The organism is Halomonas sp. ISL-56, assembly GCF_018612805.1.
Lineage (GTDB): Bacteria > Pseudomonadota > Gammaproteobacteria > Pseudomonadales > Halomonadaceae > Vreelandella.
On record NZ_JAGGRO010000019.1, the window covers coordinates 113,103 to 170,773 of the forward strand.

Below are 57,671 nucleotides of genomic sequence, written 5' to 3' on the forward strand. Positions count from 1 at the left end.
TTTGGCTGGGGCTGGCGAGTTTGATTGAGCATAAGCTCAACCCTGAGACTGGCTACGGAGAACCTTCGGCGCGGGCGAAAACGCTGCTCAGCCTGTTCCGCAATGCGCTGGCGATCGCTATGGTGACGATTACCGGCATGATCGTGCTGTCGGAAATTGGTATCAATATCGGCCCGCTGATTGCTGGTGCCGGTGTGCTGGGTCTGGCGATTGGTTTTGGTGCTCAGAAACTGGTGCAGGACGTTATCACCGGGGTGTTTATCCAGGTAGAAAACGCCATGAATACCGGCGATGTGGTGACGGTAGGCGGTATAACAGGAACCGCCGAACGGCTTAGTATCCGCTCCGTCGGTATTCGTGATCTATCGGGAACCTACCACATCATCCCTTTCTCCAGTGTGGATACCGTTTCTAACTACATGCGTGAGTACGGCAACCATGTAGGCGAGTATGGCATTGGCTATAACGAAAGCATCGATGAAGCCATTGAGCAGCTCCAACTGGCCTTTGAAGATCTTAAAGCTAGCGAAGAGCATGGCCATAAGCTGTTAGCCGACCTGACGGTAGCAGGCGTTGTCGCGCTGGCAGATAGCTCTGTGAATATCCGTGTGGTGATCAAAACCACGCCGGGCGACCAGTGGGCCGTTGGCCGTGCCTACAACCGTCTGGTTAAGTTGCGCTTTGATGAGGCGGGTATCGAAATACCTTTCCCGCACACTACGCTCTACTTTGGCGACTCCAAGAATGGTAAGACCCCGCCTGCACCCGTGCAGGTAGTGGAGTCAACCGCTGAAGAGAAGAAGATGGAAGAAGCACCCGTGGCGACACCCGTGGCTAAAAGCGACCCTAAGAAAGGGGTGCAGCAAACCGCGGATGCTGATCACATTAAGCCTGACCAAGATGACGTTGACGAAAAATAAACCTTGGTTGTGGAGATTGGTAGCGAGGCCGCCTTCGGGCGGCCTCGCTGCGTTTGCGCCTTGCCTGGCGTTGTCTCTTAGGGTGTTTCTGGAAACGAACTCTCTGCACGCCCTGCAAGGGGAAGCGCTAGCCGAAAGTTAAAGCGGTTGCGCATAGTCAGCTTTGGATGTGTTTCCTGATGTCTATTTCCATCAGGCAATTGCTCGACGTCTTCCTCCCTTCACCGATAGAAACGTGATAAGGCTTGAAGTACTTGAGTTGAGGCAACCGGGTCGGGGCGTAATTCGTCAAGCTCATTCATTTGGTAATCATAGACCTCAAAAGTACCGGTTGGGTGCACAGCGATCTGGTAATCGGGTAATAGGATACCGTAGCCCATGTAGCTCCCTGAAAGCATCCACTCACGCTCTGTCTCGCGATCCAACAGGCTGTGGCCTAGGGTATAGCGCTCGGGCGCAGTTTCACAGCCAAGTACCTCTTCGAGCAGCGTTGGCGCGATATCAGCATGGTGCGTGCGCCGGGTGATTTCTTCACCCGCGTGCCCCGGCAAATGCATGACCAGCGGCACCTTTACTTGCTCCATTGTGTAGTTGCTACCATGGCCCCAGTAGTTCTTGCCGTGCTCGTTGAAAGATTCGCCATGATCTGCAGTGATCACCACGGTGGTATCGTCCAACAGTCCTTTGGTGTCCAGGTCGTCAAGCACGCGGCCCAACTGTTGATCTACATAGCGTGCTGCAGTCCGATAGCGATTCCAGTAAGGTTCTGGGTCGAACTCCGTGCTTAGAAGCATATGATTGATGCTTTCCCAGTAAGGGGTGAAGCGGGGAAAGTCGGGTGGATGGCTGTATCCATGCACGGTGTCATAGAAAAGAAAGCTGAAGAAGGGGCGATTATCTGGATTCTGGTTCTCCTCTTCTGCCCACGCTAGCCAATCGTTGGTGATTTGAAGGTCACGCTCCCAAGGTTCGCCTTGGGCTGGCTGGAGCGAGACATCGTCCAATCCGGCAAAGACGTTGCGGTCGAAGGCGGGGCTAACAAGGGTAGCTGAGGAGAGCACCTTGAAGCGGTAGTTCTGCTCTTTTAGGGTCTCCATTAACACGGGCGGTGTCTGACTGGCAGTAAAGGCGTCCCAGTAGTTCACCGGCAAACCGTAGAAAAGGCTGAATACCCCGGCCTTAGTGGAGTTGCCACCACTGATATGCTCGTTAGCCTTGATCCAACCTGGCTGGTTGGCATAGCGATAGAGGTTCGGCATTACTTCAGGGTTTAGCATGTCATGGCGCAGTGTATCCAGGACAACGAGCATTAGATTGTCTGGCGAAGCGGGTGGCTGACACGATAGCGGAGCGATGGGGTAGATCAGGTCTTGCTCGCCGCCTGGCGCTGCCTCCAGTTCCACGGCATCGCGTACTGCCTGGGCATCTACCCAACCCTGCTCGACGAAGAAACGTTTAGCGGTGGCCGGATAGAAAACCGGCACATGACGGGTCATGCCTGTGATCTCACGGTTATAGTGAGCATCTGCCCAGGCATGCCAGCCATGCACACTGAGAAGGGCGACGACATTGATGGCCAGCACCGACCACACAGGCCAAGATAGCGAACGTTTTCTCAACAGTCTTCCTATGACGCCTTGAAGCGCCAACATGCCCAGAGCCCCGCCGATGACCAGACTCCAGGCTACCCAGGAAAAGCTGAAAACATCGCCGCCAGCGTTGAGCAGTAAGTCAAGAATAAAACCGCTTAGATGGAAGCGATACTGGGCGTAGACAAAAGTATCCAGCAGGAGAAGCAGTTGCAGGGCACTGGCCCACAGCGTCGTTACCAGCCATAACCACTTGCCTCGAATAACGCTCGCCAATAGGAATAACGGCAGAGCGCCCAGCCAAATCAACAGAGACAAATGGCCGAGGAAAATCAGTAGGAGATAGCCCCATTGCGTTGCCCCATCCGGATCGATATAGGGGATATAACGACTGGCGATTAACCAACCCAACAGCAGATTAGCGAGAGTCCAGGCAGCGAGCCAACGCCAGTGAAGAAAAAGCTTCGCGATCATGGGGAGATAATCCAGAACAATTAAACGTTAACCCGAGGAGTTCCTAGTGGCCGTGGGGGTGAAGCGAAAAGCGGCAAAATAGTAACCCAGCTGCGTAGGTTACCCAAGTGATGCCATCATCATTTTTGCTGACGCGAGCTGCCCACTACCTAACCCGAAAGGGTGTTTTTTACCCGTAACGGCTACGGTAGTGGTAGCTGCTTGGAGGATGAGATATCTATGGCCCAAAGCATTAGTTAATTTAGTATAAATGAATTTAACGACAGTGAGTTTAGCAACAGTGAGTTTAGCAACAGTGAATTTAGTAACAGTGAATTTAGTAAACATAGAATTGACGTTTTAAGGGCAGTGTTTTTCAGGAACCGTAATTTTCCGAGTGACGACCCTCTAGGTTGATGGACTCTCCGCCATCGACAAACAGAATTTGCCCCACCACAAAAGTGTTGTCCAATAAATAGTGCAAAGCTTGTACAAGGTGGTCTGGGGCGCCCTGATGTTTCAGCGGAATGCCTTCAATTCGCCACTTAATATAATCGCTAGTACGCTGGGAGGCAGGCAGTACGACGCCGGGAGCGATGCCGTTAATGCGAATGCGCGGGGCAAACTCTAACGCTGCCATGCAGGTCATTTCCGCCAGGCTCTTTTTCGACAGCAGATACGCCGCGTAGGGATACTGGTGATAGGCCATTTTGTTATCGATGATATTGATCACCTGACCCGCTTGAACCGCCGCGGCAAAGTGGCGCGTAAGCAGCAGCGGGGTAAACATATTGATCCGAAACTGGGTCTCTAGCATCGCCAGTTCGGTCGCCGCAATCGGCGCTGGTTCATAGGTGGAGGCGCTGTTCAGCAGTAGGCTAAGCCCAGGGAAACGGCGTTTCGCCGACTGAACCAAGTCGTTCACGTTGTCGGTTAAAAAGTCGCAGCAAAATATTTCACACTCCCGACCCTTGGCGCGGATACCGCTGGCGACTTCTTCGGCTTCCTCCCGGGAGCGGTTAACGTGGAGGGCGATGTCGTAACCTGCATCGGCCAGGGCTTCGGAGAAGCAGCGTCCCAAGCGGGTGGCACCGCCGGTTATCAGAGCAGCTTGTTGGTGCATACAGCGTTCCCTATTATTTTATTGGTATAGGAAGACTTTCTGCGTGAGTGCAGCGTTTGTCAATAACTTATACAGAGCTTGCACGAAGCGCTAGATTTATAGGTGTAAAAGAAGTTCCCTATTTCAGGGTAGTTCTATCAGACGTCACTTTGAATAGGATGTCGCTATGCCACCTATGTCTTTACCACCTATGTCTTTACCACCTATGTCTTTATCTACGCCTTTCCCTTCCGCGCATACCGCCCCACTCCATGAGTGTTTTATCTCATTGGGATCCAATATCGACCCCGACCATAATTTCGTTCAAGCGTTGGAGATTATCAGCCGCGAGTGTGTGTTATTGGCATGTTCAAAAGCGATTCGTACCGCGCCGGTGGGTTACCAGCAGCAGCCCGACTTCTTAAACGCCGCACTATTGGTGAGCACGCCGCTTGAGCGTGAGGCGTTTCGCGCCTACCTCAAAGGGCTCGAAGATCGCCTGGGCCGCGTTCGGGGGGCGATTAAGTCGGGCCCTCGCACCATGGATCTAGACATTATTGCGTGGGATGGGGAGGTCATTGATGACGGCTACTTCCATCACAGCTATGTGAGAAAGCCGGTCGATGAGGTGCTGTCGAGCAGTGGCCGTCGCCTTGAGCCACAAAAACGCTCATGATTTTTGCTGATAGGCCGATAGTAGTGCTATAGCTGCCAGAAAGCGGGCAGCTACCTGCCCTGGAGGCACGCGGTGTTCAGCCTAAATACTAATGTGATGTCGCTTAGCGTGCAGAATAATCTGCGCGGCAGTCAGCAATCTATGCAGACCGCGATGCAGCGCCTCTCTTCCGGGTTGCGCATTAATAGTGCCAAAGATGACGCTGCTGGCCAGGCGATTGCCAATCGCATGACGTCACAAATTAAAGGCATGACCCAGGCGATCCGCAACACCAATGATGGCATCTCTATGGTGCAGACGGCGGAAGGCTCGCTCAATCAGATTAACGATAACCTTCAGCGCATTCGTGAGCTGAGCGTACAAGCGGCTAACGGCACCAACTCTTCTAACGATCTTGTTTCTATCCAAGCCGAGATTGGTCAGCGCATGGAAGAGATTGACCGCGTTGCCGGGCAGAGTAAGTTCAACGGTGTTGGGCTGTTGAATGACACTAAGTCACTGAATATTCAGGTGGGTGCTAACGTTGGTGATAGCATTGCCGTTCGCTTTGACGCGATGAATTTGCAGGGTTTGGGGCTGGAAGGCCTAAACGTATTGGACGATGGCAGTTCGACGGGTAATCCTATCGATATGGTGGATGAAGCGATCAAACGGCTAGATCAACAGCGCAGCTATTTGGGCGCCGTTCAGAACCGCTTTGAAAGTGTGATTGATGGGCTCAATAACAGCATCGTTAACACTTCTGATGCGCGGTCGCGCATTCAGGATGCCGATTACGCCAAGGAAGTTTCCAGCCTTCTTCGCGCGCGTATCCTTCAACAGGCAGGCATCGCTATGCTGGCCCAGGCCAACCAGCAGCCGCAGATGATTCTGCGCCTGCTGGAAGGGCTATAGGGTAGCCAGCGCTGTAGAGCAACACACTAGTCAATAATGCCCTGTTCGCGGGCCATGGCGTAGGCTGCTTTAGGGCCATCCCACAATGAGGGTAATAGAATGAACGATACCGGGATGGCTGTTATCACAATAAATTGTTGAAGAGCCGAGATCTGCCCTGCGCCCATATATAAAAGTACGGCCGCCATTATTGCCATGGCGATTCCCCAAAAGGCGCGCATATAAGGGCTGGGGTCGTCGTGGCCTGCACCTACAACCGCAATGGCGTAGCTCATCGAGTCGCCGGTGGTGGCGACGAATATCGTCGTCAGCATTAAAATGGCCAGTGTCATCCAAGCACCGCCCGGCAGGGCCTGGGCAACCGTCAACGTCGCGACATCAAACTGGAAGTTATTAAGCGCATCGCTCAACTCAATCACGCCCGTCATTTGGTAGTAAATACCTGACCCACCCACCAGAGTAAACCACACGGTGGTGGCAATGGGGGCCAGAACTGCCACAGCGACGATCATCTCGCGGATGCTGCGGCCGCGGGAAATACGCGCCACAAAAATCGCTACCAGTGGGCCAAAACCGATAAACCAGGCAAAGAAAAACACTGTCCACCACTGCATCCACCAAGCGGGAGCGGTTTCCGCTGTAATGGTGGCCATGGGGAAGAACTCACTTATATAGACCCCCATGCTGGAAAGGTAGCTATTGAATAAAAATAGGCTAGGGCCAAACAGCATAATGACGCCACCCACTGCCAGGGCCAGGAACACATTAAAACGGCTAAGTAATTGCATCCCTTTGTGAACACCGCTCATGGCAGAAAGTACGTACATACTGGCTAACACCGCTAATATAACCAATTGGCTGGTGTAGCTGTTGGGAAGGCCAAATATCTCATGCAGGCCAAAACTTACTTGAGTTGCTAGAAAGCCGATGGGGCCCACCGTGCCGGCCACAACCGCTATAACGCAGCACGCATCAATGATGCCGCCCAAGGGCCCGCGCATTAGCCGCTCTCCTAGTAAAGGGTAGAGCAGGGTGCGCGGCTGTAATGGCTGACCTTTCACATAGTGGGCATGGGCAAGCACGATTGCCGTTAACGACCCTAACACCGCCCAGCCAATAAACCCCCAATGCATAAACGACTGCGCCAAGGCGTTGGAAACGGCTTCCGCCGTGCCTGCTTCGCTACTAAAAGCGGGCGGCGTGACGATGAAATGGTAGACCGGCTCCCCGGCGGCAAAAAATACCCCGCCGCCGGCAAGTAACGTACACAAAATAATCGACAGCCACTTAAACGTGCTCATTTCTGGTGCATCTAAATTGCCGATTTTGGCTTTTGCGGCTGGGGTTATCGCCAAACCCATCGCAATAAAGAACGTGAGTAGCAGCAGCAATTGGAAGTAACTACCCAAGGCTAATGCCGTCCAGGCGAAGCCTTTGCTGATAGAGTCGGCTACCAGCGTTACGTCGTAAAGCGATAGCGCCAGGAAAGCGACGATAAAGCCGATGCTCAAGATTAAAACGACGGGATCGCCGAGCGAAAGCCGCCCAGAACCGTTAACGTCAGGGGCTTCGCCGCTTGTGGCGGGGTGATTCATGGTGAATACCTTGTAGGGGCAGGGCTGGCAAAACAGCAGCCTATCAACGCTTTGTGTTAAGCGGCGTAGTACTAATTAAGTAGTGCTAATTAAGTAGTACTAATTAAGACGTGCTGATTTACATGCCAAATAACGGATAAAAAAAAGCGCCATTCAATGAATGGCGCAAGGACAGGAAACTGAACATAGTATACCGGTAATTTAGACTAACGTCTAACATGATTTATTTTGGTGCGCTCTCAAGGTGCAAAGGCACCATATTGGCGACATAAGGCCAGCGGTTAGTGTTTAAAAAGTTGTCTAATACATTGATAAATAGTTAAAAAACTAAAAATGGCAGCATTGCTGCAGAGCTAAAACATATTTTGTATACAAGGTATGCTCACGATGATGACGCCCGCTTCAATATCCTTTATTTCTACTCTAAAGCCCTCCTTTTCTACTCCAACCCCTGGTCACTCTACTGCGCGCCTGCTCACTGGCTGCGTGGCAGCGTTACTATTAATACCGGCGGTCAGTCATGCCGATGACACCCAAATACGTTTTCAATTGGACTGGCGCTTTGAAGGCCCCTCCGCGCCGTTTTTAATGGCTGCTGAAAAAGGCTACTTCGCTGAAGAGGGGTTGGATGTACAAATTGATTCGGGCAGCGGTTCGGCAGGGGCAATTAACCGCGTGGCGTCTGGGGCCTATGAAATGGGCTTTGGCGATCTTAACGCGCTGGTCGAGTTTCTCGCTGAAAACCCCGACGGCCCCGGTATTCAGGGCGTTTATATCGTTTACGATGGTACCCCCGCTGCGGTGTTTGCGCGTAAAGACCGCGGTATCGAGAGCCCGGCTGATCTGAATGGTAAAACCATCGCTGCCCCCGCCTTTGACACCGGTTACCGCGCCTGGGGCGTGTTTGCCGCCGCTAATGACATGGAAGCTGACGCAGTAGAGTGGCAGAACGTCGACCCCACGCTGCGTGAAACCCTGCTAACCCGGGGCGATGTGGACGCCATCACCGGCTTTTACTTCACCAGCCTGCTTAACCTTGAAGAGCGTGGCATGAGTGAAGATGAACTGACGATTATGCCGTTCCCCGACTATGGCGTGCCGCTATACGGTAACGCGATTATCGCCAGTGAATCCTTCGCCGAAGACAATCCCGAAGCTGTGCAAGGCTTTCTGCGCGCCTTCAATAGGGCCTTGGGCGAAACCATTGCCGACCCTGAAGCCGCCATTGAGTACGTCAAAAACCGTGACGGCTTGATTGATGTGGAGATGGAAACCCGTCGATTGAAGCTTGCTCTGGAGAGTGTCGTTGATACCCCCGATGCCCGTGAGAATGGTGTCGGCGGCGTCGATGAAGCGCGCCTGCAGGAAGCTATCCAGCTTGTCGCCGACGCCTATGATTTGCCCTCTGTGCCGTCGCCAGACCAGGTGTTTAACTCAAGCTACTTACCTACTCAGCAAGAGCGCATGCTGTTTTCGGCCGAGGGTGAATAAGCATGTCGGCAGCGTTCGTCACCTTTGATGACGTTAGCCTGGCCTACGATACGTCGGGTAACGCTATTGAAGATATTAACTTAAGCATCCACGAAGGCGAGTTTGTCGCCTTTGTTGGGCCTTCTGGGTGCGGTAAGTCGACCTTTATGAAACTCTGCACCGGTTTGCATGCGCCCACGACCGGGGCTGTGAATGTGGATGGAGAGCCGGTCACTGGGCCGCTGAAGATCTCCGGTATGGCGTTTCAAAACGCTAACCTGCTGCCCTGGCGCACCACTCTGGATAACGTCTTGCTGCCGCTGGAGATCGTCAAGCCTTACCGCCATCAGTTTCGTAAACGGCGTGAAGAGTTTGTCGGCTGGGCGCGCAAGCTGCTCAAGACCGTAGGGCTGGAAGGCTACGAAGACCAGTACCCGTGGCAGCTTTCTGGCGGTATGCAGCAGCGGGCATCGATCTGCCGGGCGCTGATTCATCAGCCGCGCCTGCTGATGTTGGATGAACCCTTTGGCGCGCTGGATGCGTTTACCCGCGAAGAGCTGTGGTGCGTGCTGCGTGACCTGTGGGAAGCGCAGCGCTTTACGGTGGTATTGGTCACTCATGACCTACGCGAGGCGGCGTTTCTCGCCGACACCGTCTACATCATGAGTCGCCGCCCTGGCCGGGTGATTGAGCGCCGTCAAATTGAGCTGCCGCGCCCCCGTGCCCTGGAAACCACTTACCAAAAACCCTTTATTGATCTGGTGCAGGAACTGCGCGCTCAGATTGGCGAAGTACGCAGCACTTAACAGGCACGCTTATGACGAAACATAACCCGTTAATTGAACGGCTCGCGCCGTGGATCGCGGTGGTGGCGCTGGTCATCATCTGGGAAGTCACCGTGCGGCTGTTTGATGTGCCCAGCTTTATCTTTCCCAGCGCCTTGGAGACCGCCCAGGCACTGGTGACCTATTCCGGGCCCATCGCCATGCACTCCTGGCAAACCTTCTGGACCACGCTGATTGGCTTTGGCCTGGGAGTTGCCGTGGGGCTGGTGTTGGGCTTTATTATCGGCTCATCGCGCTTTTTGTATAACGCCTGCTACCCGCTGCTGGTGGGCTTTAACGCTATCCCCAAGGTCGCTTTCGTGCCGATTTTAGTGGTCTGGTTTGGGATTGGCTCGGTACCGGCGATTCTCACCGCCTTTTTAATCTGCTTCTTCCCGATTGTGGTCAACGTGGCGACCGGTTTAGCCACGCTGGAGCCTGAAATGGAGGATGTGCTGCGGGTGCTGGGCGCGCGGCGTATGGATGTGCTGCTGAAAGTCGGCCTGCCGCGCTCGCTGCCCTACTTCTTTGCTTCACTGAAGGTCGCCATTACCCTGGCGTTTGTAGGCACGGTGGTGTCAGAGACCGTCGCTTCGAACCAGGGTATTGGCTATCTGATGATGAGCGCTGGCTCGCAAATGCGCATGGGGCTGGTATTTGCCGGATTGCTGGTGATCAGCGCCATGGCCATGGTGATGTACGAGCTATTTGCCCAGTTGGAAAAGCGTATGACCGGGTGGGCGCACCGGGGTCAGAATCGTTAAGCCAGTATTGGGCTTACCAACGATAGAGCAGCGAGGCGCTGGTGGTACTGTCGGTGCGCGCGCTGGTGTCATCGGGTGGCTGGGAGTTGTGCTTAAGTTCGTGGGATAGGCGCAGCGACAGCTTCGCGTTAAGGCGGGCGGTAAGCGCCGTTAGCGAACGGGAGGTGGTGTTCTGGTTGGTATACTCTACCGACATTTCCTGCTGGATATCGGCGTAGTCGGAAAACCCCCAGCGATAATCCAGCGCGGTGTAGGTCACCATCAAGCGTTCATCGTCGTACTCGCGCAGCCGGTCGTGACGATAGCCGGGGCCCGCTTCTAACGACAGGGTATGGGTGTCGTTCTCCAGAATCTGGCGCCCGTAACCCCCAATTGCTGACAGTTGCTGATCATAACCGGCAAAACGATCCTTCTCCCAGCGGGCAAAGCCAAATAGATAGTGCGGGCCGTCTAGCTCATAGCGCTCGCGTCCGGAGATCAGGTACTGCTCGGCGCTGGTTTCGTTTTCTTTACTCACCGTGCGCACTTCACCACGCAGCGAATAGGTGAATTTACCGGTTAGCCATGTCAGCAGCGTTTTACCAATCAGCGTTTGGCTATTGGTATTGCCCGAAAGGTGGGTAAAGCCCAGCTCGGCGTCGCCACTGAACACCGGCGCATCTTCCAGGGGAGGTGGTGGAGCGTAAAACGGGTTGGCATAAGCAGCGCTTAACCATAGTGGCCAGCAGGCCAGCACAATAATCCATCTAACGATTGCCACTACATCCCTCCTTGGTTTCGGCAGAGGCGTATTATATCAGCGAACGATGACACGAGTGATGGCAATTAACGTCGTTTGCTGGCGCGTGCCATAATGGTGCGGTCACGCATTTCGAGTTTAACTATGAGCGTTTCTCGCCCCCGAACATTAGCCGACCTGCAGCGCTGGCGTCGCACCCGCGCAAGGCGCAGTTGGTATAAACGCAGTTTTCGCCTGCAGGTAATGCTGTTGGTCGGGCTGCTATTAGCGGGCATGCTACTGGCACAGGGCACCTATCTCAATCACCGTAAGGCGGAAATTATTAGCCAGCAGATGGGTGAGCGAGCGCTGGCGGTGGCTAAAACGGTGGCCTCGATGCCACAAATTATTAATGCCTTTGCGATCCCCGACCCCGCTTTCATTATTCAGCCCCTCGCAGAGCGCATTCGCCATGAAACCGGTGCTCGCTATGTCGTTGTGGGCAACGCCCAAAGTATTCGCTACTCCCACCCCGTGCCGGAGCGTATTGGTCAGCCAATGGTTGGCGGCGATAATGATCAGGCGCTGATTCATGGCCAGTTTTATGTCTCCGAGGCGACCGGTTCATTGGGTACTGCCATTCGTGGCAAGGCACCCATATGGGATGAAGAGGGCAATATCATTGGACTGGTGTCTGTCGGCTTTATGATGGATCGGGTGGCCATGGACGTGGCGCGCTATAACAGCTTTGGCTGGGCGCTGGTCGCACTAATGATTACGCTGGGTTTTGCTGGCGCCTACTGGCTATCGCAGCATCTTAAAAAGGTCATTTTAGGCCTGGAACCCTACGAAATTGCCCGCTTGGCAATGGAGAAAGAAGCCATTTTGCAGTCGATTCACGAAGGCATTCTGGCGGTCAATCGCGAGGGCCATATTACCCTGGTCAACCAGCAGGCGCGGCGCTTTCTCAACTTGGACGATGAGCATGTGCTGCTGGGGCAGCCCATTCGTGAGGTGGTGCCTAATTCGCGGCTACTGGAGGTGCTTAGGCGCGGCGAGCAAGAGTTCGACCAGGAGATGTGGCTGGGCGATCACCCTGTCATCGTGAATCGGGTGCCAATTCTGCACGAGGGAGAAATTGAAGGGGCGGTGGCGACTTTCCGCAGCCGTCGCGAGATCGTTGATCTATCCCAGGCGCTAACCCAGGCCAGCCGCGATGTGGATATGCTGCGCGCCCAGGCCCACGAATTCTCCAATAAGCTCTACACCATCTCCGGGTTACTGCAGTTAGAGCGAATCGAGGAAGCCTTGGCGCTGATCCATCAGGAAACCGCCCGCGCCCAAGCGCAGATGAGCTTTTTAATGCGCAATGTAGCCGACGCCGTGCTTAGCGGCACCCTGCTGGGTAAACTAACCCGCGCACGGGAGCTGGGCGTGGCGCTGGAAATTGATGAGCAAAGCTCGCTCTCCTGCCCGCTAACGCCCACCGGGCAAGAGGTAATGATGAGCGTGGTGGGTAACCTGCTGGACAACGCCTGCCATGCCGCGCTGAATGGGCCGAGTAAAGAGCCCAGCGTTCGCCTGTTTTTCACCGATTTGGGCGAGCAGTTGTTGATCGAAGTGGAGGACAACGGGCCTGGCGTGCCCGCCGAACTCGCCGAGTCGATTTTCCAGGAAGGCTTCTCGACCAAAGCCGGTAAGCACCAGGGCATCGGCCTAGCGCTGGTGGCCAGGCTCTGCCGCCAGCACGGCGGCGCCGTGACCCTGGAGGAGAGCGAGCTGGGCGGGGCGTGCTTTATCGCGGTACTCGACCGCTCGCTCTGCGCGTAGCCAGACCAGCAGTCGTCTCAACAGCGCTCTCAACAACAATTCCAAAGCAGTACCAAAAACAGTGACTACGACAGCTAGGGAGGCAGGCAATGTCTGATGGGCAGTACGGTATTTTGGTCGTTGAAGACGATTTTCGCATTGCCGATATTCATAGGGCCTTTATTGAACAGAGCGATGGCTTCTATGTGGTGGGCATGGCGCGCAACGGTAGTGAAGCCAAGGCCATTATGGCCGAGCAGGCTGCTAGCATTCAGTTAATTTTGCTTGATGCCTACCTGCCCGATGTTGAAGGACTGGAGCTGTTATGGGCGATTCGCCGCGACTATGTGCATGTGGATATCGTTATGGTCACCGCCGCACGGGAAGTGGAAACCATCAGCGAGGCGCTGCGTGGCGGGGTGTTCGACTACCTGATCAAGCCCATTGAAGCCACCCGAATGACTCAGATGCTGACCCGCTTTCGTCGTGAGCGTGAAGCCTTGGCCAACCGGGCCGAGATGAACCAAGACGAGCTGGATTCTGTGCTGGCGCGCATGCAGCCCGGCGAGTCGTCGCGGGCTAAAAACGCCGCTCAGTCTCAAGCCCTGCCCAAGGGCATTGATCGGCTGACGTTGCGCCGGGTGATTGACGCCCTGGCAGACGCCCCCGACTCCCTCACCGCTATGCAAATGGCGCGCACCATGGGCGCCAGCCGGTCTACCGCGCGCCGCTATTTAGAATTTTTAGTCGCCGAACAGGCAGTCAGTGCCGAGCTGGGCTATGGTGATGTAGGGCGACCCGAGCGTCGCTATCGGCTGTTGGAGGCGGCACACAAGTGGCTAGACTCTCTATAAGTGCATGCTATAAATGCATGCCACAAGCAAGTCGGCGTGAACAAAATGAACAAAATGCCCATAAAGAACTTTTTGTCTTTTATGCGCACAAGCTTGTCGGTCAGGGGCATGGTCTTCTAACGTTCGCGACGTGCAGTCTCACAACAAGAAGCGCTACATAGCAACATCATCACACAACAACACTGATACGTGGAGAACGCCATCATGACCTCGCTTACCCTCAAGCGGTTATCTGTAGTTGCGCTACCCCTCGCCGCTTTTGCCGCAATGACGACCGCCGCACAGGCGCAAGAGTGGACCCCGAGCCGCTCTATCGAATTCGTCGCACCGGCTAACCCCGGCGGCGGTTGGGATACCCTCGTGCGCACCATGTCACGGGTGATTCAGCAAGAAGAACTGGCCGACGAGAGCTTTGCTGCGATCAACGTACCCGGTGGTGGCGGTGCCGTAGCCTGGGCGCAAGTAGCGCGCGATGAAGGCAACCCGCATAAGCTGTTTGCCACTAGCCCGCCGATGATTCTAGTGCCGCTGGCAGGCGCTTCGCGTTACGACCACACCAACTTTACCCCGGTCGCGCGGATTAACACTGACTACTCCATCATTCTGGTCGCGGCGGACTCCGAGTATCAAGATCTTGAAGATCTGCTCACCGCGCTGAAAGAAGATCCTAGCTTGAGCGTGGGCGGTGGCAGTGCCCCTGGCTCTATGGATCATATCGCCATTGCGGGACTTGCCTCTGCGGCCGGTATGGAAGCCTCGTCGGTCAACTACATCCCGTTCTCGGGCGGTGGCGATGCCATGACTAACCTGATGGGCGGCCACATTGAAGCCGTTGTCGGCGGTGCTGGCGAAGCGGTTGGCCAATTAGGCGAAGGCAGCCAGCTGCGTGCGCTGGGCGTCTCTTCTGAAGAGCGTTTGGGCGGCGGCTTGAGCGAAGTGCCGACGTATCAAGAGCAGGGCTTCGACTACACCTTCGATATCTGGCGCGGCGTGATGGGCGCTCCCGGTATGCCTGAAGAAGCAGTTGCTTACTACGAAGATCTGTTCGCCGAAATGTTGGAAACCGACGCATGGCGCGAAGCGAGTGACCAACTAGGCTGGATCGACGCCTATCAAAACAGCGAAGAATTTGGCGCCTTTTTGGATCAGCAGCAAGAGCAGTTCAGCGATGTGCTGAGCGAGCTTGGCCTACTGCGCCAGTAACCCTACTCCCGTATAACCCAGCCGCCCAAGCGCGGCTGGGGCTTCCTGTCGTTAACCGTTGGTTGTTAGCTACTAGTCGTTAAAACTGGTTGTTAAGAACAAGCTTGTTAACCGCTGGAGGCGTGTTGGCTCCTTCGGAGAGACTCCTATGACTCGTTTAAATACCAATCAGTGGTTAGCACTGGTATTTGCGGTATTAGCTGCTGGCTATATCGCGATGGCGTGGCAAATCCCTACTTTCCCCCTGCCACGGCCGGTTGATTCTGACCTCTTTCCTAAAGTATTGGGCTTCGCGCTACTGATCCTGTCGGTGTTTCTGTTTTTCGAGAAACCTACCCCGATAGCCGGTGCTAATGAGATAGACCAAGAAGCCACCCAAGGCCCAATGCTGTTGACGCCGTGGGCGCGGGTCATCGTGACCTCACTGGCGATTGCCGCCTATGCGTTTTTGCTGGTACCTCTGGGCTTTGTGCTCGCCTCAACGCTACTCTGCGTTGGTCTGACGGCCTATTACGGTTATCGCCGCCATGGGGTCAACCTCGCTACATCGCTGGGGGTAGTGCTGGCGCTCTACCTGACCATGACGCGGGTGATGGATGTTTACCTGCCCACTGGCGTGCTGCCTTTCTAAACAAAGCCTTGTTAGCAGGTCTTTCCGCTAGCAGTTCTTAAGAGAGTAATTCCCATGGATGCCTTCAATAATTTGATGTACGGCTTTGGCATCGCGCTTGAGCCAATCAATATTGCCTACGTTTTTGCCGGCGTATTTGCTGGCACCATCATCGGTATGCTGCCGGGCCTGGGGCCTATCAGTGCACTTGCCTTGATGATTCCTATCACCTTTGCCATGGAGCCTTCATCGGGCTTGATTTTGATGGCAGGGGTTTACTACGGCGCCATCTTTGGTGGCTCTACGTCGTCGATCCTGCTTAATGCTCCCGGCGTCGCGGGTACCGTGGCGACCTCCTTTGACGGCTACCCAATGGCTAAAAAAGGTCAGGCGGGTAAAGCGCTGGCGATTGCTGCCTACGCTTCCTTTACTGGCGGTACCATTTCAGTCGTCTTTTTAATGTTGGTCGCACCTCTATTATCAAAAGTGGCCGTAAGTTTTGGCCCTGCTGAATACTTTGCGCTAATGGTGCTGGGTTTAACCGCTGTCGTTTCGTTGTCGGACAAGTCGCTGGTTAAAGGACTCATTGCCGCTGTGGTGGGGGTGATTATCTCGATTATTGGCATCGACACGCAGACCGGTACCGAGCGGTTTACCTTTGGTTCGATCCAGCTTCTCGACGGTATCGACTTCCTGGTGGTGGCGCTGGGTATTTTCGCCTTGGCAGAAGTCTTTTATATGCTGCTGCGTGGCGGCGGTGGTAAAGAAATGCCCCGCAATGAGATTGGCTCGCTGAAATTAACCCGTAGCGAAGTGAAAGAAATCGCTGGCCCGATTGGTCGTAGTTCGATATTGGGTTTCTTCACCGGCGTACTGCCAGGCGCGGGCGCAACTATCGGTTCGTTCCTTGGCTACAGCATGGAAAAGCGCATTGCCAAAGATGGCGACACCTTTGGAACCGGCAATATTAAGGGCGTTGCGGCACCAGAAGCCGCCAACAACGCTGCCTGTACCGGCTCATTCGTGCCGCTGCTAACGCTGGGTGTACCTGGTTCAGGCACCACCGCCGTTCTGCTTGGTGCGTTGCTTGTCATGGGCGTTAACCCCGGGCCGATGATGCTTACAGAGCGGCCGGACGTATTTTGGGGCGTGGTGGCCAGTATGTATGTCGGTAATATCTTCCTGCTGGCGCTTAACCTACCGCTGATTCCCTATATCGCCAAAATTCTCGATATGCCTCGCCCCTTACTGCTATCGCTGATACTGATCTTCTGCATGATCGGTGTTTACGGCATGAGCTTCAGCGTATTTGATCTGCTGCTACTGCTTGGCTTTGGTTTGGTCGGCCTGGGCATGCGCCTGTTTGGCTTCCCCGCGGCGCCGCTGATTCTAGCGCTGATTTTGGGCAACATCATGGAAGAGTCCATGCGCCGCGCACTGCAGATCTCTGGTGGCGACTGGACGACCTTTATCGACAAGCCCATTTCGCTAGGCCTGCTGGTAGTTGCCGTGCTGTCGCTCGGCCTACCGTTACTGAAAAAACGCCGTAAGAAGATTCCACCCGACGTGGCTGTTTAGCACCGCCATTTAAAGGGTGAATAGCAAGGAGCCTTGGTGATACCAAGGCTCTTTTTTTTATCTACGCTTTTTTATTTACCCCTTTTTACCGACCTTTTTTAACTGATAACAAAGAGTGTGTTTGTAACTATTGGGTGAGTATTACGTTATCGGTCTGTGTTCAAAAGCCCGTGTGCTTAATTGGTGCGCTGTATTTTGTTGGTGCATTGAGAGCGTGCTTTGGCAGCGGTGTTGCGCTTTATTTTGGTGCATGCGGGGAATGTTGAAATTTTATGATGATTATTAAGTAGCTGATTAAATAGCTATAAGACCACTTTGTGCCAATCTGGCGCACCCCTTGCAAGTGTTAATGGCTAGTAAGCGTATTGGCTAGTGAACGTATGGGGAGCTAACACAACAACCCTAAGGGCGAAGCCAATCATCAAGCCTCGGTCATAACAAACCCCAGCCATAAGGGGGGCAAGGAGATTAACAATGAACATTCTCAAACGCTCGACACACCCGCACCCATTCCTGTCACGTGGCCGTTTCGCGACCGCATTAATGACCGCCGCCGTGATGGGGGCCAGCACCCAGGCCATCGCACAGGACGATGACCCGATCAAAGTCGGTATCCTGCACTCTCTCTCCGGCACCATGGCGATCAGTGAAACTGTCCTCAAAGACACCGTCGAAATGCTGATTGAGCAGCAGAACGAAGCAGGTGGTTTGCTAGGCCGTCAGTTAGAGGCCGTCGTGGTTGACCCGGCGTCTAATTGGCCGCTGTTTGCCGAACGCGCCCGGGAGCTATTAGACCAGGAAGAAGTGGACGTAATTTTCGGCAACTGGACGTCGGTTTCGCGTAAATCCGTACTGCCTGTTGTAGAGGAACTCAACGGGCTGCTGTTCTACCCGGTGCAGTATGAAGGTGAAGAGTCCTCTGAAAACGTCTTCTACACCGGCGCAGCACCTAACCAGCAGGCGATTCCTGCGGTTGAATACCTTATCAACGAAGTCGGTATCGAGCGTTTTGCGCTAGTGGGTACCGACTATGTCTATCCGCGTACCACCAACCGTATCCTTGAAGCCTTCCTCAAGGACGAACACGGCATCGCGGAAGAGGACATCATGGTTAACTACACGCCGTTCGGTCACTCCGATTGGCAGAACATCGTGGCAGAAATTCGTCGCTTCGGTGAAGAGGGTAAACCGACCGCCGTAATCTCGACGGTTAACGGCGACGCCAACGTGCCGTTCTATACCGAGCTTTCTAACCAGGGAATCGACGCTGCCGATATTCCGGTCATCGCCTTCTCCGTGGGCGAGCAGGAGCTTACCGGTATCGATACCGGCCCGTTGGTGGGCCACTTGGCCGCCTGGAACTACTTTATGAGCGTCGATAACGACGACAACTACGACTTTATCGACGCCTGGATCGAGTACACCGGCGACGATATGGCCGTCACCAACGACCCCATGGAAGCGCACTACATTGGCTTCAACATGTGGGCCGAAGCGGTTCGCAAAGCGGGCACCACGGATGTCGATACGGTTAAAGACGCCATTATCGGTGTCACCGTGCCTAACCTCTCCGGCGGCTATGCAGCCATGATGCCCAACCACCACATCACCAAGCCGGTGCTGATTGGCGAAATCCAGGACAACGGCCAGTTCGATATCGTTTGGCAAACGCCGTCTACCGTGGCGGGCGACGCCTGGTCTGACTACCTGCCTGGTTCGCGTGACCTGATTGCCGATTGGCGCAAGCCGATGGAGTGCGGCAACTTCAACGTCGTTAACGGCTCGTGCGGTGGCAGCACCGCAGCAGAAGAAGCCGAAGCGGCGCTCGCTGAGTAAGCATGTCTTTCGCAGTGGGAGATAATTTTTTTAAAACTGCCTACTCGCTGGGTGTCAGGGCAGGTTGAAGCGAGGGTCTTTTTCCAGGGCCGGAAAATGTTCCTGACTATTCCGGCATTTCCGCCATCCATGGCGGTCAGATGGAAAAAGTAGCGCCCATGGATGGGTTCACAGCGCCCTCGCGGAAACCTTCCCTGGCACCGATATATTTAGTTACCCCTTTTGATAACCAAAGGAAGAACCCCTATGAGGCGTTTCCTTTCCTTAGGGCTGCTCTGTTTCCTGCTGTTGGGTATCACCCTCACCGCGCAGGCACAATCAACAGACGCCGCCACTAACCCCACAAATGATGCGGCCGCGCTCGAACTGTTAGAGGCGCTGGACGTTGAATCCTACACCGCCAAAGGCGAAGCCATAACCGCTATTTTACAAAGCGACGACGAGCGCGCCCGCGACTGGCTGCAGGCTTTGTTGGATGGTCGCTTACAGCGCACCGACGATGGCCGTTTTGTACTGGTACTGGAGAACCGCGGCCGCGACTGGCCGGTGGCCGATGTCTTGACCGGCGAAGCGCTGGGCGAGATGTCCCGCCGTGATCTGGAGCGTATCGGCATTAATAACAACCTGCGCAATCAACTGCGCAGCGCTATTGCGGTGGTTGACCTCTACTCGCCCAACGTTGAGCGCCGCCGTACATCGGCTGAGCGCTTATTAGGCGAAGTAGACGGAGAGCTGGTGCCCACCCTCAACGATCTGATTGAGCAGGAAGAAGACGATCAGGTGCGCTATCGGCTGACCCAGGCCGTGGCGATTTACCAAGCGGAAGCGGGTGAAATGGCGGGCATTGAGGCGCTGGATGGCAGCCTGCACCCGCGCTCTCGTGTGGCGTTAAGCCGAGCGGCTAATGGTGATGACCCGGTGGTCGCCAACGCCGCCGCCGCCTCTTTGGCGGGCATTGAGCAGCAGCTCAAAATCAATCGCGGTTTGGAAACCCTCTATTTCGGTTTAAGCCTGGGGTCGGTGCTGGTGCTCGCGGCGATTGGCCTGGCGATCACCTTTGGCGTGATGGGCGTGATCAATATGGCCCACGGCGAGCTGATGATGTTGGGCGCCTATACCACCTGGGCGATGCAGCAGCTGCTGCCCGGCCAGCCAGGGTTGGCGTTGATTCTGTCGATTCCCGCAGGCTTTATGGTCGCCGCCTTAGCCGGTGTGGCGATCGAACGCGGCGTTATCCAGTTTCTTAAGGGCCGCCCGCTGGAAACCCTGCTGGCGACCTTCGGTATCAGCCTGATTCTCCAGCAGCTGGTGCGCACGGTGATTTCACCGCTCAACCGTACCGTGATTACCCCCGAGTGGATGAGCGGCTCGCTGGTGGTCAACGATGCGCTGTCGCTAACGCTCAACCGTATGTACGTGCTCGGCTTTGCGCTGGTGGTATTTGCCGGACTGATGCTGATTGTGCGCCGCACCCGGCTGGGGCTTGAGGTGCGTGCGGTGACCCAAAACCGCGCCATGGCCCGCTCCATGGGTATTCGCGCCACCCGCGTGGATATCATGACCTTCGCACTGGGCTCCGGCGTCGCCGGTCTTGCCGGTGTAGCGCTCTCCCAGCTCACTAACGTTGGCCCCAACCTGGGGCAGAACTACATCATCGATTCGTTCATGGTGGTGGTGTTCGGCGGTGTGGGTAATCTTTGGGGCACGCTGGTCGCTGGGCTCTCGCTGGGGGTTATCAACCAGGTGCTGGAACCCTGGGCAGGCGCGGTACTGGCCAAAATTATCGTGCTGGTGTTTATCATCCTATTCATTCAAAAACGCCCGCGTGGACTCTTCCCGCAGAAGGGCCGGGCTGCGGAGGGCTAAACGATGTCATTAACGACCGAATCATCGACAAACTTTTGGCTAACACGCCCGTTCAGTGAACGTTCGACGCAGATATTTCTCGGCGTTTTAGTCGCCGCACTGGCACTGGTGACGCTGCTACACGTGGCGGTACCGCCGGAAAACCCGCTGCATATTGGTGCCTATACGGTCAATCTGTTCGGTAAATATCTGAGCTACGCACTGCTGGCCGTGGCGGTGGATCTAGTGTGGGGCTATCTGGGTATTTTAAGCCTCGGCCACGGCGCCTTTTTTGCCATTGGCGGCTACGCCATGGGCATGTATTTGATGCGCCAAATTGGCGATCGCGGCACCTACGGCCACCCGGTACTGCCCGACTTTATGGTGTTCCTGAACTGGGACAGCCTGCCGTGGTTCTGGCAGGGCTTTGATATGGCCTGGTTTGCGTTTGCCATGGTGCTGCTGGCGCCGGGGCTGCTGGCGCTGGTGTTCGGCTTTCTAGCGTTCCGCTCCCGGGTCACCGGGGTGTATCTATCGATCATCACCCAGGCGCTGACTTTTGCCCTGATGCTAGCTTTTTTCCGCAACGAAATGGGCTTTGGCGGCAATAACGGCCTGACCGATTTCCGCGAGATTGTCGGCTTTGACTTACGCAGTGACGCCACCCGTTTGGGGCTCTTCCTGGCCACCGGGGTGGCGCTGGCGCTGGGGTTCATCCTCTGCCGGGCGATTGTTACCAGCAAACTGGGCCGGGTCAGCGTGGCCACTCGGGATGCTGAAGCACGCACGCGCTTTCTCGGCTATCGGGTCGAACGCTTTCAGCTGTTTGTGTTTGTGGTTTCCGCCATGCTGGCCGGTTTGGCGGGGGCGCTCTACGTGCCTCAAGTGGGGATTATTAACCCCAGCGAGTTCTCGCCGATTTTCTCCATCGAGATTGTGCTGTGGGTAGCGCTAGGCGGCCGTGCCACGCTGTATGGTGCGGTGATTGGCGCCATTTTGGTCAACTACGCCAAAACCATCTTTACCGGCGTAATGCCCGACGCCTGGCTGTTTGCGCTAGGGGCGATGTTCGTACTGGTCACGGTGTTTCTGCCCAAAGGGGTGGCGGGGCTGTTTCAGTATCTTAAGCGTCGCAAGCGTGACGATACGGCAAATAATGACCCAAACGCTGATCCCGCACCCAAGGAGGCCTCCGCATGAGTTTGCTGCAATCGCTGACCCAGCGTGATCGGGTATTCGATTTCATGGCGCCCCAGGCCTCGCCAGTGGACGTCCGCCACGGCCCGATTCTTTACATGGAAGATGTCACCGTGAGCTTCGATGGTTTCAAAGCCATCAATAACCTCAACCTAACCATCGACGACGGTGAACTGCGCTGCATTATCGGCCCCAACGGGGCAGGTAAAACCACCATGATGGACATTATTACCGGCAAAACCCGACCCACGAGCGGTAGCGTATGGTTCGGCAGTCGCCATAACCTGCTGCATATGAACGAGCCTGATATCGCCAGCCTAGGCATTGGCCGCAAGTTTCAAAAGCCCACGGTGTTTGAAGCGCTGTCGGTATTTGAAAACCTGGAGCTGGCCATGGCCGCCGACAAGCGGATCTTCCCTACGCTTACCGCGCGTATGACCGGCGAGATCAAAGACCGTATCGACGAAGTGCTCGAAACCATCGGCTTAACGGCGCTTCGCCATCACCCCGCGGGGATTCTTTCCCACGGCCAGAAGCAGTGGCTGGAGATCGGCATGCTGCTGATGCAGCGCCCACGTTTACTGCTGGTGGATGAGCCAGTGGCGGGTATGACCGAGCAGGAGATGGAGCGCACCGCCGAACTGCTCACCGGGCTTGCTGGCAAGCAATCGGTAGTTGTGGTGGAGCACGATATGGGCTTTGTGCGCTCCATCGCTCGCCAAGTAACGGTGCTGCACCAGGGCAGCGTGCTGGCGGAAGGCAGCATGGATCAAGTCTCCAGCGACCCCAAAGTCATTGAGGTCTACCTGGGTGCCGATGACGAGGAGGCCGCCTGATGCTCGCGATCGAAAAACTCAACCAGTTTTACGGCGAAAGCCACACGCTATGGGATCTGGATCTTGACGTGCCCGCTGGCCAGTGCACCTGTGTGATGGGGCGTAACGGCGTAGGCAAAACCACGCTATTAAAAGCCGTTATGGGCGAAGTGGCAGTGAAAAGCGGCAAGCTGCGTTACACCACTGAGACGGGCGAGAGCGAACTCACCAAGAAAGCGGTGGAAGAGCGCTCGCGCCTGGGCATCGGCTATGTGCCCCAGGGGCGTCAAATTTTTCCGCTGCTCACCGTGGAAGACAATTTACGCACCGGTCTTGCCGCCCGCAGCGACGGGCTGAAGAAAATCCCTGAGCGGGTCTACGAGCTGTTCCCCGTACTCAAGGAGATGAAAAACCGCCGGGGCGGCGACCTTTCTGGCGGGCAACAGCAGCAACTGGCCATTGGCCGCGCGCTGGTCATCGAGCCTAAGCTGCTGATTTTGGACGAACCGGGGGAGGGCATTCAGCCCAATATCGTCGCTCAAATTGGCCAGGTAATCCGCCAGTTGATCAACGAAGACGGTTTAACGGTGTTACTGGTAGAGCAGAAACTACCTTTTGCCCGCAAGTACGCCGACCGTTTCGTGATCATGGATCGCGGCCGACCGGTGGCCAAAGGCGAGATTAGCGAACTTTCTAATGAGCTGATCAAGCAGCATTTGACGGTTTAAGTTATCCACACCCGGTTCAGAGCCTTGAATCGGGTTGGAAGGTTAGCGCCTCGGCCGTGGCGACGACTTGATCAAATAAAGGGTGTGCCGGGTTGAGCATGTAGTTGAGCTCTCTCGGCACCACCACGCTAGGCAGTGCCAGCGCCAGACTTTGGCCGGATGTCAGCCAGCCATCACCCAGCTCAGCAGTCTCTGCTGGCGCGGGCGCTTCCTGCCAGTTTTCCGGTAGATCTTCGACGCCAACGCTTAAAATGCTCTCGGCGGGCAGCGTCAGGCGCAGCAGCGCATAGGCATTTAGCAGGCGATAGCTTTCCAGATGCACCATAATTTCCAATAGCGCCAGCGATTCAGAGCTTGCCACATACACACAGGCATTCCCTGGGCTGTTCCAGCGCCCACCGTAAAGCCGTGCACCTTCGCCATCAAACGCTGTCTCTTGAAACTTGCGCTTCACCAGCCGGTAAGCGGTGACTTCGCTCATACCGAGACCCCGTGCTCCAGCCGCCCTATCAGGTTAAGCACCGTTTGATACTCCGCCGAGGTAGCGCTCATCTCGACCGGCCTGCGCCCCCCCAGCCCGGCATTGGGTTTGAGCAGCCAGCCGCGGGCGCCCTCTGCATCACCCTCGAAAAGATCCAGCGCTGCTTTGAAGAGTTCGGCAAAGCGGTACAGCCGGTCGCTTTCCGCCATCTTGAAACGGCCCGACTTGGCGCGGCGACTCAACGTGGCAGGGGGAATGTCCACGTAACCCGCCAGTGCTTTCTGTTCGATACCTGATACTTTGGCAAGCTGGGGGTAAACTCGGTACTCCACGCCTTCATGCAATAACTCATGCAGCTTGCGGCCACGGGAAGGCAGGCCAATTTGTTGCCAGTAACCCGAAGCTAAGGCTTTGGGTGGTTGGTATTGAGTGAAATGGGCATCCATGGTGCTTTCCTTTTTTGATACCTCATAGATGTATCAATTGATATACAGTGTGTGTTGGCACCCGTCAAGGAATACACATAGTCGAAAGGCCTCTGAGGCAGTGATCAACTAAGAGCGCCTCTATTCACTGAAACCCTGTTCTGTGTTCGGTTGTAGGCGATTCTTTGTCTGTAACATGGATGGCTTTAGCAATCAGAATCGGGTGGGGTATGCGCTATAAAGATAAACATCAGCTCGCCGCCGAGTGGCAAACGCTTCTAGAACGCACGCCTAAGCCGCTGCGGCAAGCAGTAGAGACGTTGGTGGAGAGCCACGGTGAACGCTTTGCTGAGCATTTTTATCGGGTGATGCTGGAAGACCCGCATGCCTCGCTGTTTCTGTCTAATGATCAAGTGGAACAGCGCTTAAATCCCTCTATGCAGCGTTGGCTGAAGGCGATGTTTGCCGTTGAGCACGCCGATTTCGAAGCTCTGGTTGAACAGCAGGAAAAAGTCGGGCAGGTGCATGCCCGTATCGATATTCCCGTTAACCTGGTGCTTAACGGGGCGCGACAGCTTAAGCAGGCGTTTTACCAGCAGATCAACGCGACGTTTGAAAGCCCGCTCTCCCCAGGCAATGCCTCGGTGTATGTCTCCGAGCATATCGATATGGCCATGGAAATTATGAGCCACGCCTACTCAGTGGCCAGTGACCGTAATGCGCGCACCGAAGAGGCGTACAAGCTATTTTCCCTCACTCAAAGCATCGGTGACGAGCGTGAGCGCCAGCGTTCGGCGCTGCTCAATTGGGAAAATGCGCTGATGTTTGCCGTGGCCGCCCAGCAGGATATCGCCACGCTGCCGAAGTTAGCCAATTCCGATTTTGGTCTTTGGTATCTCCATAAAGCGTGCCATGCGTTTGAGGGCGCGCCGGAGATCGCCACTATCTCCCGGCATATTCAGCAAGTGGATCGTGAATGGCTGGAAGTCCTGCTACATGAAGATGCCAGCCAGCGGCTTGAGGCGCTGGGCGAGATTCGAGATGCCACCCGCACAGTGTTGATGCTGCTCGACGATGTACTCGAGCGTGCTTCCGGCTTAGATGCCGGACGCGACAGCTTGACCCGCTTACTCAACCGCAAGTTTCTACCGGTCGTGCTCAGCCGCGAAATCGATATTGCCCGCCATTCGGAGCACTGTTTTGCGCTGTTAATGGTCGATATCGATCACTTCAAGTCGATCAACGACACCCATGGTCACGACGCAGGCGACAGCGTGCTGCAGCAGGTGGCGAGTATTCTTGACCGCTCCACCCGGGGCGGAGATTACGTGTTCCGCATGGGCGGCGAAGAGTTTTTAATTGTACTCGTGGATACCGATCATGAGGGTAGTCGATTATTTGCTGAGCGGTTACGCCAGTCGGTGGCTAAAGAGCCGCTGCTCGCGGGCGCGGATACGCTGCTTAACGTGACGATTAGCGTGGGCGTTACGCTCCACGACGGCCATCCTGACTATCACCACTCCCTGCAGCGGGCAGACCAAGCACTTTATCAAGCTAAGCGCGGCGGGCGAGACCGGGTCGTGGTGCAGTGATGGTGCTGGAAATGTAAACCAGGCCTGTTAATGCACTTTTTTGGTGCTTTTTTCCTGTCTTTGATCTTTTTTAGTGCGTAAATAGTGCTTAAAGAAGAAGGAGTCTGCCATGTTATTTGGCTTATACCCCCGCTTTGAACGCCCAATAGAGTTTTTCACCATTTTGGCGCATTAATTGCTTCTATTAAGTTAAAGGGCACAGTGAATATCTGTCTGTCATAAGCTTAGTGAAAAGGAAGCGATAGCTACCCATGATTCTGTGCGACCTCGCAAAACCACACGCTGCCTCCGGCCACCGCTTTGATCAGGGCCGCCACTGGGCGGCTTCGTTGGCGCTCACCTTTGCCCATCGCGATGGCGCCACTCGCATGGTGCAAGCTCGCCACACCGGGCCACTGCGGGTGCAGCGTCCGTTTTACCCGGAAGGCAGTGATGAGGCGTGTCATATCTACGTCCTGCACCCGCCGGGCGGGTTGGTCAGCGGCGATGCACTTACCATCAGCGCCCATGTAGAGCGCGGCGCCCATGCGCTACTCACCACGCCAGCCGCCAATAAACTCTATAAAGCCGACAGCCAGGGCGTTGCCTGGACGCAGCACACCCAGTTGAGCGTTGAAGATGGCGGGACCCTTGAGTGGCTGCCCCAGGAGACCATTGCCTTTGATGGCTCCAAGGGCGAGCAGCGCACCCAGATTGACCTACACGGCAGCGCCCGCTGCCTGGGCTGGGAAGTGATGGCGCTAGGCCGCCCGGCCAGCGAGTTACCTTATATTTCCGGGCGCATTGAGCAGCACTTTCGCTTAACCCTGGACGGCAAGCCGCTGTGGCTAGAGCGCCAGCCGCTTGATCCGCTTCACCCACGCTTTAAAGGTCGTTGGGGCCAAGGCGGTGCCACTGTGCAGGCGACGCTGTGGGCGGTGGGCATTGCTGACGCGCCTGCGGCGATTGAAACCTTGCGTGAAGCACTCCCGGATAACCCGCGCTGGGCGGCCACCGTGCGCCATGGCGTATTGCTGCTGCGCTATTTAGGTAACTCGCGCAATGAAGCCTGGGCGCTGTGTGAACAGGCCTGGCACCTGCTGCGCCCCCGTTGGATCGACCGCGCCGCACATACGCCACGAATTTGGCTAACCTAATCAGTATCCCTGTGATGCACTGCTGGAGACCTATGCCATGGAATTAACCCCGAGAGATAAAGACAAGCTGCTGCTGTTCTCTGCCGCCCAACTGGCCGAGCGCCGCAAAGCCCGCGGTTTAAAGCTCAACTACCCCGAAGCGGTCGCGCTAATCAGCTTTGAGATTATGGAAGGCGCCCGGGACGGCCGCAGCGTAGCTGACTTAATGAGCTATGGCCGCGAGATCCTTAGCCGCGACGACGTGATGGAAGGCGTCGCCGAAATGATCGACGACGTCCAGGTGGAAGCCACCTTCCCCGACGGCACCAAACTGGTCACTGTTCATACACCTATTGTGTGATGGGTGCTTACACCTCACAACAAAACCAAGGAGCAAGCAGATGATTCCTGGTGAATATCAGTTAAAAGACGGTGATATCGAGCTGTGCGTGGGCCGTGAGCGGATTAGCGTGGAAGTGGCCAATACCGGCGACCGGCCGATTCAAATCGGTTCCCACTACCACTTTGCCGAAGCCAACCCCGCACTGACTTTTGATCGCGCTAAGGCGCGGGGTTACCGCTTGGATGTGGCCGCAGGCACGGCGATTCGCTTTGAGCCCGGCCAAACCCGTGAAGTCACGCTGATTCCCTATGTGGGCAAGCGGGAAATTTACGGCTTCCGTGGCGATGTGATGGGTGCGCTCGATGGAGGTAAGCAATGAAACCAGTTAACAAGATCAGTCGGCAGGCTTACGCCGATATGTACGGCCCCACGGTAGGCGACCGAGTGCGTCTGGGCGATACCGACCTGTGGATTGAAGTTGAAAAAGACGCCACCCACTACGGTGATGAAGTGAAGTTTGGCGGCGGCAAAGTCATCCGTGACGGCATGGGTCAGAGTCAGCGCGCCGATGACACGGTGATGGATACGGTGATCACCAATGCGCTGATTCTAGATTGGTGGGGCATCGTTAAAGCCGATGTGGGCATTCAAAACGGCCGCATCGCCGCGATTGGCAAAGCCGGTAACCCGGATACCCAACCGGATGTAGAGATCGTGATTGGCCCCGGCACCGAAATCATCGCCGGTGAAGGCAAGATTCTCACCGCAGGCGCCCTGGATGCCCATATCCATTTTGTCTGCCCACAGCTGGTGGAAGAAGCGCTAATGAGCGGCATTACCACCATGCTCGGCGGCGGCACCGGCCCGGCCACCGGCACCAACGCCACCACCTGCACCCCCGGCGCTTGGCACATCGGTAAGATGCTGCAAGCGGTGGACGATATGCCCATGAACATCGGCTTTCTGGGCAAAGGCAACGCCAGCCTGCCCGAATCCCTGGAGCTACAGCTTCAAGCGGGCGCCATGGGCCTCAAGCTCCACGAAGACTGGGGCACCACGCCCGCGTCGATCAATAACTGCCTGAATGTCGCTGATGCCTACGATGTGCAGGTAGCGATCCACACCGACACCCTGAACGAATCGGGCTTTGTGGAAGACACCCTGGCGGCGTTTAAAGAGCGCTGTATTCACACCTACCACACGGAAGGCGCGGGCGGCGGTCACGCCCCGGATATTCTGACTGCCTGCTCGAAAGCCTACGTATTGCCGTCTTCCACCAACCCAACGCGGCCCTACACGGTCAACACTATCGACGAACACCTCGATATGCTGATGGTGTGCCACCACCTCGACCCCAATATTCCCGAAGACGTCGCTTTCGCCGACTCACGTATTCGCCGCGAAACCATCGCCGCGGAAGATATTCTGCATGATCTGGGTGTAATCTCGATGATTGCCTCAGACTCCCAAGCCATGGGGCGGGTCGGTGAAGTGGTCTGCCGCACCTGGCAAACCGCGCATAAGATGAAAGTGCAGCGCGGCCTGCTGCCAGAAGACGAAGCCCTGGGTGCCGATAACTTCCGCGCCAAGCGCTATATCGCCAAGTACACCATTAACCCAGCGATCACCCACGGCATCGCCCATGAAGTGGGCTCCATCGAAGTGGGTAAGATGGCCGATTTAGTGCTATGGAAACCGGCTTTTTTCGGCGTAAAACCGGCGATGATGATCAAAGGTGGCATGATTGCGGCGGCGCCCATGGGCGACCCCAACGCCTCGATTCCGACGCCCCAGCCGGTACACTACCGCTATATGTTCGGCGCCCTGGGCCGTGCGGCTAGCCAAACCCGGCTCAGCTTTGTCAGCCAGGCTGCGTTAGACGCTGGCATTAAAGAGACATTGGGCCTCAATAGCCAACTGGCAGCGTGTAAAAACGTACGCCAAGTGCGCAAGCAGGATATGAAGCTCAACGACGCCTGCCCCGATTTAACCGTCGACCCACAAACCTACGAAGTGCGCTGCGATGGCGAAATTTTAACCTGCGAGCCCGCCACCGAATTGCCGCTGGCTCAGCGCTATCATTTATTTTAATTAAGGCTATTTCACTTAGGTAGAGGTGACGGGGGTAGGCCGTAGAGAGGGTCTTTTGCCATGGATGGCAAAAGTAGCGTACAGGGATGTATTCACAGCGCCCTCTCGTAGGCCTACCCCCGGCACAGCCTCATAGATAGCGAAAGGACGATAGCAATGCTGAAACTGATAGAACGTTTAGGGCCGATAGAGGAAAGCGCGGCGAGCGACACGCTGACGCTGCCCTTTGAGCTACGCATCCGTGGGCGCTTGAAAGCCCAAAGCGATAGCGGCCGTGAACTGGGTCTATTCCTAGATCGCGGCCCAGTATTGCGCAGCGGTGAAGGCCTGAAAGCCGAAAGCGGCGAAGTCGTACGCGTCTGCGCCGCCGTAGAACCGGTGGTTACCGCGCGAGTGAGTGCTGGCTTACCGCTGGCGCGGCTTGCTTACCACCTGGGCAACCGCCATGTGCAGCTGGCGCTGGGTGAGGACGAAAAAGGCGCTTGGGTGCGCTTTCCGCCAGACCACGTGCTGGAAGAACTCGCCGAACTGCTGGGGGCTGAACTAGAGCACCATAACGCCACCTTCGACCCAGAGCCGGGCGCCTATAACCAAGTGGGCGGCGGGCATTCCCATTCACACGGTCATGATCATTCCCACGACCATGGGCATTCTCACGACCACGACCACGCACATGAGCACCACCATGCCCACTGATTCAGCTGCGCTAGAAAGCCAAAGCGATGAGCTGGCGCTGCTAGGCTTAATGCAACTGGTCAGCCCTGCGCTACCCATCGGTGCTTTTGCCTTCTCACAAGGCCTGGAGAGCGCTTTTGAGCTGGACTGGGTACGCGATGAAGCCAGCCTTGCTGAATGGCTGAGCGGCATCTTGGAAGATGGCCTAACCCGCTGCGAGCTGCCGGTGCTGGCGCGGCTGCATCAAGCGTTTGATCAGGCAGATGGTGAATCCATTGCCGTTTGGGATGAGTGGCTGGCCGCTACGCGGGAAACTGCTGAGTTAGCCGCGGAAGATAGCCGCCTGGGCGCCTCGCTTAAACGCCTGCTGGGCAGCTTGGACTTATTGCCAATAGAAGAGCAACTGCCAAGTGAGGACTTACAACTGCCCTTGCTGCCGGATCATGCAGGCTATGTGACTCTATTTGCCTATACGGCGCATGCCCGCGGCGTGTCTGTTCGCCAAACCTTGCTGGGCTTTGCCTGGGCGTGGTTGGAAAACCAGCTTGCGGTGGCCTGCAAAGCCTTGCCGCTAGGCCACACCGCCGCCCAGCGCGTTATAGAACAGCTGCGGCCAGCATTAGTGGCTGCCGTTGACCAAGCGCTTACATTAGATGACGACGAGCTAGGCCCCGTGCTGCCCGGCTTAGCCCTGGCAAGCGCTCTACACGAAACCCAGTATTCACGACTGTTTAGAAGTTAGGAGATTTTCATTATGACGCACTGTTTACGTATTGGCGTGGGCGGCCCGGTAGGGTCTGGCAAAACGGCGCTACTCAAGCAACTCTGTTTAGCGCTGCGGGATTACTACGATATCGCCGTGGTCACCAACGATATCTACACCCGCGAAGACGCCGACTTCCTGCTTAAGCACGATGCCCTACCGGCGGATCGCATTCTGGGGGTAGAAACCGGCGGCTGCCCGCATACCGCGATCCGCGAAGATGCCTCGATGAACCTGGCGGCCATCGACGAGCTACAGGCGCGCCATCCCAAGCTGGAGCTGGTCATGGTGGAGTCGGGCGGCGACAATCTTTCGGCCACCTTTAGCCCCGAGCTTTCCGATCTCACGCTCTACGTGATCGACGTCTCCGCAGGCGACAAAATTCCCCGCAAGGGCGGGCCGGGTATCACCAAATCAGATCTATTGATTATCAACAAGATGGATATCGCCGAGCAGGTGCACGCATCGCTCGACATCATGGCGCGCGATTCGAAAAAAATGCGCGGCGAACGGCCCTTTGTGTTTACCAATCTGTATGACGGGGTGGGGCTGGAAGAGATCATCCGCTTTATTCTCGATAAAGGGATGCTTGATGAGCGGCGTCCGCAGGCCGAAGCGACCGCTAGCTAACGTCAATCAACCCGTGTAATCGGCTGGCGATTTGGATTGACGTACCATGGCAGCCCAAGGCGGGTATTGCGTTCCAGTTCGGCAATCACCTGGGCGCCCAACAGTAAAATGACGGCGCCCACTTCCAGGCTAATCAATACGACCACCAGCGCCGCCAATGAACCGTAGACGGCGTTAACGAATGAGAGGTTGGCGAAATAGTAGACCAGTAACAGCCGAACCCCTTCCCATAGCAGGGCTGCCACAAAGCCGCCTACGATTGCTCGACGCAAGGCAATGCGCACCACTGGCAGCACTTTATAGATAGCGCTGAACAACAGGAACACCCCGGTGAAACTGGCTATGTTAAGCACTGGCTCTGAAAACCCCGCCAAAGGCAGCTCCCGTTCAAATAACAGCATGACCAGCGCATTCAGCGAACTGGCCAGGGTGACCACCAGCGTGAGCACCATAAGCGCCGCCCCAAGAACCACCATAAAGGCATAAGGAAGCAGCACTGATACCCAGGCGCTACGCTTGATATGCGGGCTATCCGGCGCATGGAAAATGATCGCTAAAGCGTCTTCCAGCATACGAAAGGCGAAGGAACTGAACAGCAACAAAATGGGAAAGCTCAGAATGCCGATGACATCCCGGGAATCCAGCAGGCTGCGCACGGCCTCAACCAAGACTTCGGCATGGGCGGGTGCCATATGGCGTGCTTGTATCGACAGTACATTGAGAAGGTGCTGCTGATCCACCACGTGGGTTAATAGCACCACCAGCACGGCAAAAAGCGGCACGATAGAGAGCAAAATATTGTAGCCCACGCCGCCGGCGAGCAGGATGCCGTGATTTTTAAAAAAATTGCGTAATACGCGCCAGGCAAAGTGAGCCAACCGAGGGAGCAGGAGCAAGACAGCGCTAAAAAATGAGGGGGTTTGAACCATGCTTGCCATTCTCCTTGTGACTTGCTAATGCCATGATACGCCCATGGCGCTAGCAATTAACAAGGGCAACGATCAAGAAAGTCAGGAATGGATGGGGCTGGGTTAAGATGGCGGCGGTCGAAAGCACTGATGAAGGTAAGCCTTAAAAACAAAAAGGTCGCCCTGACCAGGCGGTAGAAAGGTCAGGGCAACCGAAGAAGGTGGCTAAGCATCTAGCTTAAAACGGGCCATCCTTGGCCACCACCACTTCAGGATGAACGTATACGCTATCGGAAGCCTTAACTTAGGTTATGAACCTAAGTATTAATTGTTAATTAATTGAATATTAAGTAAAAAAACACCGCAAATTGGTTAAAGTCTGTGCATTTTAGGTCGATAAGGCCCCTATAACTATTAAAAACTCATCCCTCAAGACAGACTTTGGAACTTGCTCACAAATGACCACTCCCTCTGCTTCTAAACGCGCCCTGGGTTTACAAACCAAGGTGCTGATACTGGTACTGCTCCCCCTTCTAATAGTGACGGTTGCCCTGGTCGGGTTTAAAGCCTACAGCAACATCCAAGACACCCACGACGTATTGGCAGAACAGCGTGAAATGCTGATTGAAGAGCGCCGCAAAGCGGTGCGCGATATCGTCCAGATGGCCACTTCTGCCATCGAGCCCATTTACGAACAAGCCGGTGCCAACGATGCGGCTGCCAAACAGCGGGTAGCCGAGCTGGTGCGTTCCATGCGCTTTGAAGATAACAACTACATCTTCATCTACGACTATGACGGTAACAATATCGTCACGGCGCCTGCACCAGAGCGTGAAGGCACCAACATGATCGACGCGCAAACGCCTGATGGCACTTACCTGATTCGCGAGATCATTAAGCTCGCCCAGAGTGGTGGTGGCTTCTACAGCTATATGTGGGACTACCCAGGTACCAACCGAATTGAACCCAAGCACTCCTTCGTTGACCGCCTTGAAAAATGGGACTGGCTCATTGGTGCAGGGGTTTACGTTACCGATGCTGACGACGCCATTGCCGAGCTTGAAGCCGCGGCTGCCGCTGATTTGCGCCAAGGCATTATATTTGCCTCCCTGTTGGGGCTGGGCCTATTTATCGTTATTGCGCTGATCGCGTATGGCCTAGTGCGTCGCACGCTGGGGCCGATCAAACGCACGACCGCGGCGATGCACGATATTGCTCAGGGGCGCGGTGATTTAACCCGTCGCTTAGCGGTTGAAAGCGGCGATGAGATTGGCGAGCTAAGCGCGCAATTTAACGCCTTTGTGGCGCGCATGCAGACCACGTTGCGCGACGTGCGCAGTAGTACGCTGAGCGTCCACCAAGCGGCGAGTGAGATCTCACAAAGCTCCGATGAGCTTGCCACCCGAACCGAGCAGGCGGCGGCCAACCTCCAGGAAACGTCAGCTTCCATGGAGGAGATCACCTCAACCGTTAATCACAGTGCTGACAATGCCCAGCAGGCCAACACGCTGGTTCAGTCTACTGCTGATGTGGCCCGCGAAGGCGAGACTGCCATGGGGCAGGTTGAGACCACCATGCGCGATATCAACGACTCCGCATCGCGCATCAGCGACATCATCACCATGATCGATGCGATTGCCTTCCAGACCAATATTCTGGCGCTTAACGCTTCGGTGGAAGCCGCACGGGCGGGCGAGCATGGCCGTGGCTTTGCCGTAGTGGCGCAAGAGGTGCGGGTGCTGGCCAGCCGTTCAAGCGATGCTTCCAAAGAGATTCGTGCGCTTATCGATACATCTGTTCAGCACACTGAATCGGGCGCGAAGCTGGTGCGTAGCGCGGGCGACACCATGCGCGAGATCGTCTCTAGCGTCGCGAAAGTCACCGATGTAATCGGCGAGATCACCGCCGGTGCCAAAGAGCAGAGCAGCGGTATCGGCCAGATCAACACCGCCGTGGCTGAAATGGACACCATGACCCAGCAGAACGCCGCCATGGTAGAAGAGTCGACCACCGCCGCCGCCAATATGCGCCGCCATGCAGAGCATCTGAACCAGCTAATCAACTCTTTTGTACTCGGCGAAGATGAGCCACAGCATCAGGCGCTAGCCTCTCCGGCGTCTCAGCAGCGTGGCGGTGATAATGGCTTGAAGCGCCCCGCGCTTTCATCGCACGCCTCATCACAGCCATCATCCAAGCCCTCACCGGCAACGGCAAAGCACGCTGCAGATGAGTGGGAGGCGTTCTAACGCCTAACGCTATAGCGGGTATAAAAACGGGGCTTGCCATTGGCAAGCCCCGTTGCGTTTCTGGCTAATGCCCCGACCAGCCCAACAAAATCGGCACATAAACCACCAGTAGCAGCACCCCGATCAGCCCCAGCAGGTAAGGGATAATCGCCCGGGTAATCCGCTCCAGCGGTAGCTGAGTGATCGAAGACGCCACATAGAGGTTAATCGCCACGGGCGGGGTAATCATGCCAATCGAAAGCCCCACCACGATAATCAAACCAAAGTGGATCGGGTCAATCCCCAGCTGCAGCACCAGTGGCAGCAGCACTGGCGTAAGAATAATCAGCGCACTGGCGGTTTCGATAAACACCCCGGTGAGCAGAATAATCCCCACGATCAGCAGCATGATCACGTAAGGGTTGGTAGAGAGCGACAGCACCGCCTGGGCAATCGCCCCCGGCACCTGCCAGCTTGACAGCGTCCAGCTCAGCACCGCCGACATGGCAATCACCAGCATGATCACCGCGGTGGTCATCGCCGAACGGATCAGCAGTTTATAAACCTGCGGCAGCGTCAGGTCACGGTAGACAAACAGCGACACCAGCATGGCGTAGTTCACCGCCACCACGGCGGCCTCTGAAGGGGTAAATTTCCCCGTGAAGATACCGCCGAGGATAATCACCGGCGTCATCAATCCCCAGCTGGCGTCTTTAAAGGTATTCCAGATGGTCGCCAGCGACAGCGGCGTGCCTTTGGGGTACTGGCGCTTATAGGCTTGGGTGATCGCAATCGCCATTAATCCTAAACCCATCGCTAACCCCGGCAAAAAGCCGTTGAGAAACAGCTTTGAAACCGACTGCTGGGCGATGACCGCGTAGATGATCATTGGCACCGAGGGCGGAATCACCACCCCAATGGTACCGCTGGCGGCAATCAAGCTGGCCGCCGAGGCCGGGTCATAGCCTTTGCGCTTAAGCTCTGGTACCAGGCTTGAGCCCACGGCGGCAGTCGTCGCAGCACCTGAGCCTGAAATGGCCGCAAAGAACATGCCTGCCATGACTGAAACCACCGAAAGCCCACCGCGCATAAAGCCGACGAGCGAATCGGCAAAGCTGACCAGCTTTTCGCTTACCTTGCCCTGGGCCATTAAATCCCCGGCGAGGATAAACATTGGGATGGCGACCAAGGCAAAGGAGTTAATGCCCTGGAACATCTGCTGGGTGACCACCATCAGCGGTACGCCGGATTGGTAAAGGGCGTAGAGCGTGCTGGCGCCAATCGCAAAGGCGATCGGCACGCCCAGCAGCATAAACAGGAAGAACAGCCCAAACAGCAGCAGCGTCATAGCGACTCCTCCTGGGGTTGGGCGGTTTCGCCGTTAATCAGCAGCTCAACAATATCGACCAGCGAATACCACGCCATAATGGCCGCACAAATCGGCATCACCGCGTAAACGTAGGTCATCGACAGCCGCAGCGAGGCGGATTTCTGAAAGCTCTGCACCTGCATATAGCGGTAGCCGATCACAATCAGCGCGATCATAAACGCCAGCACGATCAGCAGGGCGGCAAGCTTTGCTATTTGGCGCAGGCGGCCGGGCAGGGCATCGACCACAAAGGTCACGGCAATGTGCCGACCACGCTGGAATGCCAAAGTGCCCGCTAAAAAGGTGATCCACACCAGCAGAAAGCGGGCGACTTCTTCTGTCCAGCCCACTGCGCTGAAAAACACCCGCGAGACAATCTGTAGGGTAATCACCCCAATCAGCGCCGCCATACCCGCAAAGACCACGGGCTGGATGATCGCATCCAGCCCGCGCTCAATTCGCCGTAGCAGCCTTAACAGCGGTTGAGTCAGTGTGGTCACTTACTTGAGCGCCTCCTGAATGCGTGGCAGGTAATCACCGAACTGCTCGCCGTACTTCTCATACACCGGCGCCACGGCGGCTTGGAAGGCTTCCATATCCGGATTGTCGTTGATCTCCATGCCTGCATCACGCAGCGCTTGCAGCTGTTCGCTCTCCATCTCTGCGTTCATCTGGCGCTCATGCTCGGCGGCTTCCTGGGCTGCTGCCAGTAATACTTCTTGGGCGTTTTCAGGCAGTTGGTTCCAGGCGGGCATACCCATCACAAAAATCGCCGGGGCGTAGGTGTGGCGGGAAAGGGTCATGTAGTTCTGGGTTTCATCCAGGTTGAACGAGTGGATCACGTTTACCGGGTTTTCCTGGCCGTCGATGGTGCCCTGCTGCATGGCGGTAAGCGCTTCCGTCCACGCCATGGGGATCGCGTTGGCGCCCAGCTCGCGGAAGGTGTCGGTGTAAACCGGGTTCTCCATTACGCGGATACGCAGGCCGTCCAGGTCTTCCGGCGAGTTCACCGCCCGCTCGCTGTTGGTCAGGTTACGGAAACCACGCTCGGCGTAAGCCATGCCTTTCAGGTTAACCTCAGAAAGCTTATCGAGCAGCTCCTGGCCAATCGGGCCGTCGAGCACTGCGTAAGCAGCTTCCGGGGAGGGGAACAGGAACGGCAGTTCAAATACCGCCATCTCTTCGACAAAGTTGGCCACCGGGCCGTTGGTAATCACGCCCATATCCACCGTGCCGATCTGCATGCCTTCCAGCAGCGTGCGTTCGTCACCCAGTGTGGCGTTGGGGTAGATCTCGATATCCACCTTGCCGTCGGTACGTTCTTCCACCAGCTCTTCAAACTTGGTGGCGGCGATGTGGAAACCATCCTGCTCATTAACCACGTGGGCCAGGCGTAGGGTAACGGGATCCATATCAGCAAAATCAGCGGCGTTCGCGGCGCTTACCAGCGCCAGTGAGACACCCAGTGCCAGCGTGCTACGTGCAAATGTTTTCATATTATTATGTTCCCAATCGATGAAGGTGCAGAAGTGCTCCCAAAGCATGCACCACCGCGGGGAAAACGGTCAATTGACCAATGGACTCAAGCGCCATACGGCTGGACACAGCGCCCCTGCACAGTTACGATACGCACCCACAAGCGCCCGTAGCTCAGTTGGATAGAGTATCGGCCTCCGAAGCCGAGGGTCGCAGGTTCAAATCCTGCCGGGCGCGCCAAATTGTGAAAAAAAGGGCCTGCGAGAGATCGTGGGCCCTTTTTTTTTGTGTGAGATAATTTGAACGGCTCTTGGAGAAGGAGCTAATTAGTCCTTACTATGGTTGCTTAATGCGATGTTTTTCATATGCTTCCATCTTATAACGCTCTAATGATTCCATAATTCGTTTGTTTATTGCTGCTCTCGACAGACCTTCTTCATTAGTTTCCATTTTTGGCATAGATAAATTCAATGTAAGTTCACCACTGCTAGGATCCTCCTTGCCTGAAAATTCAAACAAAATTCTACATGTGCCGGAACAGATCTCATTTTCAAATCTATAGTCACATTGCACACCGAATAGCTTTACGAATGGATGTATTGATGTGTCACTCACAAAGAATGTTGAATGAAGACCTTGTCCTTTCATTTTCATGTCTTCAATTTTATCTTTCATCCAAGCTATGTTTGTTGGAGGGTTCGGTACATTATGGTCGGGGGAAAAGTGAATGTCTCTTGTGTCAGTAAAAGTTAACATGGAATATTTTGCATTTTGAGTGAGATCATTCAAAAATAATACGCGATTTTCATTTGTAAAGTCGCTATACCTTATTATTCTTATATCACTGTCGTGCTTGATATGCCCTTCGCTTTTGAAATGCTTAATTAGTGAGTTAGAAACTTTATTACCAAATTCCATTGTTTCTGGAGCGGTATGGCTAAGAGAAATACTTAATGTTTTTCCATCATCACTCTTGCGTATTTCCACCCGACCGCTATGAGTAGCGGAGTTTTCACCCCAATTTTTCACAGGGTCTCTTCTATCTATTTCAAAATCCATGTAAACATGATTAGGGTTGTCATCTAATACTGTAAAGTCAGACAGTGAAGAAATGCTGAATACACCGAATTGATCATTTAGTAATGTTTCGTAATCAATGGTGTGGGGAATAGATTCGATTAGGTTCGTCTCAGAGTCCCAAGTAATAGTACGGGTCTTAGATTTTGGAGACTCTTCTTTTGTTCGATAGCTTTCCCTTAAGTCAATATATTCAAACGGGGAGAGTCCAGTTTTGATTAGAATGGGGCCAGTAACTTCTTTTTGTTCAGATCCTGTAAAAACACCTCTTGCACGAAGAACAGACTTTAATTCTGTTGTTTTGACTTTTGTTTGGCCAATCAACTGACGTAGGAAATCACGTGTCGGAAGAAGAACCTCTTCATTATTACTCATCATTCAAACTCCTGAAGTCAGGTCGATAGCTTGAAACTTTTATACGATTATAAATGCCGTTTTCAAAACCCATCGCTGCTTTTTTAACAGCATCTCCATGATTAGAGCTGATATAGTTTGGGAATAGAAAAAGGTATTTGCAACTCATATCTTGTGTATACTCTTTGGCTGCCTGTATTAACCTACGCAACGAATCTTGATCAAAATCTTCTATGCTCGAAAGGCAAAAGGTATCTTGATCGTTATTGGATTTAGCTTTAATTATTAAGGGGATAAGTGGGGATGTGAGGAATTCTAAAGGACAAATTTTACCGTATCTTGAGATTGACTTGTCAACATAGCTTAATGATGTTTCTGGGTAATAGAAATAAAACTGCTCACTCCCTTCTTTTTCTCGCAAATGATTTATTGTATCGAAAATAAATTGAATTTGTTTATTGTCTATCACATGGAAAGACTCAAAATTCCAATCTGCATCCAATCGAGTGTTAGCTACTCTAGCAACAACGTTGTCGTATGTGTTTTCGTTACTTGAAAGCCAAAAAAGAACGCCTGAATCACGACTTTTTGTAGTGCGGCCAACTAGTTCTTGCTGCTGTTTTTTTAGTTCAGAATGCTTGTAGCACTCCAGTGTTTGAACAAGATCTTTAGCATGTTCATTGAAAGTCCTTTTAGGATTGTTCTCATACGGTTCTCCCGAGTGCTTAACTGAAATTATAGCATTTTCTGCGGTAGAACCTTCAAGTGGGCTTTTATAGCAGTATAAATAATCAATTCCATGTGTCTCTCTTTTTCCTGTTTTAGAGCCCGCCCTGGCATGTTGCATAGATTTTTTACACGTAAGTGACTGGCCAGTAAGCGCTCCTTCCCATCCTAATAGAGAAAAGAAATTCCCAACGATATTCTCGCCAATTTCGCCTATTTTTTTTGATTTTTCACCCATGAAAATTTCCTTCAATAAATTGCTTGTATTGTGTGTGACGGCTAATAAAAACTAAGGGACACTGTTTTGGCTGTTAGCTTGCTTAGGCTTTATGTGTATTATGTCATGTTGATAAAAAAAAGACATAACAAAGTAAGATTTTTAAATTATTTTGTCTATAACTTATGTTTGCCAATATAGTATTCCATTGTTAATTGAGTGGAGGGCTAGTTGTGATTAATGTTGGTTATATTATTTAGGTATTAAATTGTTAGTAAGGAGTTTTTTATGCTATCGTTACCTAAACCATTACGCCGTACACACAAAACTCAACTTGAACTGAGGCCGCCAAGTGTTGTGAATCACTCTTAAATTGCTTATTGAGTTTAATTCCACAGGTTAACCCCTGAATAATGCCGCTTGTTAAAGTCAAAATATTTTATAGAGCCAAGCATGTTTAATGATCTTAGAACCTGTAGTGACTGATGTCTCCCGATTTGTATTGATAAATAAAAGTGAAGTTGCAAAAATAATGAGAACTCTTGTGAACACCTAAAACCAGTGACAGATTCACGCCGCTCCCAAGGTCTATCGTAACAGTATGCATGATTGGAAACTTTAATAAAAAACTCACAATTGAGGCACGCATAATTTGCCTCCTCGTCTTCTTCGCCTTCGATACACGATGCAATATCATATGCATTTACATTAATTTGATGCCCGCAACAAGGACAGCTAGAAATGTTATTTTCTTTAAATTCTGTTAGATACAGGTTTCCTGCCACATGTTTCCAAGCCTCTTGTTCACTAATTTCATGGTGTTCTTCAATTTTACAAACTTCTTGCATAAAACAATGCTCATACTCTTGCCTAAGAATTAAAAGTAGCGCTTGATAAATTATATTGCTTGACTCATTGGTATTAAACTTAACGCTTATCTCTCCAACTTTATCTTTTAAACTAACTCTAGTTACTTTGTTAAGGTTTTGACTGCTGATAATAACTGTATCATCAATAATGTACACTTTTGCATGATAAATCTTATGGTCTATAAATATTAAGTTCTGATAACGAGAATTTAAATGACAATCATCTCTGATTAACACTAAATGAGGAATCGCAGGCATAGTGTTAAGTATTTGCGATACATCCCTATCACTTGTATAAGCACTTAAAAGAAATACATGTTTTTTAGCTCTTGGGATTTCTACTTCTAAATAATTCCAGAACTCCTCTCCATACATAAGTTCTACTGCCATCCCTAATCCTCTTAAATTTAACGCCGCCAACACGCGCAGCTTTGTAGTGGAAGCGAAGTCGCAACGGAAAAGCTGTTGCTGCGTTTGGCCAGGTTAGGCATTGCCATATTCATTCCCACCAAGCTACGCACCCGATGTATTCGTTTATTACGATCCGTACTTCAATGTACCCGAATGCCGATGCCACATAGCGATACATGTTTGGTTGAATGACAATCCAACCGCTTTGATCCGTATCTTGACCGGTTAACATCCGCTGCATCGCACGGCTTCCTACTTCCGGCCAAACTTCAGCAGCAACTGGCTGCTCAAAATCCACGCGCTGCTGCTCTGTCAGAGCAATCATGGGAAATACGGAAATATCGTCAGGTTCACGAGCAACTGATTCATGAAACTCAAATAATGCATGCCCTTGAGCAAGCTTGGTTAATACTGTCTTTACACGATTATGTTCTGGTTCGAAAATCGTTTTGCCTTGTACCACAGATATAGAAGATTCAATCTTCGAACGAAGAGCCTGCTTTCTTTGAAGAATCTTCGCAATTTTCTCACGGCCAATTTTATCTGGGTCTGTAGAGCCAGCTAGTACACACGAAACTAGGCACGCTAAATATTCCTCATCTATGGAAAAGCTGTTGTTGCATTCAATGCAGGCAGGCACTACCGGCAAATTTTCCGGAAAAGGTTGGTCAAGGAAAATTCTTGATGGGCAATGATCCCTTGTACCAGTTTCTCCGCCACAGAAGGCACAGTACGAAAGCGTCCGCTGGTCTCCGAAGTTTGTTATATGCTCCATACTGATCCTGCCTAACGCTTGCAGCATGCGCGCCCACGGAATGGAACCGAAGGCGCAATATAGTGGGCGTCGCAATGCCTGCACTTATGAGGCATTAGATTACCCACCAGCCATCAGATGCTGGTAATAAAAGCAACGTTTGGCCGTTCTCATAAGTTTCAAGAACCCCTTTAAGAAAATCCAAAGCTGTTGTATTCAACCAGATACTTGCCTGATTTTCGCTCTGGCATATTCGCTTTTCAATCATCGCCTTGTACGTTTTAGCTGGCAAGTTGTCTTTTTCGCCTGCAATCACGTAAAAGAAGAAACCATAGTAATCAGCATTCTTAGGGACAGGTGCCGGTGCAGTTTCTATAAAGAATCTCACGCCATTTTTGTTTGTATATTCCTGCATTATTTCTCCTTGCGATGCCTAACGCCTAGCTCACCGGGAAAATGCGAGCGCAGCGAGTATTTTGTCCGGTGGAGCTACTTGTTAGGTGATGACTTATCATGATGGTTCCTGAGCTCTTCCCACTCTTCTTCAGTCAAACTGTCAGACCACTCTTTCATTTCCTTGAGTATTTGCTCCGTATCGTTTTCACCAAGAAATTCCTCAATAGTCATATTGGGATCAATTTCGAACTCTTTCGGCACCGGGACTTCTTGTAATAGCTCCCTGCATTTCGAGACCAATTCTTCGACCCTTTCTCTATCTCTTATTTTTCCAGCTCGACTCTCATCAAGACGATCATCAGCATGAATCAAATATTGCTCAAGCACATAATAAAGGTCTCTTTCTCTTCGCTTGTACTTGTCGCGTATTGACCTTTTAAGGTCTTTAACCATTGCTTGTTCCCTGATTCACCTAACAGCGTATTAGACGGCGCGTTCTATGAATGAACGTGCTGGCATTTTTTTCCGGCAAATGCAGCTTGCCAGATTTTCCCAAAACTATGATTTTGTTAGTTATTAATTTTCATTAGGCTATATATCCAAAATTCGCTTGCCTGCTGCATTTTCCGGAGGGTTCGCTTTGGGGCGTTTCAGCCTTATGCTACTTGCTTATTAGCTTTCGGGCACGAGCCCAATTCTCTACTGAATTTAGCCTAGCACAAGCGGCTGAAGCAGGCTGAGGCCCGTAAGCTTTTCTTTTCAACGCTCCTTCTTGGACTGCTGATTAGGGGGCATAACATTTTCCAGCGATGCTGGTTGTACAGCAGGCGTAGTCTTGATTGGATGTGTGCTAGGGAGCAAACAAGCACCCCGCGTATGCTCGTGTAAGTCAAGAGGCGGGGCATGCGGATATTGATCTGAAAAGGGCAGAGTGCTTCAGCTTCGCTCGAAATTGATAGCCTCACATTCGGCTATCGCTATCCGGTGCTCATGGCCATTACACGGCAAGCTTACAGTTCGAGAAAAGAGGATGAGTAAAGGCTAAATCCTAGACCAAGCATCGGCCTTAAGCCGACATAAAGTCATTCCAGCGCCTTACCAAATAGTTGTGCTCAGCCATGACGGTATTCCACACCACGATGCGGCTCATTCTTGTCTGGTAGTCTCCGCCGTCGCGGATTTCACCTCGGTGAATCAGGTCAGAGTTTCCATCGGAGACTGGAAGGCCCTTGGCGGCAGGTTTGCCGCCATACCAAAAGTCCCACTCCGCAGCGGATAGGTGAGGGCGGGTCAGTTCTGGGGTGGAAATGTAATAGCCTTGGCGGGCCATGACGAATCTGGGCAATCCAGAAATCCTTGTGTCCGTGCCCACCAGGGGATCTTTTCTCGGATCACGCTGAAATGAGCATTGTTTCCTTAAAGAAAATTTCGATAAGCCGCCAGCTACCACCGATGATCGCTGTGGAAACAACCGCAGCAATTACAGCAAGACCGAGCCCCGCAGCGACTGCGATACCATCTCGCTGAGCAATGCCAAGCGACAGTATCAGTACTGCCAACCCAGGCAGCGTATTTCCAAATGGAATCGGGAGGGCTATCAGCAAGGCCATGATGAAAATAACGACGCCGATGCTCCGAATAGCAAAAGGCGTGATAAGACACCCCAGGCGCACGCACAGGCGCCGCTCGAGTTTTTCGAGATGTGGGGTCGCTTTACCTAAAATCCGTTCCAGCTGTTGCCGCCCGATACGCAGCTTGGCAATACCCAGCGGCAGCCTGATGCACTTGGTGCCGATCGCCATCTGTAGGCCAATGAAGGCTAGCGCGGTTCCAAACACCATGCCTGCAGGGATGCCTGGCGTGGGCACAATCGCAGGGATTGCGAAAAGCAGTAGCACCAAGGGGGTGGCGCGTTCATCGAGGGCGGCCAGAATGTCGCCTAGTGTGGGGCGCTGATGTTTCAGATGACCAGGTAGAGCACGCAGTACAGCGGCCAGGCTCATTTCTCAAGCACTCCATAAAGTCGCAGGAAGAGCGACGTGAGGAATAATATAGGGAAGGCAGGTAAATAGGTATCGAGCTTTGCTGATTTTTTGCTATGGCACCGATAACGTATCCACTGACTGGTCATCGGGGGTTTCAGGTTGTCATCGTCGGCGTATTCCAAGGCCATAGCTTGGCGGTTTTTGTTCACTCCTCCTTCTTTTTATTCCTCCTTCGGTGCGCTCGCCATATTGCGCAATAGCCAGTAACGGCGCAGTACGGCATCGTTAATGTTCTGCTCCAACTCAAAAGCACTGGAAGTAGGGCAAAACAGCGTGACGCCCAGCCGCTGTTTTCCGATGTCCGTGGTGGCAAGCGTCACGCGAGGATGAGGGTCTGCGATATCGATGCCGCTGCGCTTCCTGATCAGTGCGCTGTAGCGTTGGGCCAACTCGGCATGAGGGACGTGTAACTTCGCCACCTCCTCCTCTAATGCCGGCAGGGCCGATCGCATGTCCACATCAGGCTCTAGTACGACGCAGACTTCGAAATATACCCACTTCTTGAAGAAGTTCTGGTTTCTGACCGGGGTGGTTAGAAAAACGCTGTTGGGTACCACGATTGTCTTGCCCGAGTATTCAAAACGTCCCACGGGCCCGCCAATTTCCTGAAGGGTCGTTGCCAGCATGGTCTCGTCGACCACCTGACCACGCAGGTTGCCAATCTCAACCCAGTCTCCAATCTCAAAAGGTTGGTTGACGACGCGCAGTACGGTGCCCGACAAACACAGGATCAGCTCCTTGGTGGCGATAACTAACGCTACAGCGAAGGCGGTGATGGACAACGCGAAGGCATGCAGAGAAGGCAACCAGATCAACACTAAGCCGACCAGGGCGAGAACCACGGTGGTATTCCGGATCCGGGCTAGCCACACGCGGCGGTAATCAGACAGGATCTCTTTCTGGCCGCGTATGATGCGCACCGCAAAAATGCGAAACAGGATGATAATGCACACCAGTGCTACCGAACTCACGCCACGGTTACTCAGTAGTTCAATCCAGAAAGAATTATCAGGCATGGCGGTTTTGCTTAACCTCCCTAAAGATCAATGGTGAGACGCAAACATGCCACAGAGACGTTGCTGCGTCGATTGAGGAGGTCGGTGGTGAGTTTCACTGAACGCTGGCGAGGCGGTTGATCCTGACGCTTAAGCCACATATTTTTAATATGCTAGCTCGTATTCACTCAATGCTGCCTAGCTTAGAGTAAGTGATACGGGAAGAACGTATCGTATGAAAATATATTAATCCAGGCGGTAATAGGTTTTTGGTGGGTATAGCGCTTGTGAAAAGCTAACTTACCCATAAGCGGATTCGTTGAGTCCACTTATTATTTGGCTAAATAGTTGTGGTTTTTTTATTCGACCCTTTTGTTTTTGTCAGGTGTTTAACTAGAGATGCGGGGATAAGCTATAAAGTATTGGTGAATGGTTTAAGGCTTTCTATGCTTGATACATAAGTTGCCTGCTAGATCTTCAAATACAGGTATGGCGTCAAGTTTATCACAGCCGCCTGTTAAGCAGTCTCCCGTTTTAATGTCAAACGCTGCCCCATGCGCACTGCATAGAAAACGGTGCCCATCTGATGAAATGATACTGTCCGACCGGTAGTTCAAAGGTAAATATTGGTGAGGACAGGCATTGACGTAGCAATAAATCGTGCCATTTATACGTGCTGCAATGACTGGGAAAGATCCATTGCTGCTCATTATTTCCACGCAGTGTGCTTTGCCTTCTTTTATAGCATTAGAAGGGCAAATAATAGCCCCCTCTTGGGGGGCGTTTTCATAGTTACGCCAAGCGTCATGCACGGTGTGCCCTTTTACTATTCAGCGGTACTGTGCAACACGCCGCGGTTAATTTGATCCTCTTCGATGGACTCGAAAAGTGCTTTAAAATTGCCCTCTCCAAAACCATCATCGCCTTTACGCTGGATAAACTCGAAGAAGATAGGCCCAATGACCGTTTTTGAGAAAATTTGTAGCAAAATTCGGGTTTCGCCGCCGCCCACGACACCTTCGCCGTCAATCAAAATGCCACGGCTACGCAGTTTATCGAGAGGCTCTTGGTGGTCTTTAACGCGCTCTAACGACTTTTCGTAATAGGTGCTCGGCGGGCCAGGCATAAATTCGAGCCCTGCATCAGCGATTAAGTCAGTGCCGGAGTAGATATCGTTCGTTGCAATGGCGATATGCTGAATGCCTTCGCCGTTATATTCGCGCAAGTACTCTTCGATCTGGCTGTGATCATCGGCACTTTCATTAATGGGTATGCGAATTTTACCATCGGGAGACGTCAATGCGCGGCTGGTAAGGCCTGTCATTTTACCGGTGATATCAAAGTAGCGTATTTCGCGGAAGTTAAAGGTGTCGTGGTAAAACTTATACCACGTGTCCATATTGCCGCGAATAACGTTATGAGTGAGATGATCAAGATAGTAAAAACCAAACCCCTTAGGATTAGGGTCTACCTCATCGAACCACTCAAATTCGTTTGAATAACAGCTGCCTTTTTCGCCATAGGTGTCAATAAAGTAAAGCAGCGAACCGCCAATGCCAATAACCGCAGGCGCATCGATGGATTTATTACCCGTGAACTCTTCTGCACCCAAGTCGACGGCACGTTTTAGCGCATGCTGAGCATCAACGACGCGCCAAGCCATTGCTGGAGCGCATGGGCCGTGTGCCTCAATAAACGCTGACGCATGCGAGTTAGGCTCACTGTTAAGAAGGTAGTTGATATCGCCCTGGCGATAAATGGTGATCGACTTGTCACGATGTTTTGCAACGGGAACGAAACCCATTTGCCGAAATAAGCTATCCAGCTTTTCCGGCTCGGGGTGTGCAAATTCAACAAACTCGAAGCCATCTGTGCCCGCTGGGTTTGCATCATTTATGGTTGCTTTGGGTGCGTCATGAGGGAAGGGGCCCATCGCTGTCTCTCCTTTATTGTCTTGTTGGGTGACAAGTTCAGTATAGGGAAGAGTCGGTACAATTAGGTTGCAAACTAACCTAACATGCAGCCAAATAGTGCACAGAATGTGCGTAATAGGAGTGCTGTATGCACGGAATTTCCTTGGATCGTTATGATCTTGCAATTTTGTCAGAGTTACAAAAGAACTCAGCCCTCACCAATTCAGAATTGGGAGAGCGCGTCAGCCTGTCTCCCTCGCAGTGCTCCCGCCGCAAAGCACGGTTAGAAGCCGAAGGTGTCATTAAGGGGTATTCGGCTAGGCTTGATGCCACCAGCCTGGGGTTTGGGTTGCGTGCTATCACCAGAGTTAATCTCAAAGCTCATGGTGAAAGCATGGATGGTGATTTTGTGACGTTACTGACGAAGCATGCCATGGTGCGCGAGGCCTATTCTGTGTCGGGAGACGCAGATTATGTGTTACATATCATCGCCAAGGATCTAACAGCGTTTTCAGACTTTATTCATCATCATTTATTGCCTCATCCTAATGTCACCCAGGTTCGCTCAGAAATAATACTGCGCAGTATGAAAGAAGAGCAGGGGCTGCCAGTGAGTGGTGGCTAAGTAGCTGAGTTGGTTTTGTGCCGTGAGGGCTCTATGCGTCTTAAATTTTACTGCCAGAATCGAATCGGTATTCTGCGCGATATAGTGGCCCAGTTTGCTGACTACCGAATTAATGTTGCCCGGGGAGAGGTAGGGGGCGATCAGGGTAATACCATCTATTTATATGTTCCAAAATTACTCAATGCGCAGCTACAGACGCTTAAACCGGTATTGGAAGCCATCCCCGGTGTGTTTGGTGTTAAGCGCGCCAGTTTGATGCCCAGCGAGCGGCGTCATTTGGAGCTGGATGCGCTGCTGTCCTCGCTTTCTGACCCAGTGATGTCGATAGATATGCAGGGCCGAATTGTGGCGGCCAATCGTAGTGCTGTTCAGGTTTTAGGCGTGCGCGTTCAAGAAGTGCCGGGGCTCTCACTGGATCGTTACCTTGACGAGGTGGATCTGCCCGATTTGATTCGCCGAAACAACTCACGCATCAATGGATTACGGATCAAACTGAAAGGGAATACTTTTCTGGCTGATATCGCGCCACTGCATACGGAAGATACTAAGGTTGATTCTCTCGCGGGGGCGGTCGTGACCTTACACCGTGCCGACCGTATCGGTGCGCGTATTTATCAGGTGCAGCGTCAGGAGCTGCGTGGCTTTGAAGCCATCTTTCAGTCGAGTTCGCGACTGGAAGCCGTCATCAACGAGGCGCGTCGCATGGCGCCATTAGAGGCACCGTTGTTGATTGTGGGGGAAACGGGAACCGGGAAAGAGCTGGTGGCCAGAGCCTGTCATTTGGCAAGCCCCCGTGGGCAAGCGCCGTTTGTGGTGCTCAACTGTGCCGGGCTGCCTGAGTCAATGGCCGAGACAGAGCTTTTCGGTTACGCCCCCGGTGCCTTCGAAGGCGCTCGGCCGGAAGGTAAGCTGGGCCTTCTGGAGCTTAACGAAGGTGGCACGGTATTTCTTGATGAAGTCGGTGAAATGAGTCCCCGGCTGCAGACGAAGCTGTTGCGCTTTCTTCAGGATGGTGGTTTCCGGCGTGTAGGGAGCGACGAGGAAACCTTCCTGGATGTCCGGGTAATCTGTGCCACTCAACAGAACTTGCCTCAGCTGTGTAGTGAGGGGGTGTTTCGGCTCGATCTTTATCACCGGCTAAATGTGCTTTCGCTACAGGTGCCACCTTTACGAGAATGCCTGGATGGCATCGCAGACTTGGCAGCCTATATGCTGGATCGTGCGGCGCGTCAGATAGGCTGTCCTGTGCCCGAGCTTTCGCCTGCTGCGTTGGAAAAAATCACCCGTTACGACTGGCCGGGCAATGTTCGACAACTGGAAAATGTGCTGTTCCAGGCAGTGTCACTGTGTGAAGAAAAAGCCATCCAGCCGGTGCATTTGCGCCTTCCTCACCGAGAGGAATCGCCTGAGTTGGCTGGCATTCCATTAGAGGGAAGCTTGAGCGATATGCTGGGAGAGGTGGAAAGAAACATCTTAACTACGCTGTATCAACAGTACCCTTCTAGCCGCCAGTTGGGAAAACGGCTGGGCGTTTCGCACACAACCGTTGCCAATAAACTCAAACGTTATGGCATAGGTGCTCAAGAAGACTCTTAAAAAGACCCATGGCAGGGGAATTAACTGTCACGATTTCTTTACGGGATGTCAGAAAAATGCAACGGCAAGACCCCGTCCAACGGCATTCCTTTTCAAGTGTAACGATTAGTTTACAGCTGCGTCTCGCTTATATGGCTTAGCGTCGCGCCGAGTGCGATATCACCCTATTCCTGCCCTATCGCTATCTCCCTAGACTCTTAATAGATTGCTCTCGATGACTGGCTGATTGCATTTAGCTGGCTTTAAGAGGCAGCTAATCAACTTTAAGTAGTTGTTTTAGCTGTTCATAAATAAATAGCCTAAAAACAATATCAATTTATAAGGTTTCCCAATGACAACGACAAATACGCCTCCCAAGACGCTGTGGCTGGGCCGCTGGGGATTTGTACTGGCAGCCACTGGTTCTGCAGTGGGACTGGGTAATATCTGGAAGTTTCCTTACATCACTGGCGAGTTTGGGGGTGGTGCTTTCGTGCTGGTCTACCTGGCCTGCATATTGGCGGTCGGCGTCCCCATCATGATGGCTGAAATCAGCTTCGGCCGCCGTGGGCGAGGCAGCCCGATCGACGCAATCCGCCGTGTGGTACATGAGTCGGGCCATGGTAGCTTCTGGTCGATCTTCGGTTGGATGGCCATGCTGTGTGGCTTCATGATTCTGTCGTTCTACGTCGTGGTCGCGGGCTGGTCATTTTCCTATCTGTGGAAGATGCTGAGTGGTGGGCTGGCGGGTAATAGCGTCGATGACATGGCGGAAATTTTTGCCGCCAATAATGCCAACCCTTGGACGCTAGGTGCCTGGAGCACGTTGGTGACGGTGCTGACCATGTTCATCGTGGGCAAAGGCGTACAAGCAGGCATTGAAAAGAGCGTCAGTTGGATGATGCCAGGCATGGTCATCATGCTGGGGATACTGATCGGCTACGGTGCTTTTTCCGGTGGCTTCGCCGACACATGGTCTTTTCTGTTCTCTTTCAATACGGAAGGATTAAGCAGCGAAGGGCTATTAGCGGCACTGGGGCATGCTTTCTTTACCTTGTCGCTCGCCTCTGGCGCGATTCTTACCTATGGCTCTTACCTGCCAGAAGGGCACTCCATCGCGCGCACGACATTCAGCGTGGCCATTGCCGATACCGTTGTCGCACTAATGGCAGGCTTGGCTATTTTCCCGATTATTTTCGCTAACGGAATGAATCCCGGCCAAGGGCCAGGGTTGATCTTCATGAGCTTGCCATTGGCCTTCCAAGCGATGCCGTTTGGTACGCTGTTTGGCGTCCTGTTCTTTGTGATGCTATCGATGGCCGCGCTGACATCGTCGATCTCGATGATTGAAGCGACCGTGGCCTGGCTCGTGGCAAGCAAAGGAATGACGCGTAAACGGGCATCCTGGGGTGTGGGTATTGTGCTGTGGTTGGTGAGTACTTTGGCCATGCTGTCATTCAACATGGGCGCGGATTGGACGCTAGCAGGCCGCACTTTCTTCGACTGGCTGGACTACCTAACCTCCCGCTGGATGATGCCGTTAGGCGGTTTGGGCATGGCACTGATGGCAGGCTTCCTGCTGCGTACTGAAATATTCAGGCAGGAACTAGGGCTCTCCCGTACCCAGCACACGCTGTGGCTGTTTATGGTGCGTTACGTTAGCCCGTTAGGCATCGTGCTAATTTTCATCGATGCGCTGGGCCTTGCGACCCTCCAGGTAGGCACTCAGTGGCCGTGGCTGTTGGCCCTGCTGGTGCTTATCACCGTGGTGGGAGAATTGGCTAGCCCGCGGCTGCGTCACCAGGCTTCCTGACCCAATTCTAGAAACAGATTCTAAGTAGTGTCTGAATTAGAGTAGTTAAAGTGCTCCCATCCACTGTTGATGGGAGCGCTCTATTAGGCGTCCCCACCAAGAGGTGGTGTCTGTGTTCTTCGCAGTACCCATGCCCATGATAGTTCTCCCTCAGGCGTTCTTGATGATGGTCGTAGTATTAGTCGCTGAGAGGTGAAGTATCTTGACGCGGATCAAGTTGGTTTCAAATGAAACAGGATGCGGAGGATTTAGATTGAAATGGGTGTGGAAGCTAAGTGATGGGATAAAGTAAGTACTGGGGAAACTAAGTACTAGAAAAAATAAGTACTAGAAAAAATAAGCACTGGAAAAAATAAGTACAGGGGAAGCGTGACTAATTGACAAAAGGTTCCCGCCGTCAGCCATAAGCAGCGGCGAGAACGTTCAATCTACTGCTTCAGTCACTCAGTCACTAACAACACTTGAGGCGATACTTTCTTCAGCCGCCTCATTGACTAACTGTTCATGAAAGAAGGCAAGCGCTGCTGGTGCGTCCACATCTCGGCTCTTTACGGCCTCACTCCAGGTATCCAGCAAATTACTAGCAACGCCCCGCAGGTAATCAATGTCTTGTTCCGATGCCTGGGTAAAGGTCGCGCCATTTTCCTCACCAAACTCAACACCGCGCTGGTCGGATACATCCATCATGTAGCCAAACAAGCGTGAAAGTCGCTCACCCGATACGCCTTCAATCGCCGCGCGGTCTTCGTCTGATACTTGATCCCAAAACATGGGATTCATGACAATTGCAAAGCTGCCGCGGTAGAAGCCGCCGTCTACGGTGAGGGTATGCGGGGCTACTTCGGCAACGCGAAAGCTGCGCAGGCTTTCAAGCGTTAGCATCGCACCGTCAACAACCCCCTGAGAGGCGGCCTCGTAGGTGCCAGTGGGAGGAATGGCGACGCCAGTCACGGACATTGCCTCGGCTAAACCACTCATCACGCCGCCACCCACGCGCAGCCGTTTGCCCGCAAGCTCATCAATTGAGCTAATTTGATCACGGGTGAATATTTGGCCAGGGCCATGTACCCCCATCGCAACCACATCGACGCCGCGATGCTCATTGGCTTGCTGCAGATATTCTTGATGGGTATGCCAATACGCAGCGGAAGCATCTTCTGAGGAAAATTCCTCAAAGGTAGGGAATTCAGGCAACTGCGTTGCTAGAAAACGGCCCGCCATATGAGCGTGAAAAATCCAGCTGGCATCCGCAATACCATCCGCAACGATCTCCATTTGTGCCGGTGGAGGCCCCATATCGTGCACTACTTCTACCGTGACACGATCCTCAGTGGCTTCTTCAATCCAGGCCTTCCAAGTCGGCCAAACAATGGTATTAACGCCATGGTTAGGGCCGCCCCACGTGCTGACAGTGATCGTTGCTTGCGCAAGTGCAAACATACTGAACGCCATACTTGAAACAGCCGTGGCAGCCACTAGTAAGCGAGCTGATTTATTCATATTGAAACTCCAGAGCCGACGCTATTAGCGTCTATGTTGTTATTAATAAATGTTGTTATTGACAAATGTTGTTATTGGTAACGCCTATCCCCAAGCAAGGGCGTCTTCTTGGGGTTGCGTAAATCACACGGGTTACCTTGCCTCTGAATAGTTTCAATGGCAACTAATTTTGGAGAGGTTGGCACTCTATTTACGTCTTAAATTTTAAGGCGTAGCGCTCGGTGAGAGCGAGCCATGCTGGCTGATTCAGCGAATCGGGATAGCGGTCTCTTCTTTGATATTACGCAGCACGAAATTGGAGTTGACCTGGGAAATGCCATCCAGAGTGAAGAGTTTTTCATTCAGGAACCGGTCATAAGCGGCCATGTCTTCAATCACCACCCGCAGCACGAAATCGGCGTTGCCGGTGGTGGCATAGCACTGCAGCACTTCCGGGTATTGCAGGATGCGGTTTTCGAACTCGACGGTATTATCGATGTGATGGCGAACCAGCGTCACCATGACCAGCGCTGATAGTGGCTGGCCCACCAGGCTGGGTTCCACCAGTGCAGCAAAGCGACGAATAACGCCACTCTCTTCCAACGCCTTGACTCGTCGCCAGCAGGCGGCGGGGGAGAGGCCTATTTGTTCGGCAAGCTCATTGTTGGTAATGCGCCCCTGTTGCTGAAGCAGGGTAAGGATGCGCTGATCATGCCTGTCTAAGGTGATTTCTTTGGTTGCTTCTTTCATAGAGCTATTTCATTTATTTGTGATTTGTTGAATATCATTGCGAAAAAACGCTAAAAATGAAAGTAATGATTAATAACCAGGGTTTTGAAGGGTGAATTAGCAAGCACCTTTAGTGCGCTCTTGGCTAGACTCAAGCGTATTACAACCATAACTCTTCAACCGTACTGGTGAACGCTCATGACCACCCCCTCAATCGCTGAGCAGGCGGGTTCTCTTACCCAGCCTCTCGATATTGCCCTCGATGACTATCAGCTGGCCGACCGCTATAGCCGTGGCGAAGGCCGTATTTTTCTCACTGGCACCCAAGCTTTGGTACGCATCGCCTTACGTCAGGCCGAGCTTGATCGCCGCAATGGTCGCCATACGGCAGGGCTGATCAGCGGCTATCGTGGTTCGCCCCTGGGCGGTGTAGACCAAGAGATTTGGCGGGCGAAAGCTGCCATGGAAGAGCATCACATCGACTTTGTTCCTGCTATCAACGAAGACCTGGCCGCCACCATGATGCTGGGTTGCCAGCAGGTAGAAACGGATCCTGACCGGCAAGTCGAGGGTGTTTTCGGCATGTGGTACGGCAAAGGGCCGGGCGTTGACCGCGCGGGTGACGCCTTGAAGCACGGTAATGCTTACGGCAGCTCGCCGACGGGTGGTGTGCTGGTGATTGCGGGGGATGACCATGGCTGTGTGTCATCCTCTATGCCGCACCAGTCTGATGTCGCCTTTATGGCGTGGTTTATGCCGGTGGTAAGCCCTGCGTCATTGGCGGAGTATGAACGCTTTGGGCTCTGGGGCTATGCCCTTTCACGCTTTTCGGGTTGTTGGGTGGGTTTTAAAGCCGTGTCTGAAACCGTAGAGAGTGGTGCTTCAGTCGAGGTGCCGCCCTTGCCCGATTATGTAACGCCCGACTTCGAGATGCCGGAGGGCGGGCTGCACTATCGCTGGCCCGATTTGCCGGGGCCACAACTCGAGACCCGCATTGAGCACAAGCTGGCCGCCGTACAGGCGTTTGCTACGGCTAATCCGATTGATCAGTATCTATTTCGCCAAGAGCAGACGAGCTTTGGGCTAGTCACTACAGGCAAGGGTCATTTGGACTTGCTTGAGGCGCTGCGTTTACTGGGGCTGGATGAAGCCAAGCTGCGTGATCTCGGGATAGAAATATATAAGGTTGGGATGGTATGGCCACTCCATCGCCCCGGCATCCTTGAGTTTATTCATGGCAAGCGTGAGGTGCTGGTCATTGAAGAGAAACGCGGCATTATCGAAAGTCAGTTGAAGGAGTACATGTCGGAACCCGACCATCCAGGCGAGGTAATCGTTACCGGCAAGCAGGATGAAACCGGCAAACCACTGATTCCCTATGTTGGCGAACTTAGCCCGCGTCTCTTGGCTGGTTTCGTGGCAGAGCGCCTTACGCGCTTTTTCGAGATTGATTTTAGCGACAAGCTGGCAACCATTGATGCTTGCCAAGCGGGCGTTAAGGAACTTGGCGGTGTACGCCGCATGCCGTATTTCTGCTCGGGTTGCCCACACAACAGCTCCACCAAGGTGCCTGAAGGCAGCAAAGCCCTGGCGGGTATTGGTTGCCACTTTATGGCTTCGTGGATGGATCGCAGCACCGAATCGTTAATTCAGATGGGTGGCGAGGGTGTTAACTGGGTAGGTAAAAGCCGCTTTACCGGAAATGGCCATATTTTCCAGAACTTGGGAGAAGGCACCTGGTTTCATTCGGGCTCCATGGCCGTTCGCCAGGCGGTGGCAGCCAACGTCAATATTACCTACAAGATTCTGTTCAACGACGCGGTGGCCATGACGGGTGGTCAACCTGTTGATGGGCAGATCAATGTCCCCATGATTGCCCGGCAATCGTTGGATGAAGGCGTGCGCAGGGTCATGGTAGTCAGCGATGAACCCGAAAAGTATCGAGGGCATGAAAAAGAGTTTCCTAAGGAGGTGACTTTCCACGGGCGAGAGGAGATGGATACGCTGCAACGTGAACTGCGCGAGATTCCCGGCTGCACCGTGTTGATTTATGACCAGGTATGCGCGGCGGAGAAACGTCGTCGCCGCAAGCGTGGTTTGATGGAAGATCCCGCCCGCCGGGTGTTTATCAATCATCATGTTTGCGAAGGCTGTGGTGATTGCTCCGTACAGTCCAACTGTTTATCGGTGGTGCCGCGGGAGACCGAGCTAGGCCGCAAGCGCAAAATAGACCAGTCCTCCTGCAACAAGGATATGTCCTGCGTCAGTGGTTTTTGCCCCAGTTTTGTCACTGTTGAAGGTGGCCAGCTGCGTAAAGGCCAGGGTGTTGCGGCGGATAATGCCTTTTGGCAGCGTATAGCGCATTTGCCTAATCCTGCAATCGCGCCTCTGAAGGCCCCTTATGACCTACTGGTGGGGGGCGTTGGTGGCACGGGCGTGGTGACCGTCGGGCAGTTGATCACGATGGCGGCACACCTGGAAGGCAAGGGCTCCAGCGTGCTCGACTTTATGGGGTTCGCTCAAAAAGGCGGGGCGGTACTTAGCTATGTTCGCTTGGCAGCGCAGCCCAACGAGCTGAATCAAGTACGCATCGAATCGGGGCAGGCCGATGCTGTCATTGCTTGTGACATGGTCGTGGCCAGTTCGCAGAAAGCGCTGAACGTGCTTCAGCCGACCACCCGTATTGTTGCCAACCTGGCGGAGCTAGCCACCGCGGACTATGTCCTTTACCGCGACGCGGATATGCAGCCCAGCAAACGCCTTAATCTGTTGCGTGAAGCGGTAGGAGACGAACGCTTTGCATCGCTGGATGCCAACCGCCTGGCTGAACAGCTGCTAGGGGATACGGTGTTTTCCAATATGATGATGCTTGGGTTTGCCTGGCAGCAAGGGTTGGTGCCGCTGTCTGAACCTGCACTGCAGCGTGCCCTGGAGCTTAACGGCGTCGCCGTGGAAAAGAACCGTCAGGCATTTGCCTGGGGGCGCTTGGCAGCGGTGGAACCCGACTACCTCCAGCAGCACCTTGATACGATGCCACTGCCCACGAATGCCACTCTCGACGACGTGGTCGCGCGTAATCGTCGCCACCTGGAGCGCTATCAGAACCGTGCCTGGGCTGAGCGCTATGTCACCCAGGTGACAAAAGTGCGCGAAGCAGAAACAGCGTTAAACGGTGGCCAAGCATTGAGTGAAGCCGTCGCCCATCAGCTCTATCGCTTGATGGCGTATAAAGATGAGTACGAAGTGGCGCGGCTCTTCACCCAGAGCGATTTCCTGGATGAAGTGAAAGCAACGTTTTCGGGGGATTACCAGCTAACCTTCCACTTGGCGCCACCGCTGTTGAGTGGCCGTAAGGATACGCAAGGGCGTCCCGTGAAGCGTCGCTTCGGCCCCTGGATGTTGAAGGCAATGGGCGCGTTGGCCAAGATGCGCGGTTTGCGCAACACGGCCCTCGACCCTTTCCGCTTCAGCGCAGACCGGAAGCTCGACCGTGTCTTACTGGCGGACTACGAGCAGCTGATTGACGAGCTAGTGGCGCGTCTTGATGGCACTAATCATGCCACTGCTTTGGCACTGTCCAAGCTGCCGGAAGAGATTCGTGGCTACGGGCCAGTCCGCGAAGCTGCCGCCGAGAAAGCGAATGCGCGCCGCGAGAAGCTGCTGATCGAATTACGCCAAGGTCGTTCGAAAACCATCGCTGTCGAAGCCGCCTGAGGCTGCCCGCCAAGCGAAAGGCAGGCCGCGCAATGCGCGGCCTGTTCAGGAGGGGTTAGCTGGCGTCAGGCTGCGCCTCGGGTGCTGCCTTTTGGAAGGCTGGCAGTGTCCGGCAGTTGGCAGCGATGCGCTGGAGTGTCGGGTACGCTGATAAATCGCACTCGAAGCGTTCGGCGTTATACACCTGGGGAACTAGGCAGATATCTGCAAGCGTTGGGGTGTCACCATGGCAAAAATCACCGCTGCTGGGGTCAGTCGAGAGCGTTGCTTCCATGGCTGTGAAGCCCTCAGCAATCCAGTGGCGATACCAGGCTAGCTTAGCTCCCTCATCTACCCCCAGCTCAGCGACGAGATACTTGAGCACCCGCAGGTTGTTGAGGGGGTGAACTTCACAAGCCACTAATTG

At 53.7% G+C, this 57,671-nt stretch carries 53 protein-coding genes and 1 tRNA gene (2 of these 54 cut by a window edge); 30 read left to right on the forward strand and 24 right to left on the reverse strand.

Going from position 1 to position 57,671, the window contains the following annotated elements; genetic code table 11:
- Positions 1–920: the final stretch of a mechanosensitive channel protein gene (gene ybiO, locus J7J49_RS16360; RefSeq protein ID WP_215094084.1), read on the forward strand. It extends 1,480 nt beyond the left edge of the window; only the last 920 of its 2,400 coding nucleotides appear in the window; its start codon lies off the left edge, out of view; it ends in the stop codon at positions 918–920.
- A gap of 221 nt (positions 921–1,141) precedes the next feature.
- Here ybiO and J7J49_RS16365 read toward each other — a convergent pair whose 3' ends face one another.
- Both J7J49_RS16365 and J7J49_RS16370 read right to left on the reverse strand, forming a co-directional pair.
- Positions 1,142–2,983: a DUF3413 domain-containing protein gene (locus J7J49_RS16365; RefSeq protein WP_215094086.1), complete on the reverse strand. Its 1,842-nt coding sequence runs from the start codon at positions 2,981–2,983 to the stop codon at positions 1,142–1,144.
- A gap of 355 nt (positions 2,984–3,338) precedes the next feature.
- A complete protein-coding gene (locus J7J49_RS16370) occupies positions 3,339–4,085 on the reverse strand; it encodes an SDR family NAD(P)-dependent oxidoreductase (protein ID WP_064235655.1) in 747 nt (248 codons plus the stop codon).
- 166 nt (positions 4,086–4,251) lie between these two features.
- Between J7J49_RS16370 and folK the strand changes: the two genes are divergently transcribed.
- Both folK and J7J49_RS16380 read left to right on the forward strand, forming a co-directional pair.
- The gene (folK, locus tag J7J49_RS16375; RefSeq protein ID WP_353048388.1) at positions 4,252–4,740 is read left to right on the forward strand and encodes a 2-amino-4-hydroxy-6-hydroxymethyldihydropteridine diphosphokinase; all 489 of its coding nucleotides are present in this window, start codon (positions 4,252–4,254) and stop codon (positions 4,738–4,740) included.
- Between the two features lie 72 nt (positions 4,741–4,812).
- Positions 4,813–5,634, forward strand: a complete 822-nt coding sequence (locus J7J49_RS16380) for a flagellin N-terminal helical domain-containing protein (protein WP_064235654.1) — start codon at positions 4,813–4,815, stop codon at positions 5,632–5,634.
- Between the two features lie 26 nt (positions 5,635–5,660).
- On the opposite strand, the gene J7J49_RS16385 is transcribed toward J7J49_RS16380, so the two are convergent.
- The gene (locus J7J49_RS16385) at positions 5,661–7,229 is read right to left on the reverse strand and encodes a BCCT family transporter (protein WP_215094088.1); all 1,569 of its coding nucleotides are present in this window, start codon (positions 7,227–7,229) and stop codon (positions 5,661–5,663) included.
- 387 nt (positions 7,230–7,616) lie between these two features.
- Here J7J49_RS16385 and J7J49_RS16390 point away from each other — a divergent pair, with 387 nt between their 5' ends.
- From J7J49_RS16390 to J7J49_RS16400, 3 genes are read left to right on the forward strand one after another with little or no spacing between them, the layout of a single operon-like run.
- A complete protein-coding gene (locus J7J49_RS16390; protein ID WP_251048364.1) occupies positions 7,617–8,720 on the forward strand; it encodes an ABC transporter substrate-binding protein in 1,104 nt (367 codons plus the stop codon).
- A gap of 2 nt (positions 8,721–8,722) precedes the next feature.
- A complete protein-coding gene (locus J7J49_RS16395; RefSeq protein ID WP_064235652.1) occupies positions 8,723–9,505 on the forward strand; it encodes an ABC transporter ATP-binding protein in 783 nt (260 codons plus the stop codon).
- A gap of 11 nt (positions 9,506–9,516) precedes the next feature.
- Positions 9,517–10,287, forward strand: a complete 771-nt coding sequence (locus J7J49_RS16400; RefSeq protein ID WP_064235651.1) for an ABC transporter permease — start codon at positions 9,517–9,519, stop codon at positions 10,285–10,287.
- A gap of 13 nt (positions 10,288–10,300) precedes the next feature.
- Here J7J49_RS16400 and J7J49_RS16405 read toward each other — a convergent pair whose 3' ends face one another.
- Positions 10,301–11,047: a DUF481 domain-containing protein gene (locus J7J49_RS16405; protein ID WP_064235650.1), complete on the reverse strand. Its 747-nt coding sequence runs from the start codon at positions 11,045–11,047 to the stop codon at positions 10,301–10,303.
- A gap of 123 nt (positions 11,048–11,170) precedes the next feature.
- On the opposite strand from J7J49_RS16405, the gene J7J49_RS16410 reads away from it, so the two are divergent.
- The 10 genes from J7J49_RS16410 (at position 11,171) to urtE (ending at position 23,480) form a co-directional block, all read left to right on the forward strand.
- Positions 11,171–12,835, forward strand: a complete 1,665-nt coding sequence (locus tag J7J49_RS16410; protein ID WP_215094098.1) for an ATP-binding protein — start codon at positions 11,171–11,173, stop codon at positions 12,833–12,835.
- Positions 12,836–12,924: 89 nt separating this feature from the next.
- Positions 12,925–13,668 (forward strand): response regulator, encoded by a 744-nt coding sequence (locus J7J49_RS16415; RefSeq protein ID WP_064235648.1) that lies wholly within the window; start codon positions 12,925–12,927, stop codon positions 13,666–13,668.
- A 204-nt stretch (positions 13,669–13,872) separates the two neighbouring features.
- Positions 13,873–14,871: a tripartite tricarboxylate transporter substrate binding protein gene (locus tag J7J49_RS16420; RefSeq protein ID WP_064235647.1), complete on the forward strand. Its 999-nt coding sequence runs from the start codon at positions 13,873–13,875 to the stop codon at positions 14,869–14,871.
- A 148-nt stretch (positions 14,872–15,019) separates the two neighbouring features.
- On the forward strand, positions 15,020–15,502 hold the full coding sequence (locus J7J49_RS16425; RefSeq protein WP_064235646.1) for a tripartite tricarboxylate transporter TctB family protein: 483 nt from the start codon (positions 15,020–15,022) through the stop codon (positions 15,500–15,502).
- Positions 15,503–15,556: 54 nt separating this feature from the next.
- On the forward strand, positions 15,557–17,059 hold the full coding sequence (locus J7J49_RS16430; protein ID WP_215094100.1) for a tripartite tricarboxylate transporter permease: 1,503 nt from the start codon (positions 15,557–15,559) through the stop codon (positions 17,057–17,059).
- A 474-nt stretch (positions 17,060–17,533) separates the two neighbouring features.
- A complete protein-coding gene (urtA, locus tag J7J49_RS16435) occupies positions 17,534–18,895 on the forward strand; it encodes an urea ABC transporter substrate-binding protein (protein ID WP_215094102.1) in 1,362 nt (453 codons plus the stop codon).
- A 246-nt stretch (positions 18,896–19,141) separates the two neighbouring features.
- Positions 19,142–20,761 carry an urea ABC transporter permease subunit UrtB gene (gene urtB, locus J7J49_RS16440; protein WP_215094104.1) on the forward strand — a complete coding sequence of 540 codons (1,620 nt, stop codon included), beginning with the start codon at positions 19,142–19,144 and terminating at the stop codon, positions 20,759–20,761.
- Between the two features lie 3 nt (positions 20,762–20,764).
- Positions 20,765–21,940: an urea ABC transporter permease subunit UrtC gene (gene urtC, locus J7J49_RS16445; RefSeq protein WP_215094106.1), complete on the forward strand. Its 1,176-nt coding sequence runs from the start codon at positions 20,765–20,767 to the stop codon at positions 21,938–21,940.
- A complete protein-coding gene (urtD, locus tag J7J49_RS16450) occupies positions 21,937–22,773 on the forward strand; it encodes an urea ABC transporter ATP-binding protein UrtD (RefSeq protein WP_215094108.1) in 837 nt (278 codons plus the stop codon). Before urtC ends, urtD begins: the two co-directional genes overlap by 4 nt.
- Complete coding sequence (gene urtE / locus J7J49_RS16455; protein WP_215094110.1) at positions 22,773–23,480, forward strand: urea ABC transporter ATP-binding subunit UrtE; 708 nt, start codon at positions 22,773–22,775, stop codon at positions 23,478–23,480. Before urtD ends, urtE begins: the two co-directional genes overlap by 1 nt.
- A gap of 16 nt (positions 23,481–23,496) precedes the next feature.
- Here urtE and J7J49_RS16460 read toward each other — a convergent pair whose 3' ends face one another.
- The gene (locus tag J7J49_RS16460; protein WP_215094113.1) at positions 23,497–23,961 is read right to left on the reverse strand and encodes an RES family NAD+ phosphorylase; all 465 of its coding nucleotides are present in this window, start codon (positions 23,959–23,961) and stop codon (positions 23,497–23,499) included.
- Entirely contained in the window at positions 23,958–24,407 is a 450-nt protein-coding gene (locus J7J49_RS16465; RefSeq protein ID WP_215094115.1) for an Xre family toxin-antitoxin system antitoxin, read from the reverse strand. Before J7J49_RS16465 ends, J7J49_RS16460 begins: the two co-directional genes overlap by 4 nt.
- Positions 24,408–24,616: 209 nt before the next feature.
- On the opposite strand from J7J49_RS16465, the gene J7J49_RS16470 reads away from it, so the two are divergent.
- The 8 genes from J7J49_RS16470 (at position 24,617) to ureG (ending at position 31,595) form a co-directional block, all read left to right on the forward strand.
- On the forward strand, positions 24,617–25,978 hold the full coding sequence (locus tag J7J49_RS16470) for a diguanylate cyclase (RefSeq protein ID WP_215094117.1): 1,362 nt from the start codon (positions 24,617–24,619) through the stop codon (positions 25,976–25,978).
- 251 nt (positions 25,979–26,229) lie between these two features.
- Positions 26,230–27,114 (forward strand): urease accessory protein UreD, encoded by an 885-nt coding sequence (locus tag J7J49_RS16475; protein WP_215094119.1) that lies wholly within the window; start codon positions 26,230–26,232, stop codon positions 27,112–27,114.
- A gap of 37 nt (positions 27,115–27,151) precedes the next feature.
- Entirely contained in the window at positions 27,152–27,454 is a 303-nt protein-coding gene (locus tag J7J49_RS16480; protein ID WP_007112420.1) for an urease subunit gamma, read from the forward strand.
- 40 nt (positions 27,455–27,494) lie between these two features.
- Positions 27,495–27,815, forward strand: a complete 321-nt coding sequence (locus tag J7J49_RS16485; RefSeq protein WP_215094121.1) for an urease subunit beta — start codon at positions 27,495–27,497, stop codon at positions 27,813–27,815.
- Positions 27,812–29,527, forward strand: coding sequence for an urease subunit alpha (ureC, locus tag J7J49_RS16490; RefSeq protein ID WP_215094123.1), 1,716 nt, complete (start codon positions 27,812–27,814; stop codon positions 29,525–29,527). The genes J7J49_RS16485 and ureC overlap by 4 nt, the downstream gene beginning before the upstream one ends.
- Positions 29,528–29,683: 156 nt before the next feature.
- Positions 29,684–30,223 (forward strand): urease accessory protein UreE, encoded by a 540-nt coding sequence (gene ureE / locus J7J49_RS16495; protein WP_215094125.1) that lies wholly within the window; start codon positions 29,684–29,686, stop codon positions 30,221–30,223.
- Positions 30,213–30,944, forward strand: coding sequence for an urease accessory protein UreF (locus tag J7J49_RS16500; protein ID WP_215094127.1), 732 nt, complete (start codon positions 30,213–30,215; stop codon positions 30,942–30,944). Before ureE ends, J7J49_RS16500 begins: the two co-directional genes overlap by 11 nt.
- Before the next feature lie 12 nt (positions 30,945–30,956).
- On the forward strand, positions 30,957–31,595 hold the full coding sequence (gene ureG, locus J7J49_RS16505) for an urease accessory protein UreG (protein ID WP_064235631.1): 639 nt from the start codon (positions 30,957–30,959) through the stop codon (positions 31,593–31,595).
- A gap of 2 nt (positions 31,596–31,597) precedes the next feature.
- Here the strand turns inward: ureG and J7J49_RS16510 are convergent, their stop codons facing one another.
- Positions 31,598–32,524: a YihY/virulence factor BrkB family protein gene (locus tag J7J49_RS16510; RefSeq protein ID WP_064235630.1), complete on the reverse strand. Its 927-nt coding sequence runs from the start codon at positions 32,522–32,524 to the stop codon at positions 31,598–31,600.
- 437 nt (positions 32,525–32,961) lie between these two features.
- Between J7J49_RS16510 and J7J49_RS16515 the strand changes: the two genes are divergently transcribed.
- The gene (locus J7J49_RS16515) at positions 32,962–34,749 is read left to right on the forward strand and encodes a methyl-accepting chemotaxis protein (protein WP_064235629.1); all 1,788 of its coding nucleotides are present in this window, start codon (positions 32,962–32,964) and stop codon (positions 34,747–34,749) included.
- A 64-nt stretch (positions 34,750–34,813) separates the two neighbouring features.
- On the opposite strand, the gene J7J49_RS16520 is transcribed toward J7J49_RS16515, so the two are convergent.
- The 3 genes from J7J49_RS16520 to J7J49_RS16530 are packed head-to-tail and all read right to left on the reverse strand — an operon-like array spanning position 34,814 to position 37,593.
- A complete protein-coding gene (locus J7J49_RS16520) occupies positions 34,814–36,076 on the reverse strand; it encodes a TRAP transporter large permease (protein ID WP_215094129.1) in 1,263 nt (420 codons plus the stop codon).
- A complete protein-coding gene (locus J7J49_RS16525; RefSeq protein ID WP_215094131.1) occupies positions 36,073–36,597 on the reverse strand; it encodes a TRAP transporter small permease in 525 nt (174 codons plus the stop codon). The genes J7J49_RS16520 and J7J49_RS16525 overlap by 4 nt, the downstream gene beginning before the upstream one ends.
- Positions 36,598–37,593 (reverse strand): TRAP transporter substrate-binding protein, encoded by a 996-nt coding sequence (locus J7J49_RS16530; protein WP_215094133.1) that lies wholly within the window; start codon positions 37,591–37,593, stop codon positions 36,598–36,600.
- 143 nt (positions 37,594–37,736) lie between these two features.
- On the opposite strand from J7J49_RS16530, the gene J7J49_RS16535 reads away from it, so the two are divergent.
- A tRNA-Arg gene (locus tag J7J49_RS16535) sits at positions 37,737–37,813 on the forward strand.
- Positions 37,814–37,909: 96 nt separating this feature from the next.
- Here J7J49_RS16535 and gapS4b read toward each other — a convergent pair.
- The 11 genes from gapS4b to hppD all read right to left on the reverse strand — a co-directional run bounded on the left by gapS4b (position 37,910) and on the right by hppD (position 47,350).
- A complete protein-coding gene (gene gapS4b, locus J7J49_RS16540) occupies positions 37,910–39,025 on the reverse strand; it encodes a GapS4b family protein (protein WP_215094135.1) in 1,116 nt (371 codons plus the stop codon).
- Positions 39,018–39,968 (reverse strand): GapS4a family protein, encoded by a 951-nt coding sequence (gene gapS4a / locus J7J49_RS16545; protein ID WP_215094137.1) that lies wholly within the window; start codon positions 39,966–39,968, stop codon positions 39,018–39,020. Before gapS4a ends, gapS4b begins: the two co-directional genes overlap by 8 nt.
- Before the next feature lie 365 nt (positions 39,969–40,333).
- A complete protein-coding gene (locus tag J7J49_RS16550) occupies positions 40,334–41,206 on the reverse strand; it encodes a hypothetical protein (protein ID WP_215094139.1) in 873 nt (290 codons plus the stop codon).
- Between the two features lie 109 nt (positions 41,207–41,315).
- Positions 41,316–42,002, reverse strand: coding sequence for a hypothetical protein (locus J7J49_RS16555; RefSeq protein WP_215094141.1), 687 nt, complete (start codon positions 42,000–42,002; stop codon positions 41,316–41,318).
- Positions 42,003–42,096: 94 nt separating this feature from the next.
- A complete protein-coding gene (locus J7J49_RS16560; protein ID WP_215094143.1) occupies positions 42,097–42,396 on the reverse strand; it encodes a hypothetical protein in 300 nt (99 codons plus the stop codon).
- Positions 42,397–42,470: 74 nt separating this feature from the next.
- Positions 42,471–42,830, reverse strand: coding sequence for a hypothetical protein (locus tag J7J49_RS16565; RefSeq protein WP_215094145.1), 360 nt, complete (start codon positions 42,828–42,830; stop codon positions 42,471–42,473).
- Positions 42,831–43,443: 613 nt separating this feature from the next.
- Positions 43,444–43,722: a hypothetical protein gene (locus tag J7J49_RS16570; RefSeq protein WP_215094147.1), complete on the reverse strand. Its 279-nt coding sequence runs from the start codon at positions 43,720–43,722 to the stop codon at positions 43,444–43,446.
- Positions 43,723–43,768: 46 nt separating this feature from the next.
- A complete protein-coding gene (locus J7J49_RS16575; RefSeq protein WP_215094149.1) occupies positions 43,769–44,380 on the reverse strand; it encodes an exopolysaccharide biosynthesis protein in 612 nt (203 codons plus the stop codon).
- Positions 44,381–44,583: 203 nt separating this feature from the next.
- Positions 44,584–45,438 (reverse strand): mechanosensitive ion channel domain-containing protein, encoded by an 855-nt coding sequence (locus J7J49_RS16580; protein WP_215094151.1) that lies wholly within the window; start codon positions 45,436–45,438, stop codon positions 44,584–44,586.
- Positions 45,439–45,851: 413 nt separating this feature from the next.
- Entirely contained in the window at positions 45,852–46,229 is a 378-nt protein-coding gene (locus tag J7J49_RS16585; protein WP_215094153.1) for a Rieske (2Fe-2S) protein, read from the reverse strand.
- Positions 46,230–46,243: 14 nt separating this feature from the next.
- Positions 46,244–47,350, reverse strand: coding sequence for a 4-hydroxyphenylpyruvate dioxygenase (gene hppD / locus J7J49_RS16590; protein WP_215094155.1), 1,107 nt, complete (start codon positions 47,348–47,350; stop codon positions 46,244–46,246).
- Positions 47,351–47,478: 128 nt separating this feature from the next.
- Between hppD and J7J49_RS16595 the strand changes: the two genes are divergently transcribed.
- The 3 genes from J7J49_RS16595 to J7J49_RS16605 all read left to right on the forward strand — a co-directional run bounded on the left by J7J49_RS16595 (position 47,479) and on the right by J7J49_RS16605 (position 51,343).
- Entirely contained in the window at positions 47,479–47,955 is a 477-nt protein-coding gene (locus J7J49_RS16595; protein WP_064235591.1) for an Lrp/AsnC family transcriptional regulator, read from the forward strand.
- Positions 47,956–47,988: 33 nt separating this feature from the next.
- Positions 47,989–49,551 carry a sigma-54-dependent transcriptional regulator gene (locus J7J49_RS16600; protein WP_215094156.1) on the forward strand — a complete coding sequence of 521 codons (1,563 nt, stop codon included), beginning with the start codon at positions 47,989–47,991 and terminating at the stop codon, positions 49,549–49,551.
- 331 nt (positions 49,552–49,882) lie between these two features.
- Positions 49,883–51,343 carry a sodium-dependent transporter gene (locus tag J7J49_RS16605; protein WP_215094158.1) on the forward strand — a complete coding sequence of 487 codons (1,461 nt, stop codon included), beginning with the start codon at positions 49,883–49,885 and terminating at the stop codon, positions 51,341–51,343.
- Positions 51,344–51,787: 444 nt separating this feature from the next.
- On the opposite strand, the gene J7J49_RS16610 is transcribed toward J7J49_RS16605, so the two are convergent.
- Both J7J49_RS16610 and J7J49_RS16615 read right to left on the reverse strand, forming a co-directional pair.
- Positions 51,788–52,843, reverse strand: a complete 1,056-nt coding sequence (locus J7J49_RS16610) for a TRAP transporter substrate-binding protein (RefSeq protein ID WP_215094160.1) — start codon at positions 52,841–52,843, stop codon at positions 51,788–51,790.
- A 246-nt stretch (positions 52,844–53,089) separates the two neighbouring features.
- Positions 53,090–53,572, reverse strand: a complete 483-nt coding sequence (locus J7J49_RS16615; RefSeq protein ID WP_064235587.1) for an Lrp/AsnC family transcriptional regulator — start codon at positions 53,570–53,572, stop codon at positions 53,090–53,092.
- A 177-nt stretch (positions 53,573–53,749) separates the two neighbouring features.
- On the opposite strand from J7J49_RS16615, the gene J7J49_RS16620 reads away from it, so the two are divergent.
- Complete coding sequence (locus J7J49_RS16620) at positions 53,750–57,265, forward strand: indolepyruvate ferredoxin oxidoreductase family protein (RefSeq protein ID WP_215094162.1); 3,516 nt, start codon at positions 53,750–53,752, stop codon at positions 57,263–57,265.
- 55 nt (positions 57,266–57,320) lie between these two features.
- Here the strand turns inward: J7J49_RS16620 and maiA are convergent, their stop codons facing one another.
- On the reverse strand, positions 57,321–57,671 hold the 3' portion of the coding sequence (gene maiA / locus J7J49_RS16625; protein WP_215094164.1) for a maleylacetoacetate isomerase. It continues 294 nt past the right edge of the window; only the last 351 of its 645 coding nucleotides appear in the window; its start codon lies beyond the right edge, outside the window — the gene reads right to left on this strand; it ends in the stop codon at positions 57,321–57,323.

Bases quoted from the DNA above. Each gene is read 5' to 3' on its own strand.
- J7J49_RS16365 (WP_215094086.1), bottom strand. From the start codon at position 2,983: ATGATCGCGAAGCTTTTTCTTCACTGGCGTTGGCTCGCTGCCTGGACT.
- J7J49_RS16370 (WP_064235655.1), bottom strand. From the start codon at position 4,085: ATGCACCAACAAGCTGCTCTGATAACCGGCGGTGCCACCCGCTTGGGA.
- folK (WP_353048388.1), top strand. From the start codon at position 4,252: ATGCCACCTATGTCTTTACCACCTATGTCTTTACCACCTATGTCTTTA.
- J7J49_RS16385 (WP_215094088.1), bottom strand. From the start codon at position 7,229: ATGAATCACCCCGCCACAAGCGGCGAAGCCCCTGACGTTAACGGTTCT.
- J7J49_RS16390 (WP_251048364.1), top strand. From the start codon at position 7,617: ATGATGACGCCCGCTTCAATATCCTTTATTTCTACTCTAAAGCCCTCC.
- J7J49_RS16395 (WP_064235652.1), top strand. From the start codon at position 8,723: ATGTCGGCAGCGTTCGTCACCTTTGATGACGTTAGCCTGGCCTACGAT.
- J7J49_RS16400 (WP_064235651.1), top strand. From the start codon at position 9,517: ATGACGAAACATAACCCGTTAATTGAACGGCTCGCGCCGTGGATCGCG.
- J7J49_RS16410 (WP_215094098.1), top strand. From the start codon at position 11,171: ATGAGCGTTTCTCGCCCCCGAACATTAGCCGACCTGCAGCGCTGGCGT.
- J7J49_RS16415 (WP_064235648.1), top strand. From the start codon at position 12,925: ATGTCTGATGGGCAGTACGGTATTTTGGTCGTTGAAGACGATTTTCGC.
- J7J49_RS16420 (WP_064235647.1), top strand. From the start codon at position 13,873: ATGACCTCGCTTACCCTCAAGCGGTTATCTGTAGTTGCGCTACCCCTC.
- J7J49_RS16425 (WP_064235646.1), top strand. From the start codon at position 15,020: ATGACTCGTTTAAATACCAATCAGTGGTTAGCACTGGTATTTGCGGTA.
- J7J49_RS16430 (WP_215094100.1), top strand. From the start codon at position 15,557: ATGGATGCCTTCAATAATTTGATGTACGGCTTTGGCATCGCGCTTGAG.
- urtA (WP_215094102.1), top strand. From the start codon at position 17,534: ATGAACATTCTCAAACGCTCGACACACCCGCACCCATTCCTGTCACGT.
- urtB (WP_215094104.1), top strand. From the start codon at position 19,142: ATGAGGCGTTTCCTTTCCTTAGGGCTGCTCTGTTTCCTGCTGTTGGGT.
- urtC (WP_215094106.1), top strand. From the start codon at position 20,765: ATGTCATTAACGACCGAATCATCGACAAACTTTTGGCTAACACGCCCG.
- urtD (WP_215094108.1), top strand. From the start codon at position 21,937: ATGAGTTTGCTGCAATCGCTGACCCAGCGTGATCGGGTATTCGATTTC.
- urtE (WP_215094110.1), top strand. From the start codon at position 22,773: ATGCTCGCGATCGAAAAACTCAACCAGTTTTACGGCGAAAGCCACACG.
- J7J49_RS16460 (WP_215094113.1), bottom strand. From the start codon at position 23,961: ATGAGCGAAGTCACCGCTTACCGGCTGGTGAAGCGCAAGTTTCAAGAG.
- J7J49_RS16465 (WP_215094115.1), bottom strand. From the start codon at position 24,407: ATGGATGCCCATTTCACTCAATACCAACCACCCAAAGCCTTAGCTTCG.
- J7J49_RS16470 (WP_215094117.1), top strand. From the start codon at position 24,617: ATGCGCTATAAAGATAAACATCAGCTCGCCGCCGAGTGGCAAACGCTT.
- J7J49_RS16475 (WP_215094119.1), top strand. From the start codon at position 26,230: ATGATTCTGTGCGACCTCGCAAAACCACACGCTGCCTCCGGCCACCGC.
- J7J49_RS16480 (WP_007112420.1), top strand. From the start codon at position 27,152: ATGGAATTAACCCCGAGAGATAAAGACAAGCTGCTGCTGTTCTCTGCC.
- J7J49_RS16485 (WP_215094121.1), top strand. From the start codon at position 27,495: ATGATTCCTGGTGAATATCAGTTAAAAGACGGTGATATCGAGCTGTGC.
- ureC (WP_215094123.1), top strand. From the start codon at position 27,812: ATGAAACCAGTTAACAAGATCAGTCGGCAGGCTTACGCCGATATGTAC.
- ureE (WP_215094125.1), top strand. From the start codon at position 29,684: ATGCTGAAACTGATAGAACGTTTAGGGCCGATAGAGGAAAGCGCGGCG.
- J7J49_RS16500 (WP_215094127.1), top strand. From the start codon at position 30,213: ATGCCCACTGATTCAGCTGCGCTAGAAAGCCAAAGCGATGAGCTGGCG.
- ureG (WP_064235631.1), top strand. From the start codon at position 30,957: ATGACGCACTGTTTACGTATTGGCGTGGGCGGCCCGGTAGGGTCTGGC.
- J7J49_RS16510 (WP_064235630.1), bottom strand. From the start codon at position 32,524: ATGGTTCAAACCCCCTCATTTTTTAGCGCTGTCTTGCTCCTGCTCCCT.
- J7J49_RS16515 (WP_064235629.1), top strand. From the start codon at position 32,962: ATGACCACTCCCTCTGCTTCTAAACGCGCCCTGGGTTTACAAACCAAG.
- J7J49_RS16520 (WP_215094129.1), bottom strand. From the start codon at position 36,076: ATGACGCTGCTGCTGTTTGGGCTGTTCTTCCTGTTTATGCTGCTGGGC.
- J7J49_RS16530 (WP_215094133.1), bottom strand. From the start codon at position 37,593: ATGAAAACATTTGCACGTAGCACGCTGGCACTGGGTGTCTCACTGGCG.
- gapS4b (WP_215094135.1), bottom strand. From the start codon at position 39,025: ATGAGTAATAATGAAGAGGTTCTTCTTCCGACACGTGATTTCCTACGT.
- gapS4a (WP_215094137.1), bottom strand. From the start codon at position 39,968: ATGGGTGAAAAATCAAAAAAAATAGGCGAAATTGGCGAGAATATCGTT.
- J7J49_RS16550 (WP_215094139.1), bottom strand. From the start codon at position 41,206: ATGGCAGTAGAACTTATGTATGGAGAGGAGTTCTGGAATTATTTAGAA.
- J7J49_RS16555 (WP_215094141.1), bottom strand. From the start codon at position 42,002: ATGGAGCATATAACAAACTTCGGAGACCAGCGGACGCTTTCGTACTGT.
- J7J49_RS16560 (WP_215094143.1), bottom strand. From the start codon at position 42,396: ATGCAGGAATATACAAACAAAAATGGCGTGAGATTCTTTATAGAAACT.
- J7J49_RS16565 (WP_215094145.1), bottom strand. From the start codon at position 42,830: ATGGTTAAAGACCTTAAAAGGTCAATACGCGACAAGTACAAGCGAAGA.
- J7J49_RS16575 (WP_215094149.1), bottom strand. From the start codon at position 44,380: ATGAGCCTGGCCGCTGTACTGCGTGCTCTACCTGGTCATCTGAAACAT.
- J7J49_RS16580 (WP_215094151.1), bottom strand. From the start codon at position 45,438: ATGCCTGATAATTCTTTCTGGATTGAACTACTGAGTAACCGTGGCGTG.
- hppD (WP_215094155.1), bottom strand. From the start codon at position 47,350: ATGGGCCCCTTCCCTCATGACGCACCCAAAGCAACCATAAATGATGCA.
- J7J49_RS16595 (WP_064235591.1), top strand. From the start codon at position 47,479: ATGCACGGAATTTCCTTGGATCGTTATGATCTTGCAATTTTGTCAGAG.
- J7J49_RS16600 (WP_215094156.1), top strand. From the start codon at position 47,989: ATGCGTCTTAAATTTTACTGCCAGAATCGAATCGGTATTCTGCGCGAT.
- J7J49_RS16605 (WP_215094158.1), top strand. From the start codon at position 49,883: ATGACAACGACAAATACGCCTCCCAAGACGCTGTGGCTGGGCCGCTGG.
- J7J49_RS16610 (WP_215094160.1), bottom strand. From the start codon at position 52,843: ATGAATAAATCAGCTCGCTTACTAGTGGCTGCCACGGCTGTTTCAAGT.
- J7J49_RS16615 (WP_064235587.1), bottom strand. From the start codon at position 53,572: ATGAAAGAAGCAACCAAAGAAATCACCTTAGACAGGCATGATCAGCGC.
- J7J49_RS16620 (WP_215094162.1), top strand. From the start codon at position 53,750: ATGACCACCCCCTCAATCGCTGAGCAGGCGGGTTCTCTTACCCAGCCT.